This is a genomic window from Streptomyces sp. NPDC002896 (genome assembly GCF_040295225.1).
GTDB lineage: Bacteria > Actinomycetota > Actinomycetes > Streptomycetales > Streptomycetaceae > Streptomyces.
Map to the genome: position 1 here is coordinate 283,744 of NZ_JBEOVA010000004.1, position 55,914 is coordinate 339,657.

The 55,914-nt window shown below is 71.3% G+C and carries 54 protein-coding genes (2 of these 54 cut by a window edge); 27 read left to right on the top strand and 27 right to left on the bottom strand.

The window, feature by feature from the left end; genetic code table 11:
- The 3 genes from ABT009_RS08375 to ABT009_RS08385 all read right to left on the bottom strand — a co-directional run.
- A protein-coding gene (locus ABT009_RS08375; protein ID WP_351290914.1) for a putative bifunctional diguanylate cyclase/phosphodiesterase crosses the window boundary here: on the bottom strand, positions 1-497 show its 5' portion. It extends 1,639 nt beyond the left edge of the window; the window shows 497 of its 2,136 coding nt (coding positions 1-497); it begins with the start codon at positions 495-497; the stop codon falls past the left edge of the window.
- A complete protein-coding gene (locus ABT009_RS08380; protein WP_351290916.1) occupies positions 494-1,306 on the bottom strand; it encodes an SAM-dependent methyltransferase in 813 nt (270 codons plus the stop codon). Before ABT009_RS08380 ends, ABT009_RS08375 begins: the two co-directional genes overlap by 4 nt.
- Before the next feature lie 355 nt (positions 1,307-1,661).
- Positions 1,662-2,624 (bottom strand): SCO0930 family lipoprotein, encoded by a 963-nt coding sequence (locus tag ABT009_RS08385; RefSeq protein ID WP_351290918.1) that lies wholly within the window; start codon positions 2,622-2,624, stop codon positions 1,662-1,664.
- Between the two features lie 939 nt (positions 2,625-3,563).
- Here ABT009_RS08385 and ABT009_RS08390 point away from each other — a divergent pair.
- Entirely contained in the window at positions 3,564-4,328 is a 765-nt protein-coding gene (locus tag ABT009_RS08390) for a bestrophin-like domain (protein WP_351290920.1), read from the top strand.
- Positions 4,329-4,398: 70 nt separating this feature from the next.
- Positions 4,399-4,629 (top strand): hypothetical protein, encoded by a 231-nt coding sequence (locus tag ABT009_RS08395; RefSeq protein WP_351290922.1) that lies wholly within the window; start codon positions 4,399-4,401, stop codon positions 4,627-4,629.
- Between the two features lie 462 nt (positions 4,630-5,091).
- On the opposite strand, the gene ABT009_RS08400 is transcribed toward ABT009_RS08395, so the two are convergent.
- Entirely contained in the window at positions 5,092-6,117 is a 1,026-nt protein-coding gene (locus ABT009_RS08400; RefSeq protein WP_351291355.1) for a hypothetical protein, read from the bottom strand.
- 385 nt (positions 6,118-6,502) lie between these two features.
- Between ABT009_RS08400 and ABT009_RS08405 the strand changes: the two genes are divergently transcribed.
- On the top strand, positions 6,503-7,174 hold the full coding sequence (locus tag ABT009_RS08405) for a class F sortase (RefSeq protein WP_351290924.1): 672 nt from the start codon (positions 6,503-6,505) through the stop codon (positions 7,172-7,174).
- An 82-nt stretch (positions 7,175-7,256) separates the two neighbouring features.
- On the opposite strand, the gene ABT009_RS08410 is transcribed toward ABT009_RS08405, so the two are convergent.
- Positions 7,257-8,132, bottom strand: coding sequence for a polysaccharide deacetylase family protein (locus ABT009_RS08410; protein ID WP_351290926.1), 876 nt, complete (start codon positions 8,130-8,132; stop codon positions 7,257-7,259).
- Positions 8,133-8,343: 211 nt separating this feature from the next.
- Here ABT009_RS08410 and ABT009_RS08415 point away from each other — a divergent pair, with 211 nt between their 5' ends.
- A complete protein-coding gene (locus ABT009_RS08415) occupies positions 8,344-8,805 on the top strand; it encodes a universal stress protein (RefSeq protein WP_351290927.1) in 462 nt (153 codons plus the stop codon).
- Positions 8,806-8,921: 116 nt separating this feature from the next.
- Complete coding sequence (locus ABT009_RS08420; protein WP_351290929.1) at positions 8,922-10,367, top strand: amino acid permease; 1,446 nt, start codon at positions 8,922-8,924, stop codon at positions 10,365-10,367.
- Positions 10,368-10,376: 9 nt separating this feature from the next.
- Here the strand turns inward: ABT009_RS08420 and ABT009_RS08425 are convergent, their stop codons facing one another.
- Positions 10,377-11,579 (bottom strand): CapA family protein, encoded by a 1,203-nt coding sequence (locus ABT009_RS08425; RefSeq protein WP_351290931.1) that lies wholly within the window; start codon positions 11,577-11,579, stop codon positions 10,377-10,379.
- 291 nt (positions 11,580-11,870) lie between these two features.
- Here ABT009_RS08425 and ABT009_RS08430 point away from each other — a divergent pair, with 291 nt between their 5' ends.
- Together ABT009_RS08430 and ABT009_RS08435 are read left to right on the top strand one after the other, a co-directional pair.
- A complete protein-coding gene (locus ABT009_RS08430; RefSeq protein ID WP_351290933.1) occupies positions 11,871-12,413 on the top strand; it encodes a sigma-70 family RNA polymerase sigma factor in 543 nt (180 codons plus the stop codon).
- 134 nt (positions 12,414-12,547) lie between these two features.
- On the top strand, positions 12,548-13,063 hold the full coding sequence (locus tag ABT009_RS08435) for a hypothetical protein (RefSeq protein ID WP_351290935.1): 516 nt from the start codon (positions 12,548-12,550) through the stop codon (positions 13,061-13,063).
- Positions 13,064-13,110: 47 nt separating this feature from the next.
- On the opposite strand, the gene ABT009_RS08440 is transcribed toward ABT009_RS08435, so the two are convergent.
- The 4 genes from ABT009_RS08440 to ABT009_RS08455 all read right to left on the bottom strand — a co-directional run bounded on the left by ABT009_RS08440 (position 13,111) and on the right by ABT009_RS08455 (position 17,126).
- The gene (locus ABT009_RS08440) at positions 13,111-14,322 is read right to left on the bottom strand and encodes a sensor histidine kinase (RefSeq protein WP_351290938.1); all 1,212 of its coding nucleotides are present in this window, start codon (positions 14,320-14,322) and stop codon (positions 13,111-13,113) included.
- Positions 14,319-15,914, bottom strand: a complete 1,596-nt coding sequence (locus ABT009_RS08445; protein ID WP_351290940.1) for a sodium/solute symporter — start codon at positions 15,912-15,914, stop codon at positions 14,319-14,321. The genes ABT009_RS08440 and ABT009_RS08445 overlap by 4 nt, the downstream gene beginning before the upstream one ends.
- Positions 15,911-16,249 (bottom strand): hypothetical protein, encoded by a 339-nt coding sequence (locus tag ABT009_RS08450; RefSeq protein ID WP_351291321.1) that lies wholly within the window; start codon positions 16,247-16,249, stop codon positions 15,911-15,913. The genes ABT009_RS08445 and ABT009_RS08450 overlap by 4 nt, the downstream gene beginning before the upstream one ends.
- Before the next feature lie 124 nt (positions 16,250-16,373).
- Complete coding sequence (locus ABT009_RS08455) at positions 16,374-17,126, bottom strand: LytR/AlgR family response regulator transcription factor (RefSeq protein ID WP_351290942.1); 753 nt, start codon at positions 17,124-17,126, stop codon at positions 16,374-16,376.
- 171 nt (positions 17,127-17,297) lie between these two features.
- Between ABT009_RS08455 and ABT009_RS08460 the strand changes: the two genes are divergently transcribed.
- Entirely contained in the window at positions 17,298-17,963 is a 666-nt protein-coding gene (locus ABT009_RS08460; RefSeq protein WP_351290944.1) for a zf-HC2 domain-containing protein, read from the top strand.
- A 133-nt stretch (positions 17,964-18,096) separates the two neighbouring features.
- Here ABT009_RS08460 and ABT009_RS08465 read toward each other — a convergent pair whose 3' ends face one another.
- The 3 genes from ABT009_RS08465 to ABT009_RS08475 all read right to left on the bottom strand — a co-directional run bounded on the left by ABT009_RS08465 (position 18,097) and on the right by ABT009_RS08475 (position 22,494).
- On the bottom strand, positions 18,097-18,957 hold the full coding sequence (locus ABT009_RS08465; RefSeq protein ID WP_351290946.1) for an Fpg/Nei family DNA glycosylase: 861 nt from the start codon (positions 18,955-18,957) through the stop codon (positions 18,097-18,099).
- 102 nt (positions 18,958-19,059) lie between these two features.
- Positions 19,060-21,135, bottom strand: coding sequence for a SpoIIE family protein phosphatase (locus ABT009_RS08470; protein ID WP_351290948.1), 2,076 nt, complete (start codon positions 21,133-21,135; stop codon positions 19,060-19,062).
- Between the two features lie 63 nt (positions 21,136-21,198).
- Positions 21,199-22,494: a DUF6777 domain-containing protein gene (locus ABT009_RS08475; protein ID WP_351290950.1), complete on the bottom strand. Its 1,296-nt coding sequence runs from the start codon at positions 22,492-22,494 to the stop codon at positions 21,199-21,201.
- Positions 22,495-22,675: 181 nt separating this feature from the next.
- Here ABT009_RS08475 and ABT009_RS08480 point away from each other — a divergent pair, with 181 nt between their 5' ends.
- Positions 22,676-24,103, top strand: a complete 1,428-nt coding sequence (locus ABT009_RS08480) for a lipase maturation factor family protein (protein ID WP_351291323.1) — start codon at positions 22,676-22,678, stop codon at positions 24,101-24,103.
- A gap of 57 nt (positions 24,104-24,160) precedes the next feature.
- On the opposite strand, the gene ABT009_RS08485 is transcribed toward ABT009_RS08480, so the two are convergent.
- Genes ABT009_RS08485 through ABT009_RS08505 form a run of 5 tightly spaced genes read right to left on the bottom strand, consistent with a single transcriptional unit; the run spans position 24,161 to position 28,458 of the window.
- A complete protein-coding gene (locus tag ABT009_RS08485) occupies positions 24,161-25,030 on the bottom strand; it encodes an amidohydrolase family protein (protein ID WP_351290952.1) in 870 nt (289 codons plus the stop codon).
- Entirely contained in the window at positions 25,018-25,329 is a 312-nt protein-coding gene (locus ABT009_RS08490) for an L-rhamnose mutarotase (RefSeq protein WP_351290954.1), read from the bottom strand. Before ABT009_RS08490 ends, ABT009_RS08485 begins: the two co-directional genes overlap by 13 nt.
- Positions 25,326-26,336, bottom strand: a complete 1,011-nt coding sequence (locus tag ABT009_RS08495; RefSeq protein WP_351291325.1) for an aldo/keto reductase — start codon at positions 26,334-26,336, stop codon at positions 25,326-25,328. The genes ABT009_RS08490 and ABT009_RS08495 overlap by 4 nt, the downstream gene beginning before the upstream one ends.
- Positions 26,337-26,347: 11 nt before the next feature.
- Positions 26,348-27,121: an SDR family NAD(P)-dependent oxidoreductase gene (locus tag ABT009_RS08500; RefSeq protein WP_351290956.1), complete on the bottom strand. Its 774-nt coding sequence runs from the start codon at positions 27,119-27,121 to the stop codon at positions 26,348-26,350.
- On the bottom strand, positions 27,118-28,458 hold the full coding sequence (locus tag ABT009_RS08505) for an L-fuconate dehydratase (RefSeq protein ID WP_351290958.1): 1,341 nt from the start codon (positions 28,456-28,458) through the stop codon (positions 27,118-27,120). The genes ABT009_RS08500 and ABT009_RS08505 overlap by 4 nt, the downstream gene beginning before the upstream one ends.
- A gap of 272 nt (positions 28,459-28,730) precedes the next feature.
- On the opposite strand from ABT009_RS08505, the gene ABT009_RS08510 reads away from it, so the two are divergent.
- Positions 28,731-29,465: a FadR/GntR family transcriptional regulator gene (locus ABT009_RS08510; protein ID WP_351290960.1), complete on the top strand. Its 735-nt coding sequence runs from the start codon at positions 28,731-28,733 to the stop codon at positions 29,463-29,465.
- A 251-nt stretch (positions 29,466-29,716) separates the two neighbouring features.
- Here ABT009_RS08510 and ABT009_RS08515 read toward each other — a convergent pair whose 3' ends face one another.
- Together ABT009_RS08515 and ABT009_RS08520 are read right to left on the bottom strand one after the other, a co-directional pair.
- Positions 29,717-30,196, bottom strand: coding sequence for an SPW repeat protein (locus ABT009_RS08515; protein WP_351290962.1), 480 nt, complete (start codon positions 30,194-30,196; stop codon positions 29,717-29,719).
- A gap of 140 nt (positions 30,197-30,336) precedes the next feature.
- Positions 30,337-30,927 (bottom strand): CGNR zinc finger domain-containing protein, encoded by a 591-nt coding sequence (locus ABT009_RS08520; protein WP_351290964.1) that lies wholly within the window; start codon positions 30,925-30,927, stop codon positions 30,337-30,339.
- Positions 30,928-31,010: 83 nt separating this feature from the next.
- Between ABT009_RS08520 and ABT009_RS08525 the strand changes: the two genes are divergently transcribed.
- From ABT009_RS08525 to ABT009_RS08550, 6 genes are all read left to right on the top strand, one after another.
- Complete coding sequence (locus tag ABT009_RS08525; RefSeq protein WP_351290966.1) at positions 31,011-31,883, top strand: alpha/beta fold hydrolase; 873 nt, start codon at positions 31,011-31,013, stop codon at positions 31,881-31,883.
- Positions 31,884-32,125: 242 nt separating this feature from the next.
- Positions 32,126-33,118: a dihydroxyacetone kinase subunit DhaK gene (gene dhaK, locus ABT009_RS08530; protein ID WP_351290968.1), complete on the top strand. Its 993-nt coding sequence runs from the start codon at positions 32,126-32,128 to the stop codon at positions 33,116-33,118.
- A 66-nt stretch (positions 33,119-33,184) separates the two neighbouring features.
- A complete protein-coding gene (gene dhaL, locus ABT009_RS08535) occupies positions 33,185-33,784 on the top strand; it encodes a dihydroxyacetone kinase subunit DhaL (protein ID WP_351290970.1) in 600 nt (199 codons plus the stop codon).
- A 10-nt stretch (positions 33,785-33,794) separates the two neighbouring features.
- Positions 33,795-34,208, top strand: a complete 414-nt coding sequence (locus tag ABT009_RS08540; protein WP_351290972.1) for a PTS-dependent dihydroxyacetone kinase phosphotransferase subunit DhaM — start codon at positions 33,795-33,797, stop codon at positions 34,206-34,208.
- A gap of 123 nt (positions 34,209-34,331) precedes the next feature.
- Positions 34,332-35,345, top strand: a complete 1,014-nt coding sequence (locus ABT009_RS08545) for a fibronectin type III domain-containing protein (RefSeq protein ID WP_502989835.1) — start codon at positions 34,332-34,334, stop codon at positions 35,343-35,345.
- Between the two features lie 254 nt (positions 35,346-35,599).
- The gene (locus tag ABT009_RS08550) at positions 35,600-36,151 is read left to right on the top strand and encodes a hypothetical protein (RefSeq protein ID WP_351290974.1); all 552 of its coding nucleotides are present in this window, start codon (positions 35,600-35,602) and stop codon (positions 36,149-36,151) included.
- On the opposite strand, the gene ABT009_RS08555 is transcribed toward ABT009_RS08550, so the two are convergent.
- Both ABT009_RS08555 and ABT009_RS08560 read right to left on the bottom strand, forming a co-directional pair.
- Entirely contained in the window at positions 36,139-36,759 is a 621-nt protein-coding gene (locus tag ABT009_RS08555; RefSeq protein ID WP_351290976.1) for a PadR family transcriptional regulator, read from the bottom strand. The two genes, ABT009_RS08550 and ABT009_RS08555, sit on opposite strands and share 13 nt — an antisense overlap.
- 149 nt (positions 36,760-36,908) lie before the next feature.
- Positions 36,909-38,930: an oxidoreductase gene (locus tag ABT009_RS08560; RefSeq protein ID WP_351290978.1), complete on the bottom strand. Its 2,022-nt coding sequence runs from the start codon at positions 38,928-38,930 to the stop codon at positions 36,909-36,911.
- A gap of 189 nt (positions 38,931-39,119) precedes the next feature.
- Here ABT009_RS08560 and ABT009_RS08565 point away from each other — a divergent pair, with 189 nt between their 5' ends.
- The gene (locus ABT009_RS08565) at positions 39,120-39,413 is read left to right on the top strand and encodes a hypothetical protein (protein WP_351290980.1); all 294 of its coding nucleotides are present in this window, start codon (positions 39,120-39,122) and stop codon (positions 39,411-39,413) included.
- A 303-nt stretch (positions 39,414-39,716) separates the two neighbouring features.
- On the top strand, positions 39,717-40,766 hold the full coding sequence (locus tag ABT009_RS08570) for a LacI family DNA-binding transcriptional regulator (protein WP_351290982.1): 1,050 nt from the start codon (positions 39,717-39,719) through the stop codon (positions 40,764-40,766).
- A 92-nt stretch (positions 40,767-40,858) separates the two neighbouring features.
- On the opposite strand, the gene ABT009_RS08575 is transcribed toward ABT009_RS08570, so the two are convergent.
- Positions 40,859-42,811 (bottom strand): serine/threonine-protein kinase, encoded by a 1,953-nt coding sequence (locus ABT009_RS08575; protein WP_351290984.1) that lies wholly within the window; start codon positions 42,809-42,811, stop codon positions 40,859-40,861.
- A gap of 245 nt (positions 42,812-43,056) precedes the next feature.
- Between ABT009_RS08575 and ABT009_RS08580 the strand changes: the two genes are divergently transcribed.
- A complete protein-coding gene (locus ABT009_RS08580; protein WP_351290986.1) occupies positions 43,057-44,595 on the top strand; it encodes an ATP-dependent DNA ligase in 1,539 nt (512 codons plus the stop codon).
- 69 nt (positions 44,596-44,664) lie between these two features.
- On the opposite strand, the gene ABT009_RS08585 is transcribed toward ABT009_RS08580, so the two are convergent.
- Positions 44,665-46,053 (bottom strand): glycosyltransferase, encoded by a 1,389-nt coding sequence (locus ABT009_RS08585; protein ID WP_351290988.1) that lies wholly within the window; start codon positions 46,051-46,053, stop codon positions 44,665-44,667.
- 21 nt (positions 46,054-46,074) lie between these two features.
- Positions 46,075-46,230: a hypothetical protein gene (locus ABT009_RS08590; RefSeq protein WP_351290990.1), complete on the bottom strand. Its 156-nt coding sequence runs from the start codon at positions 46,228-46,230 to the stop codon at positions 46,075-46,077.
- Positions 46,231-46,511: 281 nt separating this feature from the next.
- Here ABT009_RS08590 and ABT009_RS08595 point away from each other — a divergent pair, with 281 nt between their 5' ends.
- The 6 genes from ABT009_RS08595 (at position 46,512) to ABT009_RS08620 (ending at position 52,698) form a co-directional block, all read left to right on the top strand.
- Entirely contained in the window at positions 46,512-46,988 is a 477-nt protein-coding gene (locus tag ABT009_RS08595; RefSeq protein ID WP_351290992.1) for an NUDIX hydrolase, read from the top strand.
- Positions 46,989-47,224: 236 nt separating this feature from the next.
- Positions 47,225-48,619: an NADP-dependent succinic semialdehyde dehydrogenase gene (locus tag ABT009_RS08600; protein WP_351290994.1), complete on the top strand. Its 1,395-nt coding sequence runs from the start codon at positions 47,225-47,227 to the stop codon at positions 48,617-48,619.
- A 218-nt stretch (positions 48,620-48,837) separates the two neighbouring features.
- Positions 48,838-49,101 (top strand): DUF6213 family protein, encoded by a 264-nt coding sequence (locus ABT009_RS08605; protein WP_351290996.1) that lies wholly within the window; start codon positions 48,838-48,840, stop codon positions 49,099-49,101.
- A gap of 235 nt (positions 49,102-49,336) precedes the next feature.
- Positions 49,337-50,428, top strand: coding sequence for a type III polyketide synthase (locus tag ABT009_RS08610; RefSeq protein WP_351290998.1), 1,092 nt, complete (start codon positions 49,337-49,339; stop codon positions 50,426-50,428).
- Positions 50,429-50,619: 191 nt separating this feature from the next.
- On the top strand, positions 50,620-51,150 hold the full coding sequence (locus ABT009_RS08615) for a cupin domain-containing protein (RefSeq protein ID WP_351291329.1): 531 nt from the start codon (positions 50,620-50,622) through the stop codon (positions 51,148-51,150).
- A gap of 159 nt (positions 51,151-51,309) precedes the next feature.
- Positions 51,310-52,698: an acetamidase/formamidase family protein gene (locus tag ABT009_RS08620; protein WP_351291000.1), complete on the top strand. Its 1,389-nt coding sequence runs from the start codon at positions 51,310-51,312 to the stop codon at positions 52,696-52,698.
- A 25-nt stretch (positions 52,699-52,723) separates the two neighbouring features.
- Here the strand turns inward: ABT009_RS08620 and ABT009_RS08625 are convergent, their stop codons facing one another.
- Positions 52,724-53,950 (bottom strand): acyl-CoA dehydrogenase family protein, encoded by a 1,227-nt coding sequence (locus ABT009_RS08625; protein ID WP_351291002.1) that lies wholly within the window; start codon positions 53,948-53,950, stop codon positions 52,724-52,726.
- A 163-nt stretch (positions 53,951-54,113) separates the two neighbouring features.
- Here ABT009_RS08625 and ABT009_RS08630 point away from each other — a divergent pair, with 163 nt between their 5' ends.
- On the top strand, positions 54,114-54,758 hold the full coding sequence (locus ABT009_RS08630) for a TetR/AcrR family transcriptional regulator (RefSeq protein WP_351291004.1): 645 nt from the start codon (positions 54,114-54,116) through the stop codon (positions 54,756-54,758).
- An 88-nt stretch (positions 54,759-54,846) separates the two neighbouring features.
- On the opposite strand, the gene def is transcribed toward ABT009_RS08630, so the two are convergent.
- A complete protein-coding gene (gene def / locus ABT009_RS08635) occupies positions 54,847-55,386 on the bottom strand; it encodes a peptide deformylase (RefSeq protein ID WP_351291006.1) in 540 nt (179 codons plus the stop codon).
- Between the two features lie 232 nt (positions 55,387-55,618).
- On the opposite strand from def, the gene ABT009_RS08640 reads away from it, so the two are divergent.
- Positions 55,619-55,914: the 5' portion of a MurT ligase domain-containing protein gene (locus ABT009_RS08640; RefSeq protein ID WP_351291008.1), read on the top strand. 943 nt of this gene lie beyond the right edge of the window; 296 of the gene's 1,239 nt are visible here — the first part of the coding sequence; its start codon is at positions 55,619-55,621; its stop codon lies off the right edge, out of view.

Here is a 55,914-nt window from a genome sequence, read left to right on the forward strand (position 1 = left end):
ACTCCTATGGCAGCTTCCTGGAACACCGCACGGAAGCGCGCCTCGCTGTTGTGCAGCGCCGCCGCGACCGCGGCGCGAGCCTCGAGGGCGGCCCGGTAGATGGCCTCCTGTTCGGCGAGCGTACGCTCACGCAGCGCCTGGGCGAAGCCGGCGGCGGCAGCGTGCTGCAGCCGCGCCGAGCGCACCCGCTGCTCCTCCTGGGCGCCCTCCGTGCCGCAGTACAGCACGAGGTAGGCGTCCACGACGTCGAGCGTGCGGCTCAGCGCCTCGGGGTCGGTGCAGTGCGTGTCGACGAGCGCCGCACCCACGGCCTTTCCGGCCGCCGCGTCGAAGGTACGGGCCCGCAGTGCATCGCGCAGCCGGCGGGCGAGCGGCAGCAGCTGCTGCTCGAACTCCGGCCGGGTCAGCGACGTCGCCGTCACCGGGAAGATCGCCCGGCTCCAGATCGTCGCGAACCGGCGCAGTCTGTCCTCCGGTCCGTCCGGCGTCCCGGTCACGCGATACGCCCCACGCCGGCGAACCCGGAGAAGGCGTAGGGATCCTCGTCCTCGGGCGAGGTGTCGGGCCGCCAGACAGGCATGTCCACGAGCCCCGGTTCCACCATGTCGAATCCCTCGAAGAACCGCGCGATCTCGTCGCGCGAGCGCATGATCAGCGGATTGCGGATGTCCTTGTAGACGCCGACGGTGCCGCTCGCCTGCTCGGGCCGGAGCGGAATGCCTTCGTACGAGGCGTGCGTGACGATGAGGAGGCTGCCGGGTGCGAGGGCGTCCCGCAGTTCGGCGACCGCACGGTACGGCTCGTCGGCGTCGTCCAGGAAATGCAGCACCGCCACGAGCAGCAGCGCCACCGGACGGTCCAGGTCGAGGAGCCGCTCCACCTCCGAACTGGCCAGGATGTCCCGGGGCTTGCGCAGATCGGCGGCGACGATGCCCGCGTTCTCGTTGCCCTCGAGGACGGCTCTGCTGTGCGCGACGGCGACGGAGTCGTGGTCGACGTACACGACGCGCGCGCCCGGGCTGGCGCTCTGGGCGACCTCGTGCACATTGCCGAAGGTGGGTATGCCGGAGCCTATGTCGAGGAACTGCGTGATGCCCTGATCAACGGCGTAACGCACGGCCCGGCGCATGAAGGCACGATTCGCCTGCATGATCTTGGGGAGCCCCGGCATGAACTCCATCGCTTTGCGTGCCGCTTCCCGGTCGACCTCGAAGTTGTGCGAACCGCCCAAGTAGTAGTCGTAGATGCGGGACACACTCGGCACCGAGATATCGATGCCCTGCGGGGCCCAGGCGGGACGCTCCATGTAAGTCTCCAAGGCGTTTGGCGATCCGGTGTTCGAGCTGAGGCTACTGATCGCCCGCCAACTGAGCGAGTCCAAACGGAAATTGGCGGTCCGTTCTCGGTCACTGCCTACGGCAAGTGCCGACGGAATGCCACCACAAACAGCCCGAAGTATTCCGAACGGATCTCAGGGGGTCTGCACGGCAAGGGATCTGCACAGCTTCCCGAGGATGTCGAGGGTACCCGGAGAGCGCTCCCAAAGAACGGGAAAGAGCCGGTCCGTTCCCTCCGTGCGGCGCGGAGGGAACGGACCGGCAGGCCGGGCGTGCCGTGCTGATCTCCTTGTGGCGTCCAACTCTCCCTTGCTTCTCGGTGACCTACTTGGACACGCCGACCGGCTTTCCGTCGGGCGACACGGCGTACCAGGTGCCGCCCACTCCCTGACCATTGGTGTCACCCGGCTCCTTGTCGCCGGAGAACGTGTACAGCGGCCAGCAGTTGATGGTCTGCTGCTTGAGACCGTCGGGGCGGTTGAAGGTGACGAAGCCCTTCTTCAAGATCCCCTTGGTGTCGTTCTTGGCGACCGGCTCGACCACGGGCCATTTCTCGACGCACGCGCCGGTGCAGGCGGTCTTCATCGGCCAGGCGGAGTCCTTCATGAACCGGTAGACGGTCATGCCGTTCTTGTCGACCACGATCTCGCCGAGTTCCGGGTCCTGGCGGGTGGACATCCCGGGAAGATCGGCGGCACCGGCACCGGCACCGGCCGCCTCCGGGGACGCCTTCTTGCCATCGGGCGCGGCGGCGAACCAGGTGCCGCCCACCCCCTGGCCCTTGGCCTCGCCGGGCTTGGTGTCCTTGGCGTACCGGTACATCGGCCAGCCGTCGATCGTGAGCTGCTTGGTGCCGTCGCTGCGGGTGACCTCGCCGAGCAGCGACTCGTCGACACCGGGCGGGGCCGTGGCACCCGAGGCAGGCACCGGCGGCCACGCGGTCGCGCAGTCGCCGTCACAGGTCGACTTGGGCGGCTCCGCGGTGTCCTGGTCGAACCGGTAGAGCGTGAACCCCGCGCTGTCGGTGAGCACCTCGCCGAGCTTCTTGCTGTCCCAGACGGCCAGTTGGCCGGCCTCCTTCGCCTCGCTCCCCGAGGCCTGCTCGTCCTTGGCGCCCGCGCCGGACCCGTAGCCGTCGCCCGCGCCGTATCCGCCGTCGGCCGCCGGGGCCGCGGCGCCCACGGCCCCGGCCGGTGCCTGGTCGCCCTGCTCCTGACCGCACGCCGTCGTCAGCGCCAGCACGGCCGCAGCTGTCGCTACGAGCGAGGCGCTCCGCCAGGTCTTCATTGCCAACTCCCGCTGTCTGCTCGCGTATTGCGACGCCGGGATGCGCCGCGCATGGCCCTAGGTACGGGCGGGAGCGGCTGTTGCGTTCAACCGGCTCGAGAAAACTCAAGAAAATCTGCTCCCCGGCTGTCTCACCGGTCGGCTTCCGCAACCAACTGGCCTGCCTCAGCCACTGGCTTGCCGCACACGGCTCGAGTACGGCCGGGCGCCGCGGCAAACCTTGAGGCGCCCAGCTCCCCACGTTCGTGCCAATCGGCGTCCGCATCGGCGTACCGGCCCCGGAGGCCGATCATGCTCTCCGCCGTGTACGGATCACTCTGGGCGCGGTCCGCCCGTCTCGTACGGGGGCTGGCGCTGTGCTCTCTGGGCGCTCTCGCCCTGCTGCTGGGCTCGTCGACGGTGGCGGCGGTGGCCGCGATGCCGGCGGATGCCTGTGCGTACGTCCCCGCAGACGGGGTCGGCGGCGGCGCAGTGGCGGTTGCCGGGGGCGACGTCGACTGCCCGAGCCCAACACCCAGCCCGCCGGAACCCACACCTGCGCCCACCCCTTCGCTGCCTCCCCTTCCTCCGCCGACCTGCACCCCGTCCCCGACCCCGCCCCCGCCGACTCCCACGCCGACCCCGACTCCCACGCCGACCCCGACACCCTCTCCGCCCGCCTCCGAGTCGCCCGCGCCTGCACCCCCGGCACCGTCACCGCGGCCGCCGACTCCCGCTCCGGCTCACAGGCCGCCGGTCACGCCACCGGAGCCCGGCGTCCGCCCCGAGCCGTCACCGTCCCCCACCCCGTCCCGAGTTCGTTTTCCGCCGTACCGCGCGCCCCACATGCAACAGCAGCCCCGGAGCGGCCCGTCGCTGGTCTCCCTCGCCCTGCTCATCACCGCACCCGCGGTTCTCGCCGTGGCCGCGCTGCGGCCCCGCTGATCCCACGGAGGTCCCATGCCGGAATGGCTTGTTCTCGCCCTCGCGATGGCCGCCGCATGCGCCGTCGTCCTCGTCATCACGGTCCTGCGGCACCGCCGGGTCGGCGATGGCGACGATCCGTCCGAGACGCCGGACGTGATCGAGTACATCACCATGATGATCGGCGTCGTCTACGCCATCGTGCTGGGCCTGGCCATCGCGGGCGTCTGGGAGGCCCGCGGCGCCGCCCAGGACCATGTCCGCGCCGAGGCCCAGGCGCTGCACGAGATCTCCGAGCGCGTCCGCGTCTACCCGGACGACGTCCGCGACCGCATCCGGGCCGATGTCGACGCGTATGTCAGCCACGTTGTGACCACCGAGTGGGACGCGATGGCCGGCAGCGGGCAGCTCACCGCCCGGGGGACCGCACTCCTCGAGCGCGTCCGCCACGACGTCACCGACTACCAGCCCGCGACCGACTTTCAGGCGCAGGCCTATCAGCCGCTGCTCGACCAGGTCGCCGCGGCCGACAACGCCCGGGGCGAGCGCGCCGACTCGACCGCCGCCACGATGCCCGGCGTCGTGTGGTTCGGCCTCATCACCGGCGGCATCGTGACCATCGGCATGGTCTTCGCCCTCCAGATCCGCCGCACACCGCGCGAACTGGTCCTCGCCGGCCTCTTCTCCGCCCTGATCGCCTTCCTGCTCTTCCTGATCTGGGACTTCGACGCCCCCTACGGCCGGGGTATCCCCGCCACCGCGGAGCCCTTCCACGCGCTGTTCCCGGGCCTCGGGAAGTGAGCCGGGCCGAAACTGCTGCGGGCTGTGACACTGCTGTGCGCCGGGCCGGGCACCGGCGCACTCTGGTGGTATGGCCTGGAAAGCACCCATAGTCGTGCACCCGCCGTCCCCCGGGGACGGGCGGAAGGTCACCGTGCGGGGGCACTCCGTCGGCGTAGCGCACAGCGACCGGGACCTTGTCGAGCTCCTGCGGCGGGCGGGGCTGAGCGACGCCGACATGGCGCTCGACGACCCGCATCTCGTCGAGTGGCGGGGCGGCCGGCCGCACGTCTGGCGGCCCGACGAGGCGACGGCTCCGTGACCTTTCACGGTCGCCGGCCTTTTCAAGGTCGCTGACTTCTCGCGGTCGCCGCGGTCGGCAGCCTCTGACTGAGCCGATGCCGTCCGTATCCCTCCACCAGTACGCACCATTCCCCCCACCTGGCCGACACGGTTGACCCGTATGCCCGATCCCCGATCGCGCCGTCTCCCGAGCGTCCCTAGCGTTTCGGGCATCGAGGTGCATTTCGTCATCCAGCGGCTCACGTTCCGCGGCTGCTCCTCGAGGACCGGAGGAACCACCTTGCACGCGATACGCGTGGCCTCGGCCGCACCGCAGGGCATAACCGCCCTCACCGCCTGCACCGCTGTGTATGCGGTAGCGCGCGTGACGACTTGGCGGGGAGCCTCGCGCCTGACAGCCCTTCGCCCCGGACCTCATTGGGTGCCGTCCGGGGCGAAGGGCTGTCGTGTGCGGTCTGTCTCCGTGGGGCTGTGGCGGTCCTCAGCCCCTCTTCTCGGCCCGTCGACGCAGCCAGAACACACCACCGCTCGCAAGCGCGGCGGCTACCAGTCCGCCGCCGATGGCCATGTCGGGGGCGGTGGCACCGGTGAGGCTGCCGCCGAGGCCGCCGGCCACCGGCCCCGGGAGCCCGTTGTTATCGCGGTCACCACCGCGTCCGGCGTCACCGCGTCCGGCGTCACCGCGTCCGTTGCCACCGCGTCCGTTGTCACCGCGTCCGTTGCCACCGCGTCCGTTGTCATCGTCCCTGGCACGGCCGACGACAGCGAGCTCGTTCTCGCCGATGAAGGTCAAGTTCCCGCACCGGGCGGTGACGCCGTACGTGCCGGGGGGGGTGTTCCGGTTGATGGTGACGACGGCGATCGCGGTGTTACCGCCGCCGCGGCGCAGCCGGGTGGTCGGAAAGGCGGGCGACTCGACCGTACTGCCTGCGAGCTGGCATGCGATGCCCGCCACGTTGCCCGCGACGGTGACCCTCACATTGTGCTGGCCCGGCCGTACGACACTGGGTTCCACGTCGATGTCGACCCCGAAGTTGCCGGCGACCCCGCCGACCCCGCCGACACCGGGCCCGTTGCCCGGGAAGCCTGGGTACCCGTCTCCGCCGAGCCCGTTGCCCGGGAAGCCTGGAAACCCGTTGCCGCCGAGCCCCGGGAACCCGTCTCCGCCGAGCCCGTTGCCCGGGAAGCCTGGGAACCCGTTGCCGCCGAGCCCGTTGCCCGGGAACCCATTCCCCGGGAATCCTGGGAACCCGTTGCCGCCGAGCCCGTTGCCCGGGTTTCCGCCGGGGCCGTTGTCCTTGCCGTTGCCGCCCGCGCCAAGATTGCCGTTGGGGCCGAAGCCGTTGCCGTTACCACCAAGGCCGTTAGGACCGCGGCCATCGCCGCCGATGCCGTTGCCGGGTCTGTTGTTGTTCGGTTCGTCCCCCCCGGCCACGGCCGACGGTGCGGCGAGCCCGAGCGCGACGACCGCGGCGGCTGAGACCGCCAGGGCACGAGTAGTACGCATGTGAGTCCTCCGGGGAAGGCGCCCCGGGGAACCGTCCCCAGGAAGATAGGCGAGAGCGCCCTCTTAGACCGACCCTCAGATGCCCAGCTCAGAGCCGCATTTCGAGACTCGTCCGTCCTGGTGAGGAGACACGCCGGGGGAATTGCGATCAACGTGATATTGCCGCAGGTCACGCGCCGTCAGAAATTTCCGGCCGACTGCGACTCGGATGGCGCAGGAAGATTTTGGCCGCCACCCATTCGCCTTTCCTCGGTCGCCGGTCGTGTGCGGCCGATCTAACGTTCTCGTACACGCAATGGACGCGGCGGGCCCAGCCGTGCCTGGCGGCACCTCTCAGGCCCTTGAGGCACTGGGGGTGGGCCGCCGCGTCAAGAGGGGATGGAGAATGCCTTCGCTTCAGCCGGCCGAAGAGGAGGAGGTAAGACGGAGGAAGCGCGCGCCTTGGGGCGTCATCGCGCTTGTTCTGCTGACCGGCCTCGCTTTGATGCGGAATGGCTCAGGGGAATTCAACGAGGGTCCTCCGCAGCCCGCCGCCGCCGCGGCCGCGGACGGCCGCGCCTCAACCGCGCCGACCCTGCCCAAGGCCAAGCGGGCTCCGCTGCCCTTCTCGATGGTCGAGCGGGTGCGGATCCCCGCGCTCAATGTCGACGCGCCCGTCACGGCCGTGGGGCTCGACCCCGACGGCTGGGTGCAGGCGCCGCCACCGGAGAACTCGAATCTCGCCGGGTGGTTCACCGGTGCCGTGGCCCCCGGCGAAAAGGGCACCGCCGTGATCGTCGGCCACGTGGACAACAGCAAGGGCCCGGCCGTCTTCTACGGGCTCGGTTCGCTCAAGAAGGGAAACCGCGTCGAGGTCAAGCGTTCGGACCAGAAGACGGCGGTTTTCGAGATCTACGGCATCGAGGTTTTCTCGAAGGCCAACTTCCCCGGACAGCGGGTCTACGGGAGCACCGGACAGGCCGAACTGCGCGTCATCACCTGCGGTGGCGGATTCACCAAGCAGTTCGGATACGACGGAAACGTCGTGGTGTTCGCCCGCCTGGTCGACGTCCGCTGAACGTACCGGACGAAAAGGCGGGCGCAAGCCCGCCTTTTTCATGCCCTGTCAGCTGCCCTGCCAACTCGGAATTCGTGCCTGCTCAGATACGCCTTCTGCGGGGCACGGTGATGCCGTAGCCCTCGGCCAGCAGGTCCGGCAGATAGCTCCGCAGCGCCGCGACGCTCTGGGAGCGGTCGCCGCCCGCGTCGTGCGAGAGCACCACCACGCCGGGCGCCGCGCCGTCGATGACGCGGGTGGCGATGGTGCCGGTGCCGGGGGTGGTCCAGTCGAGGGTGTCGACGGTCCAGGCGAGGGGCTCCATGCCGAGTTCGGCGCCGATCTGGAAGGTCGCGCGGTTCCAGGCCCCGTAGGGAGCGCGGAACCAGAGCGGCGGCTCGCCCACGGTTTTCTCGATGACCTCGCTGGTGCTCTCGATCTCGTCGCGTACCCCGGACCGTGAGAGCGACGTGAGCAGGGGGTGGGACCAGGTGTGGTTGCCGATGGCATGCCCGTCGTCGGCCATCTCGCGCAGTAGGTCCTTGTTGTCGGCGGCCATCTCGCCGCAGACGAAGAACATCGCGCGCACGTCGTGTTTGCGCAGGGTGCTCAGGATGCCGGGGGTGTAGCGCGGGTCGGGACCGTCGTCGAAGGTGAGCACCATCTTGCGGCCGAGGCCGGACATGCGCAGGATCGGCGCCCGCCGCACCGGTGTGCGGAGGGGTGCCCTGCGTGGCGGGCCGTACCCGGTGACGGGCTGGAGCCGGTAGGTGGACGCCTTGACGGGCTGCCGCATCCGCGGCGGGGGTCCGGCGGCGCCCGTCTGGGCCGGCGCTGCCGGCGTCGGGGCTGCCTTGCGGGGGGCGCCCCGGATGACGGTCGGCTCCGCGGCGAAGAGTCCGGCCTGGCCGGCCGCTGCCAGGACGGCGGCGCCTGCCAGCAACGCCCGGCGCCGCGAAGGCATCTGATCCTTATTCATGACTAATTGGTCGCCCGCCCGGGGTCCGCTGCCGCCGGGCAGTACCTGGACGGGCGAAGGAGAGCACTCGTTGGGGCCAGCGCGGCCCGCCGGTGCGGGACGGGCCGCCGGTGCCGCCCCGAACCCGCCGCGCGCTCCCCGGCACCGCGGCCATTCTGCCGATGTCCCACGCCAGGGCCGCGACCTGCGTGTTTTCCGCTAGCCTCACGGTGTGAGCGAACAGCAGTCCACACAGTTCGAGCGGGGCACGGACGGCCCCAAGGTGATCGTGGTGGGAGTCGACGGCTCCGACTCCTCGCTGCGTGCCGCGGCCTATGCCGGGGGCCTGGCCCGGCGGCAGCGGGCACTGCTCGCCATCGTCTATGTGCAGCCCGTCATGGCCACGGGCGCCGCGCTCGGTGTCCCGGTGGCGGAGACGACCGACGAGATCGCCGAGGAGCTGATCTCGGAGATCCGCGCGGCAGCCGAGCGTGTGAAGGACATATTCGAGGTGCGCTGGGAGTTCCACACGTTCCGCGGCGACCCGTACAACGGCCTGGTCACCGCAGCGGACGAGCTGAAGGCGGACGCCGTGGTGGTCGGCGCATCGGAGCAGGCGGGCCACCGCATCATCGGTTCGGTGGCGGTACGCCTTGTGAAGGCGGGGCGGTGGCCTGTGACGGTGGTTCCGTAAGGGAAAAGCGGGAACCCCTCATATGTGTGAGGGGCGTGGCACTTTCCGTCACCGCTTCTCCTGGACCGTTTTGACCGGCCGGTCAGTCGGCTGTCGTCCGCGAAGAGGTGAGGCTCATGGCCCGGCTCCGCATGGGTGAGGGTGTGCTGCGCCGCAAACCCATCGAACACATCGAGGAGGCCGACGCGGGCCTCGAGAGCGAGAGACTCACCCGCACGCTGGGCCTGTGGCAGCTGACCGCGATCGGCGTGGGCGGCATCATCGGCGCCGGCATCTTCACGCTCGCGGGCACGGTCGCCAATGGCACGGCAGGGCCGGCCGTGGTCGTGTCGTTCCTCATCGCCGGTGTCGCGAGCGCGGCCGCGGCGCTGTCGTACGCGGAGTTCGCGGGCCTCATCCCCCGGGCGGGATCGGCGTACACATACGGCTATGTGGTGCTCGGCGAGCTCGCGGGCTGGTTCATCGGCTGGGACCTGTTGCTTGAGTACACCGCGATCGTCGCGGTGGTCGCGATCGGCATCTCGGGCTACTTCAGTTTTCTGCTGGCCGAGACCGGAGCGGATCTTCCGGCCTGGATGCTGGGCGCACCCGGCACGGGGGAGGGGCACCGGGTCGATCTGTTCGCCGCGTTGCTGTGTCTGCTGATCGCGTATCTGTTGAATCTCGGCATCAAGAACGCCGCTCGGTTCGAGACGGTCGTGGTCGTCCTCAAGGTGCTGGTCGTGCTGCTGGTGATCGGTGTGGGGGTGTTCCACATCAACAGCGCCAATTACAGTCCGTTCTTCCCGTTCGGGATCAGTGGTGCCTTCACGGGTGCGGCGACGGTCTTCTTCGCGGTCTTCGGGTACGACGCCATGTCGACTGCCGCGGAGGAGTCCAAGGATGCGCAGCGCCATATGCCGAAGGCGATCGTGTACTCGCTCGTGATCTCGATGGTGCTGTATGTGGCGGCCTGCCTCGTGCTGACCGGCATGCAGCACTACACGGAGATCGACCCGGAGAGCGGGTTCTCCACCGCTTTCAAGTCGGTCGGTCTCAGCGGGCTCGCGGACATCATCGCGGTCGGGGCGATCATCGGCATTCTCACCGTGATGTTCACGTTCATGCTGGGCGTCACGCGTGTGTGGTTCGCGATGAGCCGCGACGGGCTGCTGCCGAAGTGGTTCGCGAAGACGCATCCGACGCGGCATGTGCCGACGCGCGTGACTTGGATCGTCGGTTTCGCGTCGGCCGCCATCGCCGGGTTCCTGCCGATCGGTGAGGCGGCCGAACTGACGAACATCGGGATCTTGCTGGCGTTCGTGGTGGTGTGTACCGCGGTGATCGTGCTGCGCTACCGGAGGCCGGACCTGCCGCGCACGTTCCGCACTCCGTGGATGCCGTTCGTGCCGGCCCTCGGAGTCGTGTTCTCCCTCTGGCTGATCACGTTCCTGCAGTGGCAGACGTGGGTGCGGTTCGCCGTGTGGTTCCTTGTCGGCCTCGTCATCTACTTCGCGTACTCGTACCGCAGGTCGGAGATGGCGAAGGCGGCAGCCGCGCCCGACCGGGGTACGGCGCCGTAGCCGGCCGGGCTACTCCCCCATGACCAGCCCGTCCTCGGCCGCCCCGCGGCTGAGGACGATCCGGCGGATCCGGTCGCGTACGTCCGCGAGGCCGCCGTCCGTGGCGGCACCGAGACGCACGACCTGGCCGGTGTCTGGGTCGAACCACTGCGGGATGAACTCGGCCTTCTCCACCACCCACCGGCCGCCGGGCCGCGCGGGCGGCGCGAAGGTGAAGCGGGCGATGCTGCTCTGGTTCCCGCGGGGGTCGCGCGCGCCGGAGTGGTTGTACATGTGTCCGGCGACCTGGTCGCCCATGCCGTAGACGATCCATGTGCCGTTGACCTTCTCGTACGCCTGCGGGATGTGCGCGTGCGTGCCGATGATCAGGTCGATGTCGGGGCGGCCGCCGGTCTTCGACGCCGTGAGTTGCCGGCCGAGCGACAGCTGCCGCCGGTCGGGCTCGTCCTGCCACTCGGTGCCCCAGTGCAGCGAGACGACCACCACGTCGGCTCCGGCCCTGCGGGCGGCCCGGGCGTCCGTGACGATCTTGCCCCGGTCGATGAGGTTGACGGCCCATGGCTTCCCCGGGGGCCGCGGGATGCCGTTGGTGCCGTATGTGTACGCGAGGTGGGCGACTTTGGCCGTGCCCGCGCGCAGCCATGCCGGTCCCTTCGCCTCGGCGGCCGTGCGTGCCGAGCCCGCGTGCCGGACGCCCGCCGCGTCGAGGGCGTCCAGGGTGCGGCGGATGCCGTCGATGCCGTCGTCGAGGGTGTGGTTGGAGGCGGTGGAGCAGGCGTCGTAGCCGGTTGCGGCGAGGCCTTCGGCCACCTCCGGCGGCGACTTGAACATGGGGTAGCCGCTGTAGTGGCCGTCCGCGCCGTACGCCGTCTCCATGTGGCAGATCGCCAGGTCGGCCTTGGCCACGACGGGCTTGGCGGCGGCGAGCATGGGCCGGAAGTCGTAACCGTCGCCGCCCGCGTCGGCGTTCGCCTGGCGGATGACCGAGGTGTGCGGCAGGACGTCTCCGGAGGCGACGAGCGTGAAGCCGTGCTCTGCGCGGCCGGCGCCGTCCGCTGCGGACGGAGCGGGGTGCTGTTGCAGGGCCCGGTGGCGCGGCGGTGCCGGGTCCGCCGGGGCCCGGTCTCCCGCCGTGCAGCCGGCGGCGGCTCCGATCAGCACCGCCGCCCCGACCGCCGTCTCCCGGCACATGTGTCGTGTGCGCTGTGTCATCGCAGCCCGGCCTCCACCTGAAGGGGGTGTTTTCCACATAAGTTCACGTATGGGGCAAACGGGGTCAATTACCCATACCGACTGAGTACCTGGAACGGGCTGCTTCGCACACCACGGATGAGCCCGGCCCGGCCTGGCCTGGCCTGGCCTGGCCTGGCCTGACCTGGCCTGGCCTGGCCTGGCCGCACCAGTGGACCGTTCACCGCACCGCTCGTCGACCGCATCGACCGCCCGTCGCAGATCCGTGTCCGTGATCTGTCCGTACGCGGCGTGCTGCGCTGCCATACGCCCATGACCGGCACGACCACAATGACGAGGACGACCGGCGAGCGGGAACTGGCCGAGCTGCAGCGCGAGCACGGCGGACCCCTCTTCGCCCTGCTGCTGAGGCTCTCCGACGGGGACCGGCAACGTGCCGAGGACCTGGTGCAGGAGACGTTCGTCCGCGCCTGGCAGCATCCCGAGGCGCTGCGCGCCGACGCCTACGACTCCGTACGCCCCTGGCTGTTCACGGTCGGCAGGCGGCTTGCCATCGACGCCCGCCGGGCACGGCAGGCCCGGCCCGCCGAGATCGGGGACGCGGTCCTGGAGAACTCCCGTGTGTGCGCCGACCACGCGGAAAGGTCGGCGGCCACGCTCGACGTGCGGGAGGCTGTGAAGACTCTCACTCCGGAACACCGCGCAGTTCTGTTGCACGTGTATTTCCGCGGGGCGAGTGTGGCGGAAGCCGCGGAAGCCCTCGGGATTCCGCCCGGTACGGTGAAGTCCCGTGCGTACTACGCACTGCGCGCGCTCCGCAGGGTTTTGCCGGATTACGCAACCGACCTGCAATGAAACGCCATGCCAGGTCAAACCTCTGTAAAGCGCCTTGCTCCGAGCCCCGGTTGAGTAATCGGCTGTCCTCATCCGTGTTCCGGATTGAGGGCCAGGGGCCCGAGACGCGCTTGGACCGGAGGAGGCAGAACAGGATGCTACACAGAAGCAAGGGCAGTGCCGGCGGCACCGGCGGCGGCGAACTCACCGTGCCGATGGCCTGGTTCTACGCCGAGTACATCGCCGACGAGCTGCTGCGCACCGGCGATCTCATGCCGCCCACGTCCTTCGAGTTCCGTGCCGGACGCGACGCGCTAGCACTGACGATCTTCCTGTCCGACACCGGCGGTGAGCTCCCCGGCATCCGGGTGGTCACGCAGATGGAGACCTGGCTGTCGCTGACGGCACACGACCAGCCGTGGCACGAGTGGGCGCGTGAGCGCATGGCCCGGCTGACGGCCCAGGCGCGGGAGACCGGTGGCCCCGCGCCCGATCTGGAGCTGGCGGTCGCGGCCTGGCGCTGGCTCCAGGAGACCGAGCTGCTGGCGCCCGACCTGGACGCCGTCCCCGGCGGCGGGGCCGTCCCCGGCGAGGACGAGGCGCCGAAGGTGTGGACGCCGGCCTGGCAGCTGGGGCTGCCGCTGGGGCATCTGGCGATCCACCTGTTCTGACCGCTCCAGGCCGGCGGTCCTCTCCGGTGCCGTCTGGCGACCGACCCTCACGCCGGATCGTGCTCGGGCGGCGAGGAGTGCACGCCCGCACGGTACTTGGGGATCCGTACCGTGATCTTCATGCCCGCGCCCACCCCGGTCTCGATGACGAGCCCGCAGTCGTCGCCGAAGACCTGCCGCAGCCGCTCGTCCACGTTCGAAAGACCGATCCCGGCCGACGGGCCGGCATCCCCGCGCAGGATCCGCCGCAGCACCTCCGGCTCCATGCCGACCCCGTCGTCCTCGATGACGACCTCCGCCTCCGCCCCTGCGTCCTGCGCACTGATCGTGATGCGGCTGCGGGTGACGGCGCCCTCCAGGCCGTGCTTGACGGCGTTCTCCACCAGCGGCTGCAGACACAGGAACGGCAGCGACACGGGCAGCACCTCGGGTGCGATCTGCAGTGTGACCGCGAGCCGCTCGCCGAAGCGGGCCCGTACCAGCGCCAGGTACTGGTCGATGGAGTGCAGCTCGTCGGCGAGCGTCGTGAACTCGCCGTGCCGGCGGAACGAGTAGCGGGTGAAGTCGGCGAACTCCAGCAGCAGTTCGCGGGCCCGCTCGGGGTCGGTGCGGACGAAGGACGCGATGGCCGCGAGCGAGTTGAAGATGAAGTGCGGGGAGATCTGCGCGCGCAGCGCCTTGATCTCCGCCTCGATCACGCGGGTACGGGACCGGTCCAGCTCGGCCAGCTCCAGCTGGACGGAGACCCAGCGGGCCACCTCGTCGGCGGCCCGGGCCAGTACGGCGGAGTCGCGGGGCGCGTACGCGATCAGGGCGCCGAGCACCCGCTGGTCCACGACGATCGGCGCGGCCACCGCCCAGCGCAGCGGGCAGTCGACCCAGTCGCAGCCGCAGTCGAAGGCGGCGCCCCGGCCGGTGGAGAGCAGGCCGGAGAGCCGCTCCATGACCTGCTTGGAGTGGTGTTCGCCGGTGCCGTCCCAGGCAAGCACCGTGGACCGGTTGGTGAGGCACAGCGCGTCGGTGCCGAGGAGCGAGCGCAGCCGCCGGGCCGACTTGCGGGCTGTGTCCTCCGTGAGCCCGGCGCGCAACGGCGGCGCGGCGAGCGACGCGGTGTGCAGGGTCTCGAAGGTGGCGTGCTCGACGGGCGAGCCGACGTCGCTGCGCCCGGCGGGATGAGCGGTACGGCGCCCCAGCAGGAACCCGCCGACGAGCAGCAGCGGGCAGAGGGCGAGCAGCACGGCGGCCGCGGTCCCGGTCACGGTCCCTCCCGGTGGGTGCCTGCGCTGCCGCCCTCGGCCCGGATGCCCGTGCTGCCGCCTCCGCCTTCGGCTGCCGCGGCGGTCTGGCGGACGGTCAGGGACTCCGGCAGGTGCAGCCGCGTCATCGTGGCGCTGGTGTGCGGCGGGATGTGGCTCGGCGTGGCCAGCGAGACGAGGATCATGGCCAGGAAGCCGACCGGCACCGACCAGATGGCGGGCCAGGCGAACAGGGTGTGCAGCCAGCCGGAGCGCACCACTTCGGCGAACGTCAGCGTCACGGCGGCGAGCGCCGAGCCGCCGCCGAGAATCAGTCCGGCGAGCGCGCCGGGCGGGGTGAGCCGCCGCCACCAGATGCCGAGCACGAGCAGAGGGCAGAACGAGGACGCGGACACCGCGAATGCCATGCCGACCGCGTCCGCCACCGGCACCGCGCTGACCAGCAGCGTCCCGCCGAGCGGCACGGTCATCGCCAGGACGGTCGCAAGACGGAAGTGCCGTACGCCGCGCGCGGGCAGTACGTCCTGGCTGAGCACCCCTGCCACGGCCATGGTGAGCCCCGACGCCGTCGACAGGAACGCCGCGAACGCCCCGCCCGCGACGAGCGCGCCCAGCAGGTCGCCGCCGATCCCTCCGACGGCCCGCCCCGGCAGCAGCAGCACGGCGGCGTCCGCGTCCGGGGTGTGGGTGAGCTCGGGCGCGTACAGCCGGCCGAGCCAGCCGTACAGCGGCGGCAGCAGGTAGAAGAACCCGATCAGGGCGAGCACGACGACCGTGGTGCGGCGCGCGGCGCGCCCGTTGGGGCTCGTGTAGAAGCGCACGACGACGTGCGGCAGCCCCATGGTGCCGAGGAACGTGGCGACGATCAGCCCGTACGTCGCGTACAGCGGATGCTCCGCGCGGCTGGTGGCGATCGGCTGCCCCGCGCCCGCCCCGGAGGACGGCAGCTCCGGTGAGGCCGGGAAGGCGGGCGGCGCGCCGCCGTCGCGGTGCCAGGCGAGCAGCAGGAAGAAGGCCGGTACCAGCAGCGCGGTGAGCTTGAGCCAGTACTGGAAGGCCTGCACGAAGGTGATGCTGCGCATGCCGCCCGCGGCGACGGCGAGCACCACGACGGCCGCCACGAGCGCCCCGCCGAGCCAGCGCGGCGCCCCGGTGAGGATCTGCAGCGTGAGCCCCGCGCCCTGGAGCTGCGGCACCAGATACAGCCAGCCCACGCCCACCACGAGGACGCTGACGACCATACGCACCTGGCGTGACTCCAGGCGGCCTTCGGCGAAGTCGGGCAGCGTGTAGGCGCCGGAGCGGCGCAGCGGCGCGGCCACGAAGACGAGCAGGACCAGATACCCGGCGGTGTAGCCGACGGGGTACCAGAGCATGTCGGGGCCGTATACGAGGACCAGTCCGGCGACGCCGAGGAAGGAGGCGGCGGAGAGGTACTCGCCGCTGATCGCGGCCGCGTTCAGGGACGGGCCCACGGTGCGCGAGGCCACGTAGAAGTCGGACGTCGTACGGGAGATACGCAGCCCGAACCCGCCGATGAGGACGGTGACGAGGACGACTACGGCGACCGCGGGTATGGCGTAGGCCTCGTTCACGGTGTCCCCGGAGGGTCGGCGCCGCGCACGAGGCGGGCGAAGGCGCGTTCGTTGCGCTCGGCGCGCCGCACGTACCACCAGGCGACGAGGACGAGCAGGGGGTAGCAGCCGAAGCCGAGCACCGCCCAGACGACCGTGGCGTTGCGCAGCGCGCCGAAGAACAGCGGCAGGGTGACGACAGGCAGCGCGAGCACCGCGAACGCGGCGATTCCGGCGCGCAGCTGGCTGCGTATGAGGGAGCGGACGTAGGCGGCGCCGAGCGTCGTCTGCTCGTCGATCTCCCACTGGGTGCGGTGCCGCGGCAGCCGATGCACCCTGCGGGGCTCGCCCGTCACGACCTCGCGGCGGGGTGCTGGATCGGCGCTGGCGGACACGGCGTGGAGTGTAGGCAGCGCTCCGCCCCGAACGGAAGGGGCAGGTCAGGACAGGTGGTTGCCGGAGGAGCCTGTCGCCCCTTGGTCAGGAGCCCGCCTGCCGCATCAGCAGCTCGCGGACCCGGCTGGCGTGCCGCCGGCTGACGGCGAGGACGGCGCCGCCGATCCGGACGCTCATACCGCCGCCGTCGAGCCGCAGTTCGTCGATGCGGTGCAGGGCGACGAGGTGCCGGCGGTGTATCCGTACGAAACCGTGCGGCTGCCAGCGTTCCTCGAGCGTGGAGAGCGGGATGCGCACGAGGTGGCTGCCGTCGGCGGTGTGCAGACGTGCGTAGTCGCCCTGCGCCTCGGCGTACGCGATGTCGGTGATCTTCACGAGGCGGGTGACGCCGCCGAGTTCGACCGGGATACGGTCGGCGGACCGGTCGATGGCGGGCGGCCGGACGACCGCGGCCTGTTCGGCGACCCGGCGCACCGCCTCGGCGAGGCGCTCCCTGCGGACCGGCTTGAGGACGTAGTCGACGGCCTTGAGGTCAAACGCCTGCACGGCGAAGTCCTCGTGGGCGGTGACGAACACGATCAGCGGGGGACGCGCGAAACCCGCGATGAGGCGGGCGACGTCGAGCCCGGTGAGACCGGCCATCTGGATATCGAGGAACAGCACGTCGATCGCGTCGCCGCCGTCGGGGCCCACGTCGAGGGCCCGGCCGATCCGGCGCAGCGCGTCGGTCGCGTCGGTCGCGCCCTCCGCGCTGCGCACCCGCGGATCGGCCCGCAGCAGGTAGAGCAACTCGGCGAGCGCGGGTTCCTCGTCGTCGACGGCCAGTACGCGCAGCATGCGGCTGGAGTCTAGGTGGTCACCCGGGCGGGGCCAATCCGGCCGCGACTTGAGTGATTCGTCGGTTTGGTGCGTACGGGAGGGCGAACGACGCCGCCACGGACGGGCAGCAACGCCCCCGAACACCGGCGCCGTGACCCCTGACCAGCAGCACCGGCACGAGGATTCGGCATGAGGTCCCTTGAACGCCATCGCGACGCAGGCGCCTACGCGCTGGGCGTCCTGGACGCGGCGGACGCCTTCCGCTTCGAGGAGCATCTCATGGAGTGCCCCGCGTGTGTGGCACAAGTGAGTGAATTCGGCTCGCCCGTACGGCAGTTGATGCTGTACGCGCGGTCGACACCGCTCGGCGTCGCGCCGTTGACGGTGCCGCGCACACGGCTCCTGGACCGGCTGCTGAGCGAGGTGGCGGTGGCCGGCCGGGCGCGGCGCCGGCGGTGGCTGTACGCGGTGGCGGCAGCGGCGGTACTCGCCGTGGCCGGGCCCGCGGCGGCGATCGTCGCGGGGGCCGGAGCGGACACGGCGGCACGGGTCAGCGCCCGCGACGGGCGGACCGGTGTGGCGGCGACGCTGACGACTCAGGACCGCGCCTGGGGGACGCAGGTGGGACTGGCGGTGTGGGACGCGGTCGGCCCGCGGGTGTGCGAACTCGTGGCCGTCGGCAAGAACGGCACGGAGCAGAAGGTGGCGAGCTGGACCGCGACGGGCGAGGCGGGGACACCGATGACGACGGATGCGGGCACGGCTCTGCACCTGGACGAGATCGACCACTTCGAGATCCGCACGGCGGACGGAGAGCTGCTGTGGACGAGCGATTTCAGCCCGTCCGACGCTTGATTTTCAGCCCGTCCGGCGTTTGAGGACGAGCCCGAAGGGCGATCCGGGGGTCTGGGGGCGAAGCCCCCAGCGGGGTCCAGGGGGAAGAGCCTCTGGTTACGGGAAGGGGCGGGGTGGGGGAAAACACCGCCGTTCACTTCAGGAGCCGCGACATCCTCCGATCCGCCAACGGCTTCCCACCCGTCTGACACGTCGCGCAGTACTGCAGAGCCGAGTCGCTGAACGACACCTCACGAATGGTGTCACCGCACACGGGACAGGCCTCACCGGTCCGCCCGTGCACCCTGAGCCCGCTCTTCTTCTCGGCCTTGAGGCGCCCCGCAGCAAGCCCCCGGGACCGCTCGACGGCCTCGGTAAGCGTGGTGCGCAGGGCCTCGTAGAGCCGATGCGTCTCCTCGTCGGTGAGGCTCGAGGCAAGCTTGAACGGCGACATCTTCGCGGCATGCAGGATCTCGTCGCTGTAGGCGTTGCCGACCCCGGCGATCAGGCCCTGGTCGCGCAGGGCGCCCTTGAGCTGCCGCCGTTCGCCCTCGAGGAGCTTCGCGAAGCGCTGCTCGTCGAAGTCCGCGGCGAGCGGATCGGGACCGAGCCGGGCGACGCCGGGGACCACGGACGGATCGTGGACGACGTATACGGCGAGCCGCTTCTGTGTGCCGGCCTCGGTCAGGTCGAACCCCTCCCCCGTCTCCAGCGCGACGCGCAGGGCCAGCGGGCCCTTTCCGGGGCGCGGGGGCCCGTCGGGCAACCGGTCCTTCCACTGCAGCCAGCCGGCGCGGGCGAGATGGACGACGAAGTGGAGCCCGTCGGCGTCGATGTCCAGGAACTTGCCGTGCCGGGTCACGGCCGTGACGGCGCGCCCTTCGAGGGCGGTGGGAGGCGGGTCGTACGTCTTGAGGACGCTGACCGCGACGGGCAGCACCCGCACGATCTCCCGCCCGGCGAGGTGGTCGGTGAGGAAGTCCTTGAGCGCTTCGACCTCGGGGAGTTCCGGCATGGAACCAGAGTGCCACCTGTGGGCCCCGCCGGGCAGGCGCGGCCACGGGAACGGCGACGGCGAATCAGGCGCGGCCACGGCCACGGCGACAGCGACGCCGATTCAGCCGCGGGCCGGTACGACGAACTCGCACCACACGATCTTTCCGCCACCGCGCGCCTGCACGCCCCACACGTCGGTGAGGCGGTCCACCAGAAGGAGGCCGCGCCCGGAGAGACCTCCGATGCCGGCGTCGCGGCGGTGCGGCAGGGCGCTGGAGGAGTCCTCCACCTCGACGCGCAGCCGCCGTTCGGACCCGCTGAGCACCCGCAGGGTGACGGTGGCGGCGCCCTCGGTGTGCACGAGCGAGTTGGTGATCAGCTCGTCGGCGATGAGTTCGATCTCGTCGGCGCGGTCGTGGGCGCCCCAGGCCCGTACCGCCGCGCGGATCATGTGCCGGGACTCGGCGAGCGCCTCCGGGTCGCCGAGCGGGACGTGGTGCTGGAGGCGTCCGCCGGACTGCGGGAGGTCCGTGCTGCAGCGGCGCAGGAGCAGCAGGGCGACGTCGTCTTCGCCGCCCCGGTCGTCGACCGCTTCGCACAGCAGGTCGGCGAGGGCCGGCAGCTCGGCGGGTCCGGAGTGGACGAGCTGCGCGAGTGCCAGCATGCCGTCGTCGAGGTCTGCGCCGGGCTGTTCGACGAGACCGTCGGTGCAGAGCAGGAGGGTCTGACCGGGGTCCAGCTCCATGGTCGTCACGGGGTATTCGAGCTGCCCGAAGTCGGCGGAGAGGCCGAGCGGCAGCCCGCCGTCCACGGGCAGCCGGCGGCAGCTGCCGTCGGTCTGCCGCACCATCGGGTCGAGGTGTCCGGCCCTGACCAGTTGTACGACGCCGGTGGCCAGGTCGGCGTCCGCGTAGAGGCAGGTGGCCATGCGTTCGGTGTCGAGTTCGTGCAGGAAGACGGAGGCGCGGGCCATGACCGTGGGCGGGGTGTGGCCCTCGGTGGCGTAGGCGCGCAGCACGATGCGCAGCTGGCCCATGACGGCGGCGGCGTGCGCGTCGTGGCCCTGGACGTCGCCGATGACGGCCCCGACCCGGCCGCCCGGCAGTGGGATCACGTCGTACCAGTCGCCGCCGATGTCCCGGCCGAGTGCGGCGGAGCGGTAGCGGACCGCGATGTCGGCGCCCGGGACGGGCAGGATGGTGCGCGGCAGCATCGCCTTCTGGAGGCTCTGGGCGACGTCCTTCTCTTGCTCGTAGAACATGGCGCGCTGCAGGCTTTGCGCGATGCTGCTGCCGAGCGCGATGAGGACGTTGCGCTCCTCGTCGGTGAAGCCGGTCTTGTCGTGGTAAAGCAGGCCGAGCGCGCCGATGGGCCTGGCCTGTGCGATGAGCGGCAGATACGCGGCGGCCGTGATGCCGAGATGCGTGATGTGCGGCCACAGGATCGGGTACGACGCCGCGAAGTCCTCCGGCGACTCGATGAACCGTGGCGCCATGGTGCGGACGACCTCGCCCATCGGGTAGGGCTCGTCGATGCGCGTGATGCGGGTGCGGGGTACGTAGCTGTCCTTGGGGCCCTCGGCGACGAGCCGGATCCGCCCGGCCTCGACCAGTCCCATGACCAGGCTCTTCGCGCCGAGGTGGGTGAGGCCGTGGCTGTCGTTGAGTACGTCGATGACGTCCTGGACGGTGCGGGCGTGGGCGAGCGCGGCGGTGGTGCCCTGCACGATGCTGGTCTGCCGGCGGCGGGCCGCCTCCTCGTCGGCGAGCACCCGCCGTGCCGTGACGTCGCTCAGCTCCTGCGTGGCGTCACGGACGACGCCCACGATGCGGTGCGGGCGGCCCGTCTCCTCGCGCCGTATGCAGCCCTGGGTGTGGGTCCAGCGCATGGAGCCGTCGCGGCAGCGGACGCGGAAGTACGCGCCGTAGGTCTCGCTTCCGTCCTTGAGCGCCTGGGAGACGATCTCGTCCAGACGGTGGGCCTCGAACGGCGGGACCCGGACGCCGAGGGATTCGGGATGGCCGTCGTACTCGCCGGGGAGCAGGTCGAAGATCTCGAGGGCGTGTGCGTCCATGTGCATGAGGCCGCTGCCCAGGTCCCAGTCGAAACAGCCTGTGCGGTTGAGGGCGAGAATCGGATCCGGGTCTGCAGGCCAGTCGTCCGGGAGTGACAGGCCACCCGCTCCGCGGTCAGCCATGGTGCCACCTTGCCACCACTTGGCTGATTCTTCGACTTCTTACCACCTGCAGTGAGCGGGCGCTCAGCTGTCGACGGTGGCGGGTCGGCTCTCCGGCCGGCCGTACTGCCGGCTTTCCGACCGTGCGTCCATCCGGTCCTCGGGCAGGACGGGCTCGAGGGGGACCACGCCGCCGTCGGGTGCGTCCTGGGTGCCCCGGGCGGGGGGCGGCTCGGCCGGCAGCTCTTCACGGGGCGACACGGTGGTCTCCGGCGGGGGCGGCGGGGGCTCCTGCGGGGAGCGCGGCGGAGGACTGGGCGGGGAGGGCCGTGAGGGCGGTGAGGCGGGCGTGGACTCCCTCGGGGAGGGGGTTTCCGGCCCCGGCGTGGTGGGGCTCGGCGAGGTCGGGCTGGGGGTCGAGGGACTCGGACTCGTGGGACTCGGGCTCGTGGGACTAGGACTCGTGGGACTCGGACTCGTGGGACTAGGACTCGTGGGACTCGGACTCGTGGGACTAGGACTCGTGGGACTCGGACTCGTGGGACTCGGACTCGTGGGACTCGGAGACGGGGTGCGGGTGGCCGGTGGCGGGACGGTGCGGTCGCGGTCCCCGTCGCTCCCGGCCTTCCGCTCGATCCACGTGTTGTTGACGATGTTGACGATCGTGATGTTGACGATGAGCTTCGGTGCGGGGGTCACGACCACGACCTGCTGCGGCCGGTAGCCGCGCCACGTCTGCCCCTTCACGACCGGGTTGGTCCGGGTCGCCACCGGCGGTGTGAGCGGGTTGCCACAGGCGCAGCGCACGCGCGGCAGGCCGCGGTTGTCGACGAGGACGGCGGTGCCGGCTTGGAGGACGGCCTGGAAGCCGGTGGCCTGGCCGTTGCGGAAGCCGTGGTTGGTGACCCGGGTGTCGGCCCGGAGCACCACAGGAGTGAGTCCGCGCAGATACGAGGGGAGGTCGCCCTGGGCGACGCCCACCACCCGGGCGAAGGCGCGGGTCTTGGCCGGGTCGGAAGCGAGGAAGCGGACCTGCTTTTCGACGTCGCAGCTGCTCTCGGAGAGCGTGCCGCCGTACAGCCCCGGCGTGGAGCCGTCGACGGACCGGAGTCGCTCCACGTCGGACGTCGCGGTGCCGGAGGGCGTCGGGGGCTCCGGCGAGGGGGTGGCGGGCGATGGCGTCGCGGTGGACGCGGCGGTGGAGCCGGTGAACGGGTCGGGACCCGCTTCCGCCACGGGCTGCAGACGCAGCTCGTCCTCGCCGTCCACGGCGCTCGCGCTGCCGGTGGCGGCGCAGCCGGTGAGGCCCGCTCCACCCGCGACGAGAAGGGCCGTGGATATGGCAAAGGCCGCGGCATGGCTCCTGATGGGTGAGCGCACCGTGTTCTCCCGCCTCTCGGTTAGGCCATTTGCAGGCAATTGTCTGTTTCATTCATGGGTGCCTCGCAAGCCGAGAGGGGCCAACCGGGAACGGAGCGGGCTCCGCCGTCTCCGCGAGAGCGGCACCGCCTTGGGGGTACCTCACAGGCCCTCAAGACACTGGGGAGCCACAATGGCGTTCGTGGAGTGGTTCACCGCACCCGAGTACTGGCTGGGCCGGCTGATCTTCCAGCGGGGCCTCGCCGCCCTGTATCTGGTCGCGTTCCTGACCGCCGCCCTGCAGTTCCGTCCCCTGCTCGGGGAACGCGGCATGCTGCCGGTGCCCCAATACGTCGCGCGGGTGCCGTTCGGCCACGCGCCGAGCGTGTTCCAACTGCACTACTCCGACAGGTTCTTCGCGCTCTGGGCCTGGGCGGGGTTTCTGGTCTCGGCGGCCCTGCTGGCGGGCGTCGACGGCCTGCTCCCGCTGTGGGCCGCGATGCTGCTGTGGCTGGTCCCGTGGCTGCTGTATCTGTCGATCGTCAACGTCGGCCAGACCTGGTACAGCTTCGGCTGGGAGTCGCTGCTCCTCGAGGTCGGCTTCCTCGCGGTGTTCCTCGGCAACGACCGCACGGCCCCGCCCGTCCTGGTGCTGTTCCTGCTGCGGTGGGTGCTGTTCCGCGTCGAGTTCGGCGCCGGCCTGATCAAGCTGCGCGGGGACCCCTGCTGGCGGAAGCTGACCTGCCTGGACTACCACCATGAGACCCAGCCGATGCCGGGCCCGCTGAGCTGGTTCTTCCACCACCTCCCGAAGCCCCTGCACCGGGTCGAGGTGGCGGCGAACCACTTCACCCAACTGGTCGTGCCCGTGCTGCTGTTCACCCCGCAGCCGGTCGCCTCGGCGGCGGCCTGCCTGATGATCCTCACCCAGCTGTGGCTGGTGCTGTCGGGCAATTTCTCCTGGCTGAACTGGATCACGATCGTCGTGGCCCTGTCCGCCGTGGACTTCTCCCCCGTCGCCCCGCCACCGGGCCTGCCTCCCGCCCCGCTCTGGTACGAGATCGTCGTGCTCGCCGTCACGGCCCTCGTGCTGGTCCTCAGCTACCGCCCCGCGCGCAACCTGGTCTCCCGGCGGCAGATCATGAACTACTCCTTCGACCCGTTCCATCTCGTCAACACCTACGGCGCGTTCGGCAGCATCAACCGGATCCGGCAGGAGGTGGTGATCGAGGGCACGGCGGATGCGGTGCCGCACCCGGACTCCGACTGGCGGGAGTACGAGTTCAAGGGCAAACCGGGTGATCCCCGGCGCTGGCCGCGCCAGTACGCGCCGTACCATCTGCGGCTCGACTGGATGATGTGGTTCGCCGGGATCTCGCCCGCGTACGCCGGGTCCTGGTTCGGGCCGCTGGTGGAGCGGCTGCTGGAGAACGACCGGGACACGCTGCGGCTGCTGCGCCGCTCGCCGTTCCCGCCGGACAGCCCGCCGAGGTACATCCGGGCCCGCCTGTACCAGTACCGCTTCACGACGTGGCACGAGCTGCGCGAGACGGGGGCGTGCTGGCACCGCACGTACATCCGTGAGTTCCTGCCGCCTACGCGGCTCGACGTGGTGGCGGAGAGGCGGTAGCGCTCAGGGGCGGCAGGCGGCAGCGGTCCGAGGCAGTAGCTCCCGGGGCGGTGGCGGTCAGAGGCGGTAGACACGGGTGGCGGTCCCCGCGAAGACGTCCGCTCGCTCCTCGGGGCCGAGCGTCCCGGTCAGGGCGTCCGCCGCACGGGCGACCTCGGCATACGGGGCGGCGAGCGTGCAGACGGGCCAGTCCGAGCCGAACATCAGCCGCTCGGGGCCGAAGGCGTCCAGGACCGTGTCCGCGTAGGGCCGGAGATCCTCGGCCGTCCAGGTGTGCCAGTCCGCCTCGGTCACCATCCCAGACAGCTTGCAGACGGTGTTCGGCAACGCGGCGAGCGCCCGGACATCGCTCGCCCATGGTTCGAGTTCCGCGGAGGCGATGGGTGGTTTGCCCAGGTGGTCGAGGACGAAGGTGAGGCCGGGGTGGTCGGCGGCCGCCTTGACGCAGGCAGGCAGCTGGTGAGGCAGAACCACGAGGTCGTAGACAAGGCCCGCGCCTGCGACCGCGGCCAGACCCCGGCGTACGTCGGGGCGCAGCAGCCACTCCGGGTCCGGCTCGCCCTGGACCTGGTGCCGGATCCCGGCCAGATACCGCCCGCCCGGGAGCTCCCGCAGGGCCGCGAGCGTCTCGGCGACATCGGGACGGGTGAGGTCGGTCCAGCCGACAACGCCGGCGATGAGAGCGCTCTCCGCGGCGAGCGCCAGAAACTCCGGCGTCTCCTCAGCGACAGTGATCGTCTGGACGAGGACGGTGGCCTGAACCCCCAGAGGGCGCGCTTCAGCCTCCAGCTCCGGCACCCCGAAGTTCCGCCGGAGCGGTGCCAGATCGGGGCCGTTGATCCAGTCCTGGTCCCGTACCGACAGGTCCCACACGTGGTGGTGTGCGTCGACGATCCGGTCCGTCACGGTTCTCCTCACAGCTCCCATACGACGGGCAAACCGGCGTCCGCACCCTCGGCCGAATAGTCGTGGACGACGTCCAGGAGCTCGGTCATGCGAGCCTGCCAGGCGATGTTGACCGGGAGTTGCTCCAGCTCGGCGATCATGCGCCCGTAGTCCTCGCACTCGAGGACGTGGAAGAGGTCGGTGCCGCTGCGCCAGATCGTCCAGGAGGTGGCGCCGGCGGCGCGGATCGCGGCCGTGAGCTCCGCCGGGACCTCGCGGTGAGCGCTCTCGTACTCCTCGATGCGGTCGGCGCGGACCTTGGTGTGCAGGGCGATCCTCATGACGCCTCTTTTCCGGGCACGGGCCCGCCGGTGTCTCCGGGTACGGGAACGTCGTCGGGCAGGAGCCGCTCGGCACGCAGTCCCGCCCAGAAGTCTGCGGGCACGGCGGCCGCGAACTGCTCTGCGGCGTCCCGGACTTCGGTCGCCGAGCGGGTGCCGACGAGCACGCTGGTGACGGCCGGGTGCGCCAAGGGGAAGGCGAGGGCGGCGGCGCGCAGGGTGGTGCCGTGCCGCTCGGCCAGGTCCTTCAGCCGCAGCGCCCGGTCCAGGAGGGCGGGGGGCGCGGCGGCGTAGTCGTATGTGGCGCCCGGGCGCGGGTCCGCGAGCAGCCCGGAGTTGAAGACGCCGCCGACGACCACCGATGCGCCGCGGGCGGCGGCGGCCGGGAGCAGTGCGGTGAGCGCTCTCTGATCGAGGAGCGTGTAGCGGCCGGCGCACAGGACGGCGTCGACGTCCGTGTCCAGTACGAACCGGGTCAGCATCTCGGCCTGGTTCATGCCGGCGCCGATCGCGCCGATCACGCCTTCCGAGCGGAGTTTCTCGAGCGCCGGGTATGCCTCGCGGAAGGCCAGTTCGGCGTGGTCGTCTGGGTCGTGCAGATAGACCACGTCGACCCGGTCCAGGCCGAGCCGCGTGAGGCTGTCCTCCAGCGAGCGGCGTACGCCGTCCGCGCTGAAGTCCCAGACGCGGCGGTGGGTCGCGGGCACGGCAAAGCCGTTCGCGAGGTCGTCCCCGCCGCCGTCACGGGGCTCCAGGAGCCGGCCGACCTTCGTGGATACGGTGTACGACGAGCGGGGCCGCTCCCGGAGGGCCTCGCCGAGGCGGCGTTCGGACAGGCCGAGGCCGTAGTGCGGCGCCGTGTCGAAGTACCGGACGCCCGCGTCCCAGGCGGCCGTGACGGCGGCGTACGCCTGTTCGTCGTCGACCGCCGCGTACAGGTTGCCGATGCCCGCCGCGCCGAACGACAGCTCCGTCACCTCGACAGCGCTTCGGCCGAGAGTGCGTATACGCATGGCGGTCACTGTCCCACGGGCCGCAGCCGCAGCCCCTGCATGCCGCCGTCGACCGCGAGGGCCGTGCCCGTGGTGGCGCCGGAGAGGGGGCTCGCCAGGTAGGCGATGGCGCCCGCGACCTCGTCGGCCGACACCAGGCGCCCGGTGGGCTGGCGTGCCTCCAGGGCGGCCCGCTCGGCGGCCGGGTCGTCCGCGGCGTCCAGCAGGCGGCCGACCCACGGGGTGTCGGCGGTGCCGGGGTTCACGCAGTTGACGCGGATGCCCTCGCGGGTGTGGTCCGCTGCCATGGCGAGGGTCAGCGAGTAGACCGCGCCCTTCGTCGCCGAGTACAGGGCGCGCTGCGGCAGGCCCGCGGTGGCGGCGATCGAGCAGGTGTTGACGATCGCGGCCCGGTTGGACGCGCGCAGGTGCGGCAGCGCGGCGCGGGCGGTGCGGACCATGCCGACGACGTTGACGTCCAGCACGCGGTGCCACTCGTCGTCGTCGTTGTCCTCGATTGTGCCCTGTGCGCCGATGCCCGCGTTGTTGACCAGGACGTCGAGGCCGCCGAGCTCCGCGACCGCGGCGGTGACGGCCTCGCGTACGGAGGCGTCGTCGGTGACGTCGGCCCGGTACGCGAGGAGAGGCTTGTCTCCGTCTTTCACGGCTTCCGGGTTCAGGTCGAGCACGGCCACCTGGGCGCCGCGGGCGGCCAGCAGTTCGGCCGTCGCCCTGCCGATGCCCGAGGCGCCGCCGGTGACGAGGGCCTTGAGGCCCTCGAAGTCCTGAGGGTGCGTCATGCCGCTGATTCCTTCTGCCGGCTGAGGTCGGCGGCCCAGAAGGCGCCGTCCGGGTAGGTGTACTCCGCGATGGACTCGGGTCGCATGGCGGCCGAGAAGCCCGGCGCGGTCGGTGCCCTGTAGTGACCCTCGCGGATCACCACCGGCTCCAGGAAGTGCTCGTGCAGATGGTCGACGTACTCGATAACGCGGTCCTCCGTGGTGCCGGACAGCGCGACATAGTCGAACATCGACAGGTGCTGGACGAGTTCGCACAGGCCGACGCCGCCCGCGTGCGGACAGACGGGCACGCCGAACTTGGCCGCGAGCAGCAGGATCGCCAGGTTCTCGTTGACGCCGCCGACCCGGGCGGCGTCGATCTGCAGCACGTCGATCGCTCCGGCCTGCAGCAGTTGCTTGAAGACGATGCGGTTCTGGACGTGCTCACCGGTGGCGACCTTGACCGGCGCGACGGCCTTGCGGATTGTCGCATGGCCGAGCACCTCGTCGGGGCTGGTGGGTTCCTCGATCCAGTACGGGTCGAACTCGGCGAGCGCCCGCGTCCAGGTGATCGCCTCGTCCACGTCCCAGCGCTGGTTGGCGTCGACGGCCATGCGGACATCGGGTCCGACGACCGAGCGGGCAACGCGGCAGCGCCGCACGTCGTCGGCCAGGTCGGCGCCCACCTTGAGCTTGATCTGCGTGAAGCCGTCGGCGACGGCCTGCGCGGCGAGCCGGGTCAGCTTCTCGTCGCTGTAGCCGAGCCAGCCGGGCGAGGTGGTGTACGCGGGGAAGCCGCGCCGCAGCAGGTCGGCGGCGCGGACGTCGGCGCCCTCCCGGCCGCGCCGCAGGAGTTCAAGCGCCTCGTCGGGCGTGAGCGCGTCCGTGAGGTAGCGGAAGTCGACCTGCGAGACGAGCCACTCGGGCTCCGCGTCGGCGAGGAACTGCCATAGCGGCTTTCGCGCGCGCTTCGCGGCGAGGTCCCACACCGCGTTGACGACCGCGCCGATCGCCATGTGCATCACGCCCTTCTCCGGGCCGAGCCAGCGCAGCTGGCTGTCCCCGATCAGACCCCGACTGACCACTCCGGGGTCGGCGCACAGCTCATGCACGTCCCGCCCGAGCACATGCGGCCGCAGGGCTTCGATCGCGGCCACCTGCACATCGTTGCCCCGCCCGATGGTGAACGTGAACCCGTGCCCCTCGTGCCCGTCTTCGGCGTCCGTGCGCAGGACGACGTACGCCGCCGAGTAGTCGGGATCCGGATTCATCGCATCGGAGCCGTCGAGCTCCCGCGACGTGGGAAAGCGGATGTCGTAGGTGTCGACCGCGGTGATGCGGGCGGGAGTCGGGGACACAGGTGGCCTTTCGGTGTTCCGGTACGGGGCGTTCCGGTACGGGGTTCGGCCGCAGGGTCGGTCCTGGGCGCGGCCTGTCGTCACGCGGGCGACCGTCGGGCGGTCCGGTTGATCTCAGTACCCTCCAGTCGCGACGAATATTTATCAGACCACTTCAGGATCACAACAGGGTTCGGTGCTTAGTTTTCCCGGCTTGGCCGGTATTCGCCGCCATAGTGGTCCGACCACATCGCACATTAGACTCGGCGCCCGAGGCGACGGAAGGACGTGCCGTGGACGAGACGGCCCCGCAGAAGGGCACCGTGACGCAGCGCGCCATAGAGCAGATCAAGGCGATGATCGGCGAGGGCCGGCTGGAACCGGGCCAGCGGCTGCCGACCGAGCGCGATCTCGCCACCCAGCTCGGCATCTCGCGCAGCTCGATGCGCGAGGCGATCCGCGCCCTGACCGTGCTCGGCGTGCTGGAGGCGCGGCACGGGTCCGGTATCTACGTCACGCAGCTCGAGGCCGGGGATCTGCTTGAGACCTTCGGCGTCGTCGCCGATCTCTCCCGCGGCCCGCGCCTGGTCGAGCTGCTGGAGGTGCGGCGCGTCCTGGAGTCGACGGCGACCGCGCTGGCGGCCGCGCGGATCACCACCGAGCAGCTCGCCGAGGTGGAGAAGCACCTCCAGGCGATGGACGCGACCGAGGACCCGGAGGAGATCCTCTTCCACGATCTGGCGTTCCACCGGGCGATCGTGGCGGCCGCCGGGAACGAGACGATGGCGGCGATCCTCGAGGGGCTGTCCTCGCGCACCTTCCGGGCCCGGGTCTGGCGCGGCTACCAGGAGGAGGGCGCGTTCGAGCGCACCCGCCGCGAGCACGCCCGTATCCATCGGGCTCTGGTGGACCACGACCCGGAGGCGGCGCGGGCGGCGGCCGCCGCGCATGTCGGGGAGGTCGAGACGTGGCTGCGGGGTCAGATGGACGAGCCCGGCTGGGTGGCGAGGAGCGGTGCACGGCCGTAGCCGACAGGCGCGCCGCCGGCATCGACCTAGGCGATCCGCCGCAACGTCAGCTGACCAGGATCTGCGTGGAGGACTCCTTCGGTCGCGTAGGAGGACCCTCCGCGGCGGTCCCCGGGGGAACCGCCGCTCGGGCGACTGGACGCCGGGCTGGTCACCGACGGTGAGATCGGAGCGGTCGGAGTCGCGGTCGCAGCTGTGAAGGGGACCGGCCGGGCGGGCCGCAGGCCCAGGCGCCCGGCCCAGCGCCGCGGTCAGGCCGCCGGTCGGCCTCCGAAGGTCGCGGCCTGACGGCGGCGTTCCCCCTGCTTGGCGCCTGCGCTGGCGGCGAGGGCCAGAACCAGTGCGATCACGCCGACGATGACGTTGTTGACGATGGTCCTGGCGGTGCTCACGTCACCCGCCACGGCCCACGGCGAGATGATCGTCCACACACCGAGGGCGCATGCGGCCCACGCCATGCTGTGCGTGCGCTCGTAGGCACGGCCGAAGCCGCCGCTCATGAGCAGCGCGTAGGCGATGCCGACGATCAGGTTGTTGACCGCCAGGGTCGACAGACCGTTGAAGCCTGCGATCCAGGGAGATGCGGCCAGGTAGAGGCCCGTGATAAGGGCCCCCGTCTCGATGGCCTGCGCCCGCGGGGTGGTCGTGGCACGTTCGGCCAGGTCGTGACGGTTGCGCATGGCGACGATGTCGGGATGTGTTTCCATGTCCGACCGGGGAGAAGTCGTCATGGCGATCACCTCCGAATTGATCCGTTTTGTACCCCGGGCCCGGGTACCCCGACGGCGCCGGATAACCATCGGCTCTCTCGTCTCTGGCCGAGGTGCCCGTGGGTCGACCGGCGACCGGCGACCGGCGACCGGCGACCGCGTCAGCGGGCCACGCGGGTGCGGGCCTGGTGGAGCCGGACCTTGGTGCGGTTGCCGCAGCGGGCCATCGAGCACCAGCGGCGGTTGCGCGCGGGCGAGCGGTCCACGAAGCGCAGGGCGCAGCGCTCGGCGCCGCAGATGCGCACGCGCCGTATCTCCGGCGAGAGCAGCAGCTCGATCGCGTCCTGGGCGACGAGGCCGAGGCCCGCGGTCGGCTCCTCGGCGGCATGCGAGGCGCTGCTCGCCGCCAACCGGCCGCCACTGAGAATGAGTTGGAGCGCCGGACGAGGGGCCGCAGCCGACGCCTCGTTGAGCACCGCGATGTCGGCGGCAGCCGGCAGTTCACCGCCGGCCGCACTCAGGACCGCGCGGTCGATGGCCTCGCGCAGCGCCACAGCGGAGCACAGCGCGGACTCGGGCCCATCATCTGCGCGGGCACGGTCGACGAGCAGACCGGCGCCGTGCAGCCAGCGCGCCACATCGCCCGGTGCACGGAGTGCCTCCCGTGGCTCCTTCCACCGGTCGCGCAGGGTGTTGACGAAGTCCAGGCACACCCGCCCGCCGTACCAGAGCCAGTCGTCGTCCGCCGCCATGGCGCCATTGTCCCCTGCCCGGCAGAGGACTAACCTCCTAAGCCGGTTAGCAACCAGTCACCCAGGGCCGGAAGGGGACGATCATGAGTACAGCCCCGGTAACCACCGGCGTGGCCCAGGTCAACGGGATCCGCCTGCACTACACGCGTGCGGGCTCGGGCCCGCTGCTGGTGCTGCTCCACGGATGGCCGCAGACGAGCCTCTGCTGGCGCCCCGTACTCGGCGAACTCGCCGCCACCCACACCGTCATCGCGCCCGACCTGCGCGGCTACGGCCTCAGCGACAAACCGGCTACCGGCTACGACAAGCGGCAGATGGCCGATGACATCGCCGAGTTGGTGCGGCACCTCGGGTTCGAGCGGGCGACGGTGGTCGGCCATGACCGCGGTGCCCGCGTCGCGCACCGCTGGGCCCTGGACCGCCCCGACCAGATCGAAAGGCTCGCCGTGCTCGACGTGGTCCCCACCCGCGAGATGCTCCGCCGCCTCGACGCCTCGGTCGCCGCCGGCTACTGGCACTGGCTGTTCCATCTGCAGCCCGACCTGCCCGAGCTCCTGGTCGGGAACAACGTCCGCGCCTACCTGGAGTACTTCTTCGAGCGCTGGACCTACAACCGCCACGGCCTGGCCCCCGATGCCGTCGACGCCTACGTCCGCGCCTTCTCCCGCCCCGGCGCGCTGCGCGCCGGCTTCGACGACTACCGCGCCCAGGAGCGCGACCTCGCCCTCGACGACGAGGACTCCGCCGCGGGCCGCCGTCTGTCCATGCCGGTCCTGGCCCTGTGGGGCTCGGCCGGGCTGCCGGCCCGCATGCCCGCCCTGGACATCTGGCGTCAGTACGCCGACGACGTCACCGGCGCCGAGATCCCCGAATGCGGCCACTTCATCCCCGAGGAACGCCCCGACGCCCTCCTGTCCCACCTGAGGGAGTTCCTCGGCCGAAGCCACTCGGTTTGAGCCCGTGGCTTGTGCTCGACGCTCAGCGAGCGCAGCGCCGGTCGCACCGGGACCGAGCTCGTGACGCACCGAGTGATCCGTTTCATACTGGACGTGACAGGAGCCGTCTCCAGCACACGCCCAGAGCCGCCCGCAACCGCCTGACGGGGCGTCACACAAGTCGTCGACAACTCGCCAAAACGAGCTCTGACCTGCAAAACCACAGGTGACAGCCACCGCTTTGAATGACCGAGGAGGCACCCATGAAGATGCTGATCAACGTGGCGGAGACGGTGGTCACGGACGCGCTGCGGGGGCTGGCGGCCGCTCATCCCGAGCTGACGGTCGACGTCGAGAACCGGGTGATCGTACGGCGGGACGCGCCGGTGGAGGGGAAGGTCGGCCTCGTCTCCGGCGGCGGGTCGGGACACGAGCCGCTGCACGGCGGGTTCGTGGGGCTCGGCATGCTGTCGGCCGCCTGTCCCGGTGAGGTGTTCACCTCGCCCGTACCCGACCAGATGGTGCGGGCCGCGGCCGCGGTGGACAGCGGCGCGGGCGTGCTGTTCATCGTGAAGAACTACACGGGTGACGTGCTCAACTTCGACATGGCGGCCGAGCTGGCTGAGGACGAGGGCATCCAGATCGCGAAAGTGCTGGTCAACGATGACGTGGCGGTCATGGACAGCCTGTACACGGCGGGCCGCCGCGGCACCGGCGCGACCCTGTTCGTCGAGAAGATCGCGGGTGCCGCGGCCGAGGAGGGCCAGCCGCTGGAGCGGGTCCAGTCGATCGCCCGACAGGTCAACGAGAGCGCGCGCAGCTTCGGCGTCGCGCTGAGCGCGTGCACGACCCCCGCCAAGGGCAGCCCCACCTTCGATCTGCCTCCGGGCGAGCTGGAGCTCGGGATCGGCATCCACGGCGAGCCGGGCCGCGAGCGGCGCGCCATGATGACGTCGCGGGAGATCGCCGACTTCGCGGTGGACGCGATCCTGCAGGACATGCCCCCGAAGAATCCGGTGCTGCTCCTGGTCAACGGCATGGGCGGAACCCCGCTGCTGGAGCTGTACGGCTTCAACGCGGAGGTGCACCGCGTGCTGGCCGAGCGGAACGTGGCCGTGGCCCGCACACTGGTGGGCAACTACGTCACCTCGCTGGACATGGCAGGAGCCTCCGTGACGCTGTGCCAGATCGACGAGGCGCTGCTGCGGTTGTGGGACGCCCCCGTCCGTACGCCCGGTCTGCGCTGGGGCATCTGAGGATCTGAAGGGTCGTCCGAGGAGCCGCTCGCACGCGTCAACGTACCGACCACCCAAGGAGTTTCTGTGCTCGACGCCGACTTCTTCCGCCGCTGGATGACGGCGGCCGCCGCAGCCGTCGACCGGGAGGCGGAGCGGCTCACCGAGCTGGACTCGCCGATCGGCGACGCCGACCACGGCACCAATATGCAGCGCGGGTTCAGGACGGTGGTCGCGGCCCTGGAGAAAGAGGCCCCGGCCACTCCGGGTGCCGTCCTCACGTTCTCGGGACGGCAGTTGATCTCCACGGTCGGCGGTGCTTCGGGACCGCTGTACGGCACGCTGCTGCGCCGCACCGGCAAGGCGCTCGGCGACGCGGCCGAGGTAAGCGAGGCGGAGCTGGCCACCGCGCTGCGTACGGGAGTGGAGGCCGTGGCCACGCTCGGCGGTGCGGCGCCCGGCGACAAGACGATGCTGGACGCGCTCGTCCCGGCGGTCGACGCGCTGGCCGAGTCCTTCGCCGCGGCACGCGACGCCGCCGAGAAGGGCGCGGTCGCGACGACGCCGCTGCTGGCCCGCAAGGGCAGGGCGAGCTATCTGGGCGAGCGCAGCATCGGGCATCAGGATCCAGGCGCCACGTCGTCGGCCCTGCTGTTCGCGACGCTCGCCGAGGCGGCCGGTGAGTGAGGAGGCGGCAATGAGTAATGACGACAAGCTCGTGGGCGTCGTGCTGGTGTCGCACAGCGCCGCGGTCGCGGCCTCGGTCGCCGAGCTGGCGGCCGGACTCGCAGGCGGCGGCGCGACCGCACCTGTGGCCGCCGCGGGCGGCACCAAGGACGGCGGTCTTGGTACGAGCTCGGAGCTGATCGCCGCAGCGGCCGCCGGCGTCGACCGGGGCGCCGGTGTGGCGTTGCTGGCGGACCTGGGCAGCGCGGTGCTGACCGTGAAGGCCCTGCTCGCCGAGGGCGATGAACTGCCCGACGGGGCGCGTCTGGTGGACGCACCCTTCGTCGAGGGCGCCGTGGCGGCGGTCGTCACGGCGTCCGCGGGCGCGGACCTCGACGCGGTGGAGGCGGCGGCAGCGGAGGCGTACACGTACCGGAAGGTGTGACTCCTCGCGGCACAGTCTCTGACACCGGGCGTTCACCCGGCACCGCCGGAGGCTTTGGAGGAGCCCGCCCTCTTGATGTGTCCCCGTCACTCGTGCAATACAGGGTCCGGCAGGTCTGGACCAATGCCCCGACGGGAAGGCATCACCGTGCGACGCACTCCCTGGCTCGCTCTGCCGACCGTGGTGGCCTGCGCCGCCGCGCTCATGACGGCGTCCTGCGCAGGGAGCGACGAGGCGGCCCGGGGCGGTCGGCCCCCTTCGGCCCCGACTGGCGTCACCGCACAGGCGGGCAGCGCCACCTCGGTCCACGTCATGTGGAACCAGGCGGACGACGGCTCCACCGTCGTCGCCTACGAGGTGTATCGCGGGACCACCAAGGTCAAGGAGGTACCGGGTGAGCAGCACATGGTGGACATCACCGGGCTGAAGCCGTCGGCCGGCTATGCGTTCGCCGTCCGGGCCCGGGACGCCGACGGCAACACCGGGCCGCTCAGCACGAAGGTGTCCGTCACCACACAGGCCGCAGTCGAGGAGGACCGCGAGCCGCCCACCCGTCCGCGGCTGGTACGCGGCCGGGTCGCCGGAGGCCGGGCCGTGTCGCTGTCCTGGAGCCGCTCGACGGACGACCGGGGCGTGGCGTCTTACGACATCTACCAGGGCACGTCGAAGATCCACAGCACCCCTGGCGACGACACGTCGGCACTGATCACCGGACTGCGTCCCGGCACCGCGTACGCGTTCACCGTCAGGGCGCGGGACGCGGCCGACAACACGTCACCCGCAAGCCGCACGGTCCGGCTCACCACCGCGGCGGGAAGCGGCGACGCGCGCGGCACCGCGCCCACCGGCTTCCGCGCGACGACGCACCGCGCGGACGGTGCGTACTACATCGACCTGTCCTGGACGCCGCCGCGCACGGGCGGTGCGGTGACGGAGTACCGGATCCATCTCGACGGGCGGCTCGCCACCACCCTCGTGTGGGGCGGTGCGGCACCGCAGGACAGAGCCGAGCACAGTTTCTTCGTGACGCGCGAGAGTGGCGTGACCTACCGGGTACGGATCCGGGCGAAGCTCCCCGACGGTACGTGGGGCGGCTTCTCCGCGGAGCGGACGGTGACGACGGGGGCGGGCGGATAGCCACGGCCTCCATGAACCGGGACGGACAGCGGCGGTCGGACAGCCCCGCGGCGGCACGGCTGCCGGTTGCCCGTTGCACCGGGTGACTCCCCGTCCGGCGGGCACCCGGACGAAGGACGCTTCACCTGCCCGGATGCGGTCGGCATGCGGCCGGGACCAGGGGCATCTTGACTCGACGTCAGGCAGCACGGGCGTTCCCAATCCTCGGCGGCGCATGGGATGTACCGCCAACCGTGCCGCCGGAGGGCAGAGACATGCGTACCTACACTCAGATATCCGTCCGTTCCGGCCTGATCGCAGCCGCCGCCGCGCTTCCGCTGACGCTGGCCGCTCCGTCGGCCGTCGCGGAGAGCGGGATCAACGTGACCAGCACCGGGTCCACGGTCTCGGTGAACACCGCCGCCTGCCCCGGTGGCGGCAACGCCTCACTCCTGTCGAGCGGCCTGACGAACTTCACTCAGGGCAGGCAGGCCGCGCTGGCGGTGGGCGCCACCAACCAGACGGCCGCCTGGTCGAGCGTCAGCCCAGGGGCCTACACGGTGGTCGTGAACTGCAACGACGGGCGGAACGTGGGCAGCCAGCCCGTCACCGTCACCCTCACACCCGGCCTTTCGACCACACCCGGCCTCTCGAACACACCTGGCCTTTCGCCGAGCTCGCCCATTCTCGGGGTCCAGGGCGGCATCGGCGGTGGCATCAAGGACTACGGCACCCTGACGATGGTCGGCGGCGGGGTCATGGTGGCCGTGGCGCTGGGCGGGGGCGCGTGGTACCTCCGCCGGCGGAATACGCATCACCGGACCTGATCCGGGTCCTCGATAGCCGGCTGCCGTCCGCCCGACTGTCCCCTGGGCGGACGGCAGCGGTCATCCGGGTCTGGTGCCAACGGCTCCAGATCAGCCAGCGTGCGGCTGAGCCAGCGCGTCCAGAAGGTCTCCAGGTCGATCCCGGCACGCAGGACGGCATGGCGCAGCCGGTCCTCGACCGTGTCCCGGTCCGGCGGGAAGTCCCGCTCCTCGATCTCGAGGTACTCGGTCAGCTGCCGCTGATGCAGGTCGAGATGGCGGCGCAGTTCCGACTCGATGCCCTCGGCACCGACGACTCCTGCCGCACGCAGCCGCAGCAGGAGCGGGTCGCGGATGGGCTTCGGGTCCTGGGACTCGGCCGTCCAGCGCGCCAGTTCCGCACGGCCTGCAGGCAGGACCTCGTACTCCTTCTTCTGGCCCCGGGTCGGCTGCGCCGACGGCAGGGCGCGGATGTAGCCCTCGTGCTCCAGTTTTCCCAGCTCGCGATAGATCTGCTGATGGGTGGCCGACCAGAAGTAGCCGATGGACCTGTCGAACCGCCGGGTCAGCTCGAGCCCGGACGACGGCTTCTCGAGCAGGGCGGTGAGGATCGCGTGCGGGAGTGACATGGGGGCATCCTAGGGACGGCCCGGGGGCCGCCCGTCCGGTGTCGGAGGGTGGAGGACGGGCCGGCCGGGTCCGCGCGGGCCCGCCAGCGGTTTCCGCGGACGTGCGCGCCAGCGGTCGCCGCGGACGGGCCGGACAACGGTCGCCGCCGCTACAGCCCCGCCGCCACCTCCGTCCCCTGCCGGATGGCCCGCTTCGCGTCCAGCTCAGCGGCGACGTCGGCGCCCCCGATCAGGTGGGCGCTGCGTCCCGCGGCGCGCAGCTCCTCGTACAGGTCGCGGTGCGGGTCCTGCCCGGTGCACAGGACGATCGTGTCGACGTCGAGGGTCTCGCTGCGCCCGTCGACCGTGAGGTGCAGCCCGGCGTCGTCGATGCGGTCGTAGCGTGCGCCCGCGACCATCGTGACGCCGCGGTGGCGCAGCTCGGTGCGGTGGATCCAGCCGGTGGTCTTGCCCAGCCCGGCGCCGACCTTGGACTCCTTGCGCTGCAGCAGGTGGACGGTGCGCGGCGACACCGGGCGCTCGGGGCGGCCGAGGCCGCCGGCCGCCCGGTAGTCCATGTCGACGCCCCACTGCCGGAAGTACGCCGCCGGATCCTCGCTCGTCTTGTCGCCGGAGTCGGTCAGATACGCGGCGACGTCGAAGCCGATGCCGCCCGCCCCGATGATCGCGACCCGGTCGCCGACGGGCGCACCGTCGCGCAGCACGTCCAGGTAGCCGAGCACGCTCGGGTGGTCGATGCCGGGGATCTCGGGGGTGCGGGGCGTGACACCGGTGGCGACGACGATCTCGTCGTACTCCCCGTCGTCCAGCAGCTCCGCGGTGGCACGAGTGTTCAGCCGCACATCCACGCCGAGCTCCTCGAGCCGGGTGCGGTAGTAGCGCAGCGTCTCGTCGAACTCCTGCTTGCCGGGGACCTGGCGGGCGACGTTCAGCTGGCCGCCGATCTCGGCGGCGGCGTCGAACAGGGTCACATGGTGCCCGCGCTCGGCGGCCGAGACGGAGCAGGCGAGCCCTGCCGGGCCGGCGCCGACGACCGCGACGCGCTTGCGCAGCCGGGTGGGCTCCAGCACGAGCTCGGTCTCGTGGCAGGCGCGCGGATTGACCAGGCAGGAGGTGATCTTCCCGCTGAAGGTGTGGTCCAGGCAGGCCTGGTTGCAGCCGATGCAGGTGTTGATGGCCTCGGGCCGGCCGGCCCCGGCCTTGGCTACGAAGTCGGGGTCGGCGAGCAGCGGACGGGCCAGCGACACCATGTCCGCGTAGCCGTCGGCGAGCAACTGCTCGCCGAGTTCAGGGGTGTTGATGCGGTTGGTGGTGACGAGCGGGACCGACACCGCGCCCATGACCTTCTTGGTCACCCAAGCGTAGGCGCCGCGCGGCACCGACGTCGCGATGGTGGGGATACGGGCCTCGTGCCAGCCGATGCCAGTGTTGATGATGGTCGCGCCCGCCGCCTCGACCGCCTTCGCCAGCGTCACGACCTCGTCGAGCGTCGAGCCGCCGGGGACGAGGTCCAGCATCGAGAGCCGGTAGATGATGATGAAGTCCGGGCCGACGCGTTCGCGTACACGGCGGACGATCTCGACGGGGAAGCGCATCCGGTTCTCGTAGGAGCCACCCCAGCGGTCCTCGCGGTGGTTGGTCGCGGCCGCGATGAACTCGTTGATCAGATAGCCCTCGGAGCCCATGATCTCGACGCCGTCGTAGCCCGCGCGCCGCGCCAGCTCCGCCGCGCGCGCGAAGTCCTCGATCGTCTCCTCGACCTCGCCGTCGGTGAGGGCGCGGGGCGTGAACGGGCTGATCGGCGCCTGGAGGGCGCTCGGTGCGACGAGGTCGGCGTGGTAGGCGTACCGCCCGAAGTGCAGGATCTGCATGGCGATCCGGCCGCCCGCGCGGTGCACGGCGTCCGTCACGCGCGCGTGCGCGTCGGCCTCCGCCTCGGTGGTCAGCTTGGCGCCGCCCCCGTGGGGCCGGCCCGCGTTGTTGGGGGCGATGCCGCCGGTGACCATGAGCCCGACGCCGCCACGCGCGCGTGCGGCGTAGAACTCCGCCATGCGCTCGAAGCCACGCTCGGCCTCCTCGAGCCCTACGTGCATGGAACCCATCAGCACCCGGTTGGGCAGCGTCGTGAAGCCCAGGTCGAGGGGGCTGAGGAGATGCGGGTATCGGGTCATGCGGGCCTCCGTGCGCGAGACGCGGTGCTCGGGCGAGCTCGTGCGGTGTACGCGGTGTCGTCCCGACTGTTGTAGACGACCCCAGCCCGGTTGTGCAACTAGTTGCACAAAGCCTGTGCCGCCACCACCCCGAGCGGGACCGGAGCCGCCCGGGAGGCAGGCAGCGCCCGCCGGGCCTAGCGTCGTGACATGACGCCAGCCCCGACCCGCTACACCGTCGCCCTGAAGCCCCAGCTCTCCGACGAGGAGGGGCATCCCGTACACGGCGCACCGATACGCACCGCGGTCGTCGAGGCCACCGGGGACACGGGCGCCAGCGGCTACCCGCGCTACGCCGGCCACGGCATGCAGGCCGACATCGACCCGGCGACCCACCACGTCGAGGCGATCACGGTCGACGGACGGGAACTGCCGTACGGATGGGTGGCCCAGGTCGTCGACATCTCCCGCCCCGGCCACCCGGGCCGCGACCGGTTCGACTGACGGGCGCCCCTCATCACTTCGGCAGAGAGACGAAAGCCCGGCCGTGAGCACCCCAAGCGGGGCGAAGGGTGCAGGCAGGTCGAACCGGCCGGGCGCGATACCCTTGCAGCGCTCGGCGCCCGGTCTGCGGCCGCCATGCGGTCGCGCCGAAAGGCGTCCACGACTCGCACGCCGTCCGCGACTCGGCAGGGGGCTCCCGGGCAACCGTGCGGTCGACTGGTGAACCAAACTCCGCCACCTCTTCCCGTCAGCCCCCACTTTCCGGAAGACTTCCGCAAAGTGCCGAGGAACGAGGAGCAGACCATGGCAACCGAGGACGCGCCGGGCGATACCCCGAAGCGCAAGGTGACGATCACGGCCATCGCGCAGGAGGCGGGGGTCTCGGTGCCGACCGTGTCCCGCGTCGTGAACGGGCGTTCCGACGTGTCCGCCGCGACCCGCGCCCGCGTCGAGGAGCTGTTGCGCCGACACGGCTACCGGCGACGGCCCCAGGCGCCCGGCGAGCGCGCCTCGCTCCTCGACCTGGTCTTCAACGACCTCGACAGCCCCTGGGCCGTGGAGATCATCCGCGGCGTCGAGGAGGTGGCGCACGCGTCCGGCGTCGGCACCGTGGTGTCGGCGATACACAACCGCGCCGGCTCGGCCCGGCAGTGGATGCAGAACCTGCGGGCCCGCGCATCGGACGGGGTCATCCTGGTCACGTCCGTCCTGGAGCCCGGCCTGCACGAGGAGCTGCACCGGCTCGGCGTGCCGCTGGTGGTCGTCGATCCGGCGGGTTCCCCGGCCTTCGAGGTGCCCACCGTCGGCGCCACCAACTGGGCCGGCGGCATGGCCGCGACCGAGCATCTGATCTCCCTCGGCCACCGCCGCATCGGCCTGATCGCCGGCCCGCCCCGGCTGCTGTGCAGCAGGGCCCGGCTCGACGGCTACCGGGCGGCGCTGGAGGCGGCGGGACTTCCGTACGACGAGAAGTACGTCGTGCCGGGCGACTTCCACCACGCGTCCGGGTTCAGCGGCTGCAACGCGCTGCTCGACCTGGCCGAGCCGCCCACCGCACTCTTCGCCTCCAGCGACCAGATGGCGCTGGGCGCGATCGAGGCGCTGCGCCGCCGTGGCCTGCGGGTTCCCGAGGACATGAGTGTCGTGGGTTTCGACGATCTCCCCGAGGTGCGCTGGTCCTCGCCGCCGCTCACCACGGTGCGCCAGCCCCTCGCCGAGATGGGCAAGGCGGCGGCGAGGACCGTCCTGCGGCTGGCGCACGGCGAGGAGATCGACTCGCCGCGCGTCGAACTGGCCACGGAGCTCGTCGTGCGGGCAAGCACCGCTCCCGTGGAGGGCACCGCCGCACTGTGAGCCCCGGGCGGCCGATCCGATAGTTTTCAAAGCGATTCCGGAAGCCGACTGACGGCGACCGGCGCCGCGTGCCCACCGGGTTCGTGGGGGGCCTAGCCCTCCACGGGCTCGGCGGCACCCCCAGGGAGCTTCTTGGAGGTGTCCGTGTTCCTGAGCGCGCACATGAGGTAGCGAAAGCCGCCGTTCCACCTGTCCCCGTCCGCGGTGTACCAGCCGGCGATCACCCGTGATGTGCCGCGCACCCATGCCTCCCCGAATTTCTTCTGACAGAGGTTCGGGCTGGCCTTCCGGAACTCGTCGTACGACATGTCGTCCGGCGCCTTTGCCCAGCCGATGGCCTGCTGGGAGTGCGGTTTGTCGCAGTTGGTCAGGAGCCACTGGTTCCGGTCGTCGACGTTGAAGCAGTCGCCTGTTCCGGCGTTGGTGACGGCGAGGTGTTCGCCCTCTTTGCGGAACTCGCCGAGTGAGCCGTATATCTCGTCGGAGCCGCGCTGGAAGACCAGGCAGGCGAGCGTGGAGCCGTCGGCGGAGGGCAGCATCGGGTAGGCCACGGGCGCGGCGAGGGTCTTGCGGAGCTCGGCGGTGCGCTTCTCACAGGTGCGCCTGGCCTGCGTCGCGCTCAGGCTCTCGGGGTCGGCGACCTCCTCCACGGCGATCACCTGGCCGGCCGGTGACGAGATGCCGCAGTCCGCCGGCCACATCTGCACCTCGCCCGTGTACGGCTTCTTCGGGTTCTCCCAGACGGCGTTGACGCATTCGCCGGGGACCAGTTCCTGATCGAGGGTGGTGTTGTTCCGGTACGGGCGGTACGGGTGGCTGCCGGACGACTCGGACGGCGATGCGGACGCGGCTGCGTCGGCGTCGCCTCCGATCCCGTCGGCGAGCGCGATTCCGCCCCAGACGGCGCCCACCACGGCGGCCGCCGCGAGGCCCAGCTGATAGGCCCGCACCCGCCGCTTCCTCTGTGGCGCAGCGCCTGCGGCGGGCAGGGCGAGGGGAGGGGGCACGGGCGGGCCCGCCACCGGCGGCTGTGGCAAACCCACCCTCGCACCGCCGCCTCCCCCGAAGGGGGACCGGGCCGGCCCGTCCGAGACCGCCTCGCGCAGCACGCGTTCGGCGTCCGGGCCCGTCATACGCCGCTCCGGGTCCTTCTCGAGGAGACCCAGCAGCACGGTGGCCAGCGGCGTGGAGGCCCGTCGCGGCGGGGGCGGGTCCTCGAAGAGCACGGCCGTGAGCGTGGAGAGGTCGGAGTCGCGGGCGAACGGGCCCTCGCCCTCGACGAGGCGGTACAGCGTCGCGCCGAGCGAGAAGAGATCGCCCTCCGCCGTCGGCGTGCCTCCCCTGGCCCGCTCGGGCGACAGGTAGCCCGGCGTACCGATGACCCCGCCGGCCGCCGTCAGCCGGGGATCGCCGGATGCGGGGCGCAGCGAGATGCCGTAGTCAGTGAGCAGCACCCGCTCGAAAGCCGCACCCGTACCGGCACCCCCACCTGGGCCCGGAACATCGGAAGTGCCGGGTGCCAGAAGGATGTTGGCCGGTTTCACGTCCCGGTGCAGAATGCCGAGCCGATGCCCCGTGACGAGCGCGTCAAGGACGGCGATGCCGATGCGGGCCGTGTCGGTCGAGGACATCGGGCCGCCCGCGCGGACCACCGCGTCCGCGTCGGTGGCCCCTGGTACGTACTCCATGACGATCCACGGCAGCCCCTCGTGCTGAACCACGTCGTAGACCGTGGCCACATGCGGATGGCTGCGCAGCCGTGCCGCGTTGCGGGCCTCCGCGCGTGCCCGCGCCACACGGGCGGCCATCTCCCGGTCCAGGCCGCCCTCTCCGCCCGCATGCCAGGACAGGCCGGGCTCCGGCACAGCGATCTCCTTGACCGCGACCTCGCTGGCCAGCTCCTCGTCGTAGGCGAGCCACACCATCGCCATGCCGCCGGTGCCGAGCCGCCGCATCAGCCGGTATCGGCCCGCTATCAGCCCCCTGCCGTCCTGATCCTCGTCCTGACCCTGACTCCGGCCGTGGCCCGACGTCTCCCCCGTCACTGGCCTTCCCCCTGAGACCTCGCCCAGCGCTGAAGCTTTCATATGACAGTTACCCGCGCGACCGCAGCCCGCAAGAGCCCTCGCGCGGGCAAATACCGCCACAGCACGCGCTCTTGTCCCTCTTCGCGCTCTAGTCCCCCTTCACATCACGCAGTACAGCCGCGGTCTCTCACGGAGCGCGGTCCGGATCCCTCACGCGGTACGGTCGCCGGGCACGAGGGCCCGCCGCGTTGCAGGATGGCTGCATGCTGTTCGCCCGGCTCGTACGTGTGTCCAAGGAGGTCGCCGCCACCTCGGCGCGGTCCCGGAAGATCTCTCTGCTGGCCGAGTTGTTCCGGGCCGCGGAACCGGACGACGTGCCGATCGTCATCCCGTATCTGGCGGGGCGCATCCCGCAGGGGCGGCTCGGCATCGGCTGGAGCGTGCTGCGCGAGCCCGTCGCGCCCGCCGCCGAGCCGACGCTCACCGTGCGCGAGGTGGACGCGGCACTGACGGATCTGGGGGCGGTGTCAGGGGCGGGCTCGACGGCCGAACGCAAGCGGCTCGTGGGCCGGTTGCTGAGCGCGGCCACGGCGGACGAGCAGCGGTTCCTCTTCGGGCTGCTCACCGGCGAGGTGCGCCAGGGGGCGCTGGACGCGGTCGCGGTCGAGGGGCTCGCCGAGGCCACCGGTGCGCCCGCGGCGGACGTGCGTCGCGCGGTGATGCTGGCCGGATCGCTGCAGACCGTCGCCGAAGCCCTACTCGCCCGCGGTGCGCAGGCGCTGGCGGACTTCCGGCTCACCGTCGGACGGCCGGTCCTGCCGATGCTCGCACACACCGCGTCATCCGTGGCGGAAGCGGTCGACAAGCTCGGGCCCTGCGCGGTCGAGGAGAAGCTCGACGGTATCCGCGTGCAGGTGCACCGCACCGGCGACGACGTACGCGTCTACACCCGCACTCTCGACGACATCACCGACCGCCTCCCCGAACTCACCTCGACTGCGAGGGAGTTGCGGGGCGAACGCTTCATCCTCGACGGCGAGGTGATCGCACTGGACACCGAGGGACGGCCGCGGTCGTTCCAGGAGATCGCCGGCCGCGTCGGCTCGCGCCTCGACGTGGCCACCGCGGCGGCCGCCGTGCCCCTCTCCCCCGTCTTCTTCGACGCGCTGTCCGTCGACGACCGCGACCTGCTCGACCTGCCGTTCACCGAGCGCCACGCGGAACTGGCGCGGCTGGTGCCCGAGCCGATGCGGGTACGGCGCACCGTCGTGGACGATCCCGCGGACGACGCGGCCCGCCGCGCCGCCGACGAGTTCCTGACCGCGACTCTGCACCGCGGCCACGAGGGCGTCGTCGTCAAGGGACTCAGTGCGCCCTACAGCGCGGGACGGCGCGGAGCCTCCTGGCTGAAGGTGAAGCCCGTGCACACCCTGGACCTGGTGGTCCTCGCGGCCGAGTGGGGCCACGGCCGGCGCACCGGAAAGCTGTCCAACCTCCATCTGGGCGCGCGCCGTCCGGACGGCTCCTTCGCCATGCTCGGCAAGACCTTCAAGGGCATGACGGACCAGATGCTCGCCTGGCAGACCGAGCGCCTGCAGCAGCTCGCGGTCAGTGACAACGGGTACGTCGTCACCGTGCGGCCCGAGCTCGTCGTGGAGATCGCGTACGACGGGCTGCAGAAGTCCACGCGGTACCCAGCCGGGGTCACGCTCCGGTTCGCGCGGGTGGTGCGGTACCGGGAGGACAAGTCGCCCGCGGAGGCGGACACCGTGGAGACAGTCCTCGCCGCCCACGCGCGATAGCCACCGCTTCAGGCGATTGCCGCCGCTTCAGGTGCCGATGCCTTGCCATCAGGTCAGGACGCGTTGCCATCAGGTCCGGGCCTCGGCACCCGCTACCGTCCTCGTGCCGAGCTCGGGCACAGCCCCGAGGGACACCTCCACCGTCTGACGGGTCGCCCAGCCGGTCTTCAGGAACGTGGCGAGACCCACGTACTGCAGCACCGTGCACACGTACAGGTTCAACAGCGTCGAGAGCGGCGCCATCGCGAAGATCACCAGCTGCTGCAGGCGGGTCTGGTCCGGGCGCCGGACGATGAAGTACCGCATGGAGCGGACATAGGACAGCAACGCCACATAGCCGAGGAACGGCAGCGCGAGCCCGCCGGCCTCGGACAGGTGGACGATCAGCACCACGGGAAGCGCGTAGGAGTTCAGGACGAAGCCGGCGAACTGCCACAGCACCAGCCACCACCCGGGCTTGGACAAGGGGCACGTCCGGATGAGCCAGCCGCCGCCCCAGAAGTACGACCGCCACCACCGGACGCGTTGCCGGGTCAGATGGGACAGGTTGTCCGGCAGCAGCGTGTAGGCGACCGACCGCTCCTGAATCACCGTCCGCCCCTCCAGCAGGGCGTAGCCCGTCAGCATCCGGTCGTCGCCCGAGGTGACGGGCCGTCCCCACACGGTCTGCGTGACGTATGCGTGCTGGTGCTTGCGTACGACGTCGGCACGGTAGAACGCCAGCCCCCCGCAGTTCACCACCACGGAGCCGAGGCGCGACAAGGAGGAACGGCCGTTGAGGAACGACATCACATACGACAGGTCAACCAGCCGTGTCAGCAGGTTCTTCGCGTGGTTCAGCCCCAGGAGCACCCCGGCCACGCTGGTGATGTCGGCGCGTGAGAACGGTGCGATGCCCTCGCGGATGGCGTGCGGGTCCAGGACGGTGTCGGAGTCCACCGTGCAGAAGATGTCCGCCTCCGGATCGGCGTCGAACGCCACCGCCTGCGCCCGGCGCTTGCCCACCCGGCCGGTGGTGTCGTACCGCACCTCCAGGCCCGCGGGGGCGGTCCGGACCCACTCGTCGAACACGGCCTTGCAGTCGCTGCTCGTGGAGCCGTTGTCGATGACGTGGAGGCGCTGCGGGAGCCGTGACTGGCGGGCCACGCTCTGCAGGAGAGCGCGGAACGTCTTCGGGTCCTCGTTGAGGACCGGCACCACCACCGTGACCCGGCGGTCGTCCAGCTGCTGGGCCTCCTTGGCTGTGAGCCTGACGTCGCGATGCGTGTACGCCGCGATCAGGGTGAAGGCCAGCCAGCAGAAAGCGAGAGCGTCGACCGCGACCAGACGCGACGGCTCGTGCACGATCCTGGTGAGGTGGTGGTGAGCGTACGCGGTCAGGGCCGCGGCGCTGACCAGGGAGAACGCCAGGCAGCGCCGACGGCCTGTCTGATCGACACAAATGACACGTTTCTTCATCGATGCGTGCGAAACGTTTCTTCAGCTGCTCCGCGGCAGCCGACTGGAGAGACGAAGGCCGATGGCGCCGACGAGGACGACGCCGACGCCGATCGCCATCTGCCACAGCGGCGTGAAGCTGACGCCGCCGATGACGAGGGCTGCCGGCCCAGTGCGGGCGAGTCCGGATCCGTACATGCGATTCCTTCAGGGTGTCCGTGGTTGCGTGGGTCGCTGCGGGCGTGGGGGCGGCTCACCGCCCCGGCCCCGCAACCGTCACAGGATGAGCAGGGCCGCCTGGGTCACCGCAGGGACACGCCCGTTCCCCTGAGCGGACTATGCGATTTTCCTTCGAATGGATGCCTGGCCTCACTCTGCGATACGAGTGCTTGCGCTGGTCGGCCTCACGCCGGGCGGACGCCGCGGGCCCAGCGGCCCACGCCCGTGCCCCCTGAGCGGCAGCTCGGCACACTGGATCCATGGCCGTGAACCGCAGCGCAGGTCTCCTCCTCTACCGGCACGCGCCCGAGGGTGTCGAGGTCCTGCTGGGGCACATGGGCGGACCCTTCTGGGCGCGGCGCGAGGCCGGGGCGTGGACCGTGCCGAAGGGGGAGCACGACCCCGACGAGCCAGCCTGGGACGCAGCCCGGCGCGAGTTCACGGAGGAGCTCGGCCTGCCGCCGCCGGACGGCGATGCCGTCCCGCTGGGCGAGGTCCGGCAGAGCGGCGGCAAGACCGTGACGGTGTGGGCCGTGCAGGGCGACCTCGATCCGGCCGACGTGGTGCCGGGAACCTTCGCGATGGAGTGGCCCCGGGGATCGGGCCGCATGAGCACCTTCCCGGAACTCGACCGGGTGGCCTGGCTCCCCCTCGACCGGGCCCGCGAGGTGGTCGTCTCAGCCCAGACGACGTTCCTGAACCGGCTCGCCGAACACCTCGACACGCTCCGCGACTGAGGCCTCACAGCGCTAAGGCCAGCCGAGGCCTCGCCGCGTGCGATGCGCGGGGCCGACGCGCCACGTGCGACGTCGCGCCGCGTGCGACGTCGCGCCGCTGCGGGACGAGGGCCGCGCCAGGGCAGGCATGACCGCCCCGCCCACGGGTACGCGGCGTTTCCCGGTGCTTCCGCCGTCTTGCGGTGCTGTACGCGCCGGGCCAATGTCGAAGCACCGAGCACGAGGAGGTGCCCGCCATGCCCATCGCGACCGTGAATCCGGCGGACGGCGAGACGCTCAAGACATACGACGCGCTGAGCGCCGAGGAGATCGAGCGGCGGATCGCGAGGGCCGCCGCGGCCTTCGACAGGTATCGCACCACCTCGTTCGCCGAGCGGGCCCGGCTGCTGCACCGCGCCGCGGACCTGCTCGAGGAGGACCAGCAGGACGTCGCGCGCACGATGACGACCGAGATGGGCAAGCCGATCACGCAGGCGCGCGCGGAGGCCGCGAAGTGCGTGAAGGCGATGCGCTGGTACGCCGACCACGCGGAGGGCCTGCTCGCCGACGAGGACCCGGCCGGCACGGACGTGAAGGACTCCGGCGCCGTGCGCGCCCGCGTCCGCTACCGCCCGCTCGGCGTGATCCTCGCGGTGATGCCGTGGAACTTCCCGCTGTGGCAGGTGATCCGGTTCGCCGCGCCCGCGCTCATGGCGGGCAACGTCGGCCTCCTCAAGCACGCGTCGAACGTGCCGCAGACCGCCCTGTACCTCGAGGACCTCTTCCGCCGGGCCGGCCACCCCGAGGGCTGCTTCCAGACGCTGCTCATCGGATCCGGCGCCGTCGAGGGCGTCCTGCGCGACCCCCGGGTGGCCGCCGCGACCCTCACCGGCAGCGAGCCCGCAGGCCGCTCCGTCGCCTCGATCGCCGGCGACGAGGTGAAGAAGACGGTGTTGGAGCTGGGCGGCAGCGACCCGTTCGTCGTCATGCGGTCGGCGGACATCGAGCAGGCGGCGAAGAAGGCGGTCACGGCGCGGGCGCAGAACACCGGCCAGTCCTGCATCGCCGCGAAGCGGTTCATCGTCCACGCGGACGTGTACGAGGCGTTCGCGGGCCGCTTCGCCGCCGGGATGCGCGCCCTGAAGGTGGGCGACCCGCTGGACGAGTCCACGGAGGTGGGACCGCTCTCCAGCGAGCAGGGCCGCAAGGACCTCGAAGAGCTCGTCGACGACGCGGTACGGCGCGGCGCGACGCTCCTGTGCGGCGGCCATCGCCCGGAGGGGCTCGCCGAGCGCGGCTGGTACTACTCGCCCACGGTGATCGCCGACATCACGCCGGGAATGCGTATCCACCACGCGGAGACGTTCGGCCCTGTCGCCACGCTCTACCGGGTCCCCGACCTGGAGGCGGCCGTGGAACTCGCCAACGACACACCGTTCGGGTTGAGTTCGAACCTCTGGACGCGCGACGACGCGGAGGTGGACCGCTTCGTACGGGACATCGAGGCGGGCGGTGTGTACGTCAACGGCATGACGGCCTCCCATCCGGCGTTCCCGTTCGGCGGAGTCAAGCGCTCCGGCTACGGGCGCGAGTTGTCCGGGCACGGCATCCGCGAGTTCTGCAACATCACCACGGTGTGGCAGGGCGCCTGAGCACCAGCGACCCCGCAGTTGGCCCAGCACGTGAAAGCTGGGGGCCCCGCGTCGGACACGCGTGACACGGGCCTTCGGCAAGCCGCCCCGGCCGCGATCCGCCCCTCCGGCCGGGGCTCCGGTTACGATCCACAGGGGTCGCCGAGGCGGGCCGGCCGTGTTCCCGGCAGCCGGACGACCGCCCGGTCCAGCCGTACGCCCTATCTGTGGGAGCCCCAGTGGGTCGTGAAGTGACACTGCCTCTGATCGTCGACAGGCAGGGCGCACTGCATGTGGCCGCCGCCGACGTGAGCAAGCTGCTGCGCACCGTGGGCGGGCAGTGGCTGCGCATGGTGCATGCCGGCCACGAGGCGCTCGACGAGGACACGGTCGCGGCGCTCACGATCGAACTGGCCAAGCTCGCCGACCGCATCGACGTGGCGTGCATCGCGCACAGTAGTTCGGCCCCGGAGGCCCCTGGCGCCCGCCGCCCGCACCCCTGAGTACGCCCGCACCCCTCTGGTGGTGGCACTGCGTGCCTGCTGCCCGAACGAGCGCCGCTGACCTGTGGAAACGTGACCGCCGAAGTCGGCCCGGGGCTCCCGGACCTGGCCCTGCGTGTCCCCGATCTGGAGTAACCCGGCGCGAGATCCACGCCTGTCCGGGCCATCGTGGGATGAGCCGCCCTCAGCCGGGTGGCCCAATCCTCAGCCGGGGGGCGAGAGAAGGCGCAGGCTCATGGCGACTTTGTGCAAGCCCGCTGTGTCCGTTCCGGAACATGTCATCACCATGGAGGAAACGCTTGATCTGGCACGATCCCGCCACGCGGACCACCCTCAGCTTCCGCTGGCGCTCAGGCTCATCGAGAACACCGGAGTGCGTACCCGCCACCTGGTGCAGCCGATCGAGGAGACGCTGAAGCATCCGGGCTTCGAGGAGCGCAACAAGCTCTACCAGACCGAGGCGAAGGCGCGGGTGCCCGAGGTGGTGCGGCAGGCGCTGGACGACGCCGAGCTGAAGCCCGCGGACATCGACGTGATCATCTACGTGTCCTGCACCGGCTTCATGATGCCGTCGCTGACGGCGTGGATGATCAACACCATGGGGTTTCACAGCGACACCCGCCAGATACCCATAGCCCAGCTGGGCTGTGCCGCGGGCGGCGCGGCCATCAACCGGGCGCACGACTTCTGCACGGCGTACCCCGACGCCAACGCCCTCATCGTCGCCTGCGAGTTCTGCTCGCTGTGCTACCAGCCCACCGACCTCGGCGTCGGCTCGCTGCTATCGAACGGACTCTTCGGCGACGGCCTGGCCGCGGCCGTGGTCCGCGGCAGCGGCGGCACCGGCGTCCAGCTCGAGCGCAACGGCTCGTACCTCATCCCGGAGACGGAGGATTGGATCGCCTACGACGTGCGCGCCACGGGCTTCCACTTCCTGCTGGACAAGCGCGTGCCCACCACCATGGAGCCGCTCGCCCCCGCCCTCAAGGCACTCGCGACAGCACACAGCTGGGACGCCTCCGACCTGGACTTCTACATCATCCACGCGGGCGGTCCGCGCATCCTCGACGACCTGTGCAAGTTCCTCCAGGTGCCGCCGGAGGCCTTCCGGTTCAGCCGCGCGACGCTCACGGAGTACGGGAACATCGCCAGCGCGGTCGTCCTGGACGCCCTGCGCAGGATGTTCGACGACGGCGGCGCGGAACCCAGCGCCCGCGGCCTGCTCGCCGGGTTCGGTCCGGGCATCACGGCCGAGATGTCGCTGGGCCGCTGGACCGTCGGCGAACGCGAACCGGCGTTGGAAGCGGCTGCCGTACGCATGGCGTAGCACGACCGCCGCTCGACGCAGGAAACGACGAGTGCCCTGGCGCCGCGGCGCGCTGATCCGCGGCCGGGAAGCCCTGCCGGTCACCTGGTGAGGCATCGCTCCCAAGGAGACCCATGTCAACGCTCACTCAGCCCGAAGGACACATCCCGGCCGAGGACGGGGACGGGGACGGATCCCATCCGTCCGACGACATGCCGGCGCCCCGCGCCGAGGGCCTGCTGGTGCCGCCGGGGCACGGCCGGACGGTGCGCACCCCCGCCCACGATGTGACGTTCAAGGTGACGGGGGCGCACTCCCGGATGGCCTCCAGCTTCGAAGTGGTGGTGCCACCGGGTTTCGACGTCGGGGCGCACGTCCACACGCGCAGCGAGGAGCTCTTCTATGTGCTGGAAGGCGAGCTGGACGTACTCGCCTTCGAGCCGCTCGTTCGGACGCCCGACAACTGGCAGCGCTGGCAGTCCGCTTCGGGCAACCGGGTGGTGCGGGCCACGCCGGGCACGGTGATCGTCGTGCCGCCCGGCTGCCCGCACGCCTTCGCCAACCCCACCGACGCCCCGGCGAAGATGTTCTTCCAGGCGTCGCCGCCCCCTGACCACGAGCAGTACTTCGAGGAGCTGCTCGAGATCTTCGCCTCCGGCGGACCACCCGACCGCGCCACGATCGCCGAGCTGCGCTCCCGCTACGACATCGAGCAGCTCACACCGCTGCGGCACGGGCCCTGACGCGCTTTGCACCAGGTTGTGTGGGCGCCCGGGGCAGCGATCTGGCGGAATTTCACCGTCTTTACGGTTCGGCAACCGACAACTGACGCACCGGCAACAACCCGCTTCTACAAACCGTGGGGCGTGTCCCGCGAAGTGGAAGTGATGGAGGAGTTGCCTGTGCCAGCCGATGCGGTGGAACCCGGTCGTGTTCGTGACCTGCTCGTCGACCGCCTGGGGCGGCGTGGCCTGCTGCGGGCCGCCGCGGCCGTGACCACCCTCGGCGCGGGTGCCGCCGCGCCCCTCGCGCTCGCCGGCCAGGCGGCGGCCGCGCCGTCGGCCGGCCCTCATGTCTCGTATCCGAAGCAGATCCTGCAGCCCGGAACGGGACCCGTGCACGGCACGCACTATCTGTCCGCCGACCCGGACCGGGTGCGCTGGGGTTATGTGCCCGCGCTCGGCGCCGAGCCGGTGCTGCGCATGCGCTCCGGGGAGACGGTCACGGTCGACTCCGTCTCCCACGAGGGCCTCCTTGAGGACCAGGGGCGCGACCCGCTCGCCTGGTTCCGTGAGCGGGGTGTCGCCGTGGACCATGTGCTGCGCGACGCCGTAGCCATCGCCCGCGACTACGACCGTACCGACCGCAGTTTCGACGCGGACGGACCGCACGTGGTGCTCGGACCGATCCACGTCGAGGGCGCTGAGCCCGGCGACGTACTCAAGGTGGAGCCGCTGTCGCTGCTGCCGCGCGTGCCGTACGGCGTCGTGTCGAGCCGCCACGGCAAGGGCGCGCTGAGCCGCAAGGCCGACGGCTCCCCCGCCGACGGCATCACGCTGGCGGAGGTCATGCCGCCGGTCGCCACGGACGGACGGTCCACCGGCGATCCCGAACGCTACGGAAACGTCTCGGTGTTCACGCCCGTGCGGCGCGGCACCGGCGGTCAGGCGCACGGAGTGCTCCCGCTGGGCGGCACCGGCGAAGTCGCCTTCCCGCTCAACCCGCACATGGGCATGATGGGCGTCGCGTACGCCGCCGGGGACCGGCTCACGGCTCCGCAGCTCAACTCGATCCCGCCCACGCTCGGCGGCGGCAACATCGACATCCGGCTGCTGGGCGCCGACTCCGCCTTCTACCTGCCGGTCTTCACGGAAGGCGCTCTCTTCTACACGGGCGACCCGCACTTCGCCATGGGCAACGGCGAAGTGGCCCTGACGGCCGTCGAGGGCTCGCTGCGGACCACCTTCCGGCTGACCGTGTGCAAGCCCGGCTCGGGCGACGCGCCGTCGGTCGCGTACCGCTACCCGTTCGGCGAGACGCCCGACGCCTGGCTGCCCGTCGGGCTCTCGGACCCCGACGGGTCGGGTGGCGGCGCCCAGATCAGCGACCTCGACATCGCGATGCGCCGTGCGGTGGTCAACGCCCTGGACTTCCTCGAGGACGACCTGGGCATGGACCGCCCCACCGCCTACGCGTATCTGTCAGCCGCGGCCGACTTCGAGATCTCGCAGGTGGTGGACCGCACGGTCGGGGTGCACGGTGTCGTCCGCAAGAGCCACTTCGGTCACTGACTCCGCGGGTTACCAGGTCGCTGTCCTAGCGGATCGGCATGCCCGCCAGCGTCCGCGCGATCACCAGGCGCTGGATCTCACTCGTGCCCTCGAAGATCGTGTAGATCGCCGCGTCGCGGTGCATGCGCTCGACCGGGTACTCGCGGGTGAAGCCGTTGCCGCCGAGGATCTGGATCGCCTGGGCCGTGACCTTCTTGGCGGTCTCGCTGGCGAACAGCTTCGACATCGAGCCCTCGGCCGCGGTGAACGGCTTGCCGTTCACCGCCATCCACGAGGCGCGCCACACCAGCAGCCGGGCCGCGTCGATCTGGGTGCGCATGTCGGCGAGCTGGAAGGCGACGCCCTGGTTGTCGATGATCGGCCGGCCGAACTGCTCACGTGTCTTGGCGTACTCGAGCGCCTCCTCGTACGCGGCGCGGGCCGTGCCGACGGCCATGGCGCCGACGGCCGGGCGGGACGCCTCGAAGGTGGCCATGGCGGCGTTCTTCACGCGCTCGCCGCCCGACTTCGCGCGCTCACGCGCGCGTGCCAGGCGCTCGTCCAGCTTGTCCTTGCTGCCGAGCAGGCAGGAGCCGGGGACGCGGACGTTCTCCAGGACGACCTCGGCGGTGTGCGAGGCGCGGATGCCGTGCTTCTTGAACTTCTGGCCCTGGGACAGGCCGGGCGTGTTCGGCGGGATGATGAAGGACGCGTGGCCCTTGGAGCCGAGCTCGGGGTCGACGACCGCGACGACGACGTGGACGTTGGCGATGCCGCCGTTGGTCGCCCAGGTCTTGGTGCCGTTGATGACCCATTCGTCCTTGGCCTCGTCGTAGACGGCGCGGGTGCGCATCGAGGCGACGTCGGAGCCGGCGTCGGGCTCGGACGAGCAGAAGGCGGCGACCTTCACATCGTTCGCGTCGCCGTACATCTGCGGGATCCAGGTGCCTATCTGCTCGTCGGTGCCGTTGGCGAGGACGCCGACGGCGGCCAGACCGGTACCGACGATGGACAGGGCGATACCGGCATCGCCCCAGAAGAGCTCCTCCATGGCCATCGGAATGCCGAGGCCAGTGGGGTCGAAGTACTGCTGGGCGTAGAAGTCGAGGGAGTAGATGCCGACCTTGGCGGCCTCCTGGATGACTGGCCAGGGGGTCTCTTCACGCTCGTCCCATTCGGCGGCCGCGGGGCGGATCACGTCGGCGGCGAAGCCGTGCAGCCAGTCCCTGACCTCCTTCTGTTCGTCGTTGAGCTCCATGGTGAACTCGGCCATGACCCCTCCAGCTATGCCTTCTCAACATGCGTTACTTACGGTAACCCGAGTCTGTTACCGGCGAGTAGTGGATGTCAACTCCCGGCAGCCCGTTCGATGCGGACACCGCTGCGGGTGTTACTTTGCGCGTGCGCGACCGATCACGCGGGCGGGGAGAGGCGACATGGAGACCACACAGCGGACCGAGCAGCAGCGCTCTACCGAGCAGCGGCGGCGCGAGCTGCTGGAGGCGGCCGACCGCGTGGTGCTCCGCGACGGCCCGGGCGCCTCGATGAACGCCATCGCTGCGGAGGCGGGCATCACCAAGCCGATCCTCTACCGGCACTTCGGTGACAAGGGCGGCCTGTATGCGGCGCTCGCCAAGCGCCACACCGACGCGCTCCTGGGCTCCCTGCGTGCCGCGCTGGACGCTCCCGCGGAGCGTCGGGAGCGGGTGGAGGCGACGCTCGACACGTATCTCGCGGCGATCGAGGCGCGCCCCCAGGTGTACCGGTTCCTGATGCACCCGGCAGAAGGCGGCTCGGCGGGCGAGCCGGGCTTCGACGTGGGACGCCACTCCGCTCCCCTCCTGCGCCGCCTCGGCGAGGAGCTGGCCGAGGTCATCGCCGAGCGCGTCGACCTCGGCCCCGAGAGCCAGCAGCTGGCGCGCGTCTGGGGCCACGGCATCGTCGGCATGATGCACGCCGCGGGCGACTGGTGGCTCGGCGAACGCCCCTGCTCCCGCGCCGAACTGGTACGCAGCCTGGCGGACCTGCTCTGGGGCCGTTTGGCAGCGGTCGCGGACCGCGTGGGCGGGCCCGGCTTCTGAGCCAGGGCACGCGGCCGCCCGTTGTGGGCGGCAGGCGTTCCGCGGGGCGGGAACGGTTGCCCACGACGGCCTGAGCCGTGTGACGTACCTACCGCCCCCAGGGCGCCCGCGCCGCAGCCCGCAGAACGCGCCGCCGGCGCCAGCCGGTGACGCGGTCGGTGTAGACCCGCCCGTCAAGGTGATCGCACTCGTGCTGCAAGCACCGAGCAAAGAACCCGGTGCCATGCACGCGCACCGGCTCGCCGAGCATGTCGACGCCCTCGACGACGGCGTGGTCGAACCGCTCCGTCCCCGCCTCGAGCCCCGGCAGCGACAGACACCCTTCGGGCCCGCGTACGGCGACACCGTCCGCCTCCACCAGGCGCGGGTTCACCACATGCCCGAGATGCCGGAGGTCGTCGTCGTCCGGGCAGTCGTACACGAAGACGCGCAGCGCCTCGCCGACCTGGTTCGCGGCGAGACCCACGCCCCGGGCCGCGTACATTGTCGCGAACATGTCCTCGATCAGCCGCGCCAGCGAGGGGCCGAAATCGGTGACCTCCTCGCAGGGCGCGTGCAGCACGGGGTCGCCGAGCAGGGTCATGGGCCGTACGCGCCCCGTGGCGCCCGGGATCTTGCCGTGTCGCATGGCCGCAAGGGTACGTTCCGTGCACGGAGTGAACGGCCCGGGGAGATCGAATAGGCCTCCGGACCGGATCGGGTACGTTCCTTGGACGACGCGAACGGCGGTTCGGCAGGGCACCGGGGGAACGGCGGTTCGGAGATGCCACCGTTCAGGCCGGTGAGCGGAGGTCGATAGGCTGAGGCCCACACTCTGCCCGGAGCAGGCGCGGCGCAGTACCCAAGGAGGATCCAAAACGATGGCAGGCAACTCGGACCCGCTGTCACCGCGGGCCAAGCTGGCCGTGACGGCGGGCAAGGCTGTCGCGGCGGCATCGCGCGCCGCCGGGCGCGGCAGCGGCTCGGTGATCGGCGGCCGGGTGGCGCTCAAACTCGACCCCGACCTGCTGGGCGAGCTCGCCCAGCACCTGGATGTCGTCCTGGTGTCGGGCACCAACGGCAAGACGACCACCACCCGGCTCATCGCGGAGTCCTTGCGCGCCGCCGGCCCCGTGGTGTCGAACGCGCTGGGCGCGAACATGCCTGCCGGCATCAC

Coding starts and splice junctions, on each gene's coding strand:
- dhaK (WP_351290968.1), top strand. CDS start 32,126: ATGAAGATGCTGATCAACGTGGCGGAGACGGTGGTCACGGACGCGCTG.
- ABT009_RS08470 (WP_351290948.1), bottom strand. CDS start 21,135: ATGGCTGACCGCGGAGCGGGTGGCCTGTCACTCCCGGACGACTGGCCT.
- def (WP_351291006.1), bottom strand. CDS start 55,386: ATGCGACACGGCAAGATCCCGGGCGCCACGGGGCGCGTACGGCCCATG.
- ABT009_RS08565 (WP_351290980.1), top strand. CDS start 39,120: ATGACGCCAGCCCCGACCCGCTACACCGTCGCCCTGAAGCCCCAGCTC.
- ABT009_RS08390 (WP_351290920.1), top strand. CDS start 3,564: ATGCCGGAATGGCTTGTTCTCGCCCTCGCGATGGCCGCCGCATGCGCC.
- ABT009_RS08560 (WP_351290978.1), bottom strand. CDS start 38,930: ATGACCCGATACCCGCATCTCCTCAGCCCCCTCGACCTGGGCTTCACG.
- ABT009_RS08525 (WP_351290966.1), top strand. CDS start 31,011: ATGAGTACAGCCCCGGTAACCACCGGCGTGGCCCAGGTCAACGGGATC.
- ABT009_RS08490 (WP_351290954.1), bottom strand. CDS start 25,329: ATGAGGATCGCCCTGCACACCAAGGTCCGCGCCGACCGCATCGAGGAG.
- ABT009_RS08570 (WP_351290982.1), top strand. CDS start 39,717: ATGGCAACCGAGGACGCGCCGGGCGATACCCCGAAGCGCAAGGTGACG.
- ABT009_RS08485 (WP_351290952.1), bottom strand. CDS start 25,030: ATGGGAGCTGTGAGGAGAACCGTGACGGACCGGATCGTCGACGCACAC.
- ABT009_RS08595 (WP_351290992.1), top strand. CDS start 46,512: ATGGCCGTGAACCGCAGCGCAGGTCTCCTCCTCTACCGGCACGCGCCC.
- ABT009_RS08580 (WP_351290986.1), top strand. CDS start 43,057: ATGCTGTTCGCCCGGCTCGTACGTGTGTCCAAGGAGGTCGCCGCCACC.
- ABT009_RS08550 (WP_351290974.1), top strand. CDS start 35,600: ATGCGTACCTACACTCAGATATCCGTCCGTTCCGGCCTGATCGCAGCC.
- ABT009_RS08540 (WP_351290972.1), top strand. CDS start 33,795: ATGAGTAATGACGACAAGCTCGTGGGCGTCGTGCTGGTGTCGCACAGC.
- ABT009_RS08520 (WP_351290964.1), bottom strand. CDS start 30,927: ATGGCGGCGGACGACGACTGGCTCTGGTACGGCGGGCGGGTGTGCCTG.
- ABT009_RS08590 (WP_351290990.1), bottom strand. CDS start 46,230: ATGTACGGATCCGGACTCGCCCGCACTGGGCCGGCAGCCCTCGTCATC.
- ABT009_RS08410 (WP_351290926.1), bottom strand. CDS start 8,132: ATGAATAAGGATCAGATGCCTTCGCGGCGCCGGGCGTTGCTGGCAGGC.
- ABT009_RS08630 (WP_351291004.1), top strand. CDS start 54,114: ATGGAGACCACACAGCGGACCGAGCAGCAGCGCTCTACCGAGCAGCGG.
- ABT009_RS08600 (WP_351290994.1), top strand. CDS start 47,225: ATGCCCATCGCGACCGTGAATCCGGCGGACGGCGAGACGCTCAAGACA.
- ABT009_RS08395 (WP_351290922.1), top strand. CDS start 4,399: ATGGCCTGGAAAGCACCCATAGTCGTGCACCCGCCGTCCCCCGGGGAC.
- ABT009_RS08515 (WP_351290962.1), bottom strand. CDS start 30,196: ATGACGACTTCTCCCCGGTCGGACATGGAAACACATCCCGACATCGTC.
- ABT009_RS08545 (WP_502989835.1), top strand. CDS start 34,332: ATGCCCCGACGGGAAGGCATCACCGTGCGACGCACTCCCTGGCTCGCT.
- ABT009_RS08555 (WP_351290976.1), bottom strand. CDS start 36,759: ATGTCACTCCCGCACGCGATCCTCACCGCCCTGCTCGAGAAGCCGTCG.
- ABT009_RS08400 (WP_351291355.1), bottom strand. CDS start 6,117: ATGCGTACTACTCGTGCCCTGGCGGTCTCAGCCGCCGCGGTCGTCGCG.
- ABT009_RS08405 (WP_351290924.1), top strand. CDS start 6,503: ATGCCTTCGCTTCAGCCGGCCGAAGAGGAGGAGGTAAGACGGAGGAAG.
- ABT009_RS08425 (WP_351290931.1), bottom strand. CDS start 11,579: ATGACACAGCGCACACGACACATGTGCCGGGAGACGGCGGTCGGGGCG.
- ABT009_RS08420 (WP_351290929.1), top strand. CDS start 8,922: ATGGCCCGGCTCCGCATGGGTGAGGGTGTGCTGCGCCGCAAACCCATC.
- ABT009_RS08500 (WP_351290956.1), bottom strand. CDS start 27,121: ATGACGCACCCTCAGGACTTCGAGGGCCTCAAGGCCCTCGTCACCGGC.
- ABT009_RS08625 (WP_351291002.1), bottom strand. CDS start 53,950: ATGGCCGAGTTCACCATGGAGCTCAACGACGAACAGAAGGAGGTCAGG.
- ABT009_RS08380 (WP_351290916.1), bottom strand. CDS start 1,306: ATGGAGCGTCCCGCCTGGGCCCCGCAGGGCATCGATATCTCGGTGCCG.
- ABT009_RS08610 (WP_351290998.1), top strand. CDS start 49,337: ATGGCGACTTTGTGCAAGCCCGCTGTGTCCGTTCCGGAACATGTCATC.
- ABT009_RS08385 (WP_351290918.1), bottom strand. CDS start 2,624: ATGAAGACCTGGCGGAGCGCCTCGCTCGTAGCGACAGCTGCGGCCGTG.
- ABT009_RS08465 (WP_351290946.1), bottom strand. CDS start 18,957: ATGCCGGAACTCCCCGAGGTCGAAGCGCTCAAGGACTTCCTCACCGAC.
- ABT009_RS08435 (WP_351290935.1), top strand. CDS start 12,548: ATGCTACACAGAAGCAAGGGCAGTGCCGGCGGCACCGGCGGCGGCGAA.
- ABT009_RS08455 (WP_351290942.1), bottom strand. CDS start 17,126: ATGCTGCGCGTACTGGCCGTCGACGACGAGGAACCCGCGCTCGCCGAG.
- ABT009_RS08615 (WP_351291329.1), top strand. CDS start 50,620: ATGCCGGCGCCCCGCGCCGAGGGCCTGCTGGTGCCGCCGGGGCACGGC.
- ABT009_RS08430 (WP_351290933.1), top strand. CDS start 11,871: ATGACCGGCACGACCACAATGACGAGGACGACCGGCGAGCGGGAACTG.
- ABT009_RS08460 (WP_351290944.1), top strand. CDS start 17,298: ATGAGGTCCCTTGAACGCCATCGCGACGCAGGCGCCTACGCGCTGGGC.
- ABT009_RS08585 (WP_351290988.1), bottom strand. CDS start 46,053: ATGAAGAAACGTGTCATTTGTGTCGATCAGACAGGCCGTCGGCGCTGC.